Raw genomic sequence first — 52,058 nt, forward strand, 5'->3', positions numbered from 1 at the left:
AGGTAGACTTGATATGGGTCGATAAAAAAGTCTTTACACAACACTGGCTGGTGAGCATTTTCGCGAACGATATGTAAAAACTCGTGATTGCCCTGAAAATACTTTTCATCGGTAAGCACTGAGATAGCCGCAGCGTGATTGTTATAAACACTAGCTATCGCTGCTAAATCAAATTCGTCACGGATCTGGCCTTTTGAAGGCGATGCTTTTTTGCACTCTAAAATAAACTGTGTGTCAGTCTGCGAGAGTGCTTTGATAAAACTGCGTTCACTTAAACTGAGTTTATCTTTAAAGCTCTCTAACGGTTGAGCGCTCTTTCGCTGCTCAACCCATTTGATCTTATCGGCTACGATTTTATCTAAAACCGTGTCGGTTTCTCGGATAATCACTGACTTTTCTCCGCAAGTTTATGAACCAGTTGCAGTGGTCGGCCAGAGCGCATTTCACTAAGAGCCAGTTCCACACCTTCGTGCACATTAGCAACTTTTCCGGCAAGTTTTAAGAGCAGGGCAACATTGGCTGCAACCGCATTAAGATGCGCAGGTTTTCCCTGACCTTGCAAGAGTTGTTCGCTTATTTGACGATTTTCTTCTGGCGTGCCACCTTCAAGTTCCTCAATGGTAGCTTTATCTACGCCGAAGTCCTCTGGGTTAAGCTGATAATACTCGATGTTATTGCCGTTAACCTCTGCAACATCGGTTGGTCCGTGTACGGCTGCTTCATCAAGCCCTGCGCCGTATATCACCATTACTTTTTTCATGCCCATTTGCTGGAATGTTTCGGCAATTGGTTTTAATAGCGATTTGTCATAAACGCCCATCACTTCCATGGTTGGATGTGCTGGATTAATAAGTGGGCCTAACACATTAAACAACGTGCGAGTTGCAAGAGCTTTACGTACTGGCATCGCATGGCGGATCCCTTGATGATATTGTGGGGCGTATAAAAAGCAGACACCTAACTCATCTAAGCATTCGCGCGCTTTTTCTGGGCTCATCTCGATATTAATGCCTAAGGCTTGAAGCAGATCGGATGAGCCCGATTTGCTAGAAACGCCGCGGTTACCGTGTTTGGCAACTTTAACCCCTAAGCTTGCTGCAACAAATGCTGAGGTTGTCGAGATATTAATGGTGTTATAGCCATCACCGCCGGTACCCACGATGTCAGCAAATTCATAATCAGGGGTAGGAAAATCTGCCGCATTATCTAATAAAGCCTGCGCTGCGCCAGCGATTTCTTGTGGCGTTTCACCTTTAATTTTAAGCGCTGTTAAAAGTGAGCCCATGACAATCGGGTTCATTGCTCCGGTGACGATTTGTGAAAAAATCTGCTGACTCTGTTCGAGCGTTAAGTCTTTTCCTTGATATAACAGTTCTAATTCTTTCATGCGGCATTGTCCTCCTGTGAGCCGTTGGTGAGCCAGTCAAGCGTTTGTTGAAGTAGTTTTTCTCCCTGACTGGTGAGAATTGATTCTGGGTGAAATTGATATCCGACGACTCGGTCTTGTTCATTAAGAACCGCCATCGGCATTTTCTCAAAACTGGCGCAAACTTCTAGTGAATCGGGTACATTGGTTGCAACCAACGAATGATAACGAGCAACTGGAAAAGGATTTTCAAATGAGCGAAACATCCGTTTGCCATCATGCTCAATTGCCGATGCTTTGCCGTGAACGGTCTGTGTTGCCCGACCAATATGGCCACCATAATATTCAACTAACGCTTGCTGGCCTAAACAGATACCGAGCATCGGGATTTGGCCTTTACACAAGCCAATGAGTTCTAATAAGCATCCGGCTTGTTGCGGATTCCCTGGGCCAGGCGAGAGCACTAGTACGGGGTCTTCACTGTTATCAAGTTGCTGTTTAATTAGCTGCGCACTTAGATTGTTACGATAAATTTTGACCGGATAGCCCATTGAGCGAAATTGATCCACAAGGTTGTAGGTGAACGAATCAAAGTTATCGAGTAAAAAAATAGTTTTAGCCACGGGAAACCTCCGCTAAAGTTGAGCCATGTGCGCGGGCAATCGCATTAAGTACCGCTGCCGCTTTGGTGCGAGTTTCATTTGCTTCACTTAGAGGAACAGAGTCAAATACAACGCCTGCACCAGCTTGGATTTGCGCAACGCCATCTTTGACAAATGCTGAGCGAATCACAATGCAGGTGTCCATGCTGCCATCCCCGGAGAGGTATCCAACCGCACCACCGTAGCTGCCACGACGTTTGCCTTCCTGACGACGCAGTAATTGTGCTGCGCTAATTTTGGGGGCCCCCGTTAAGGTTCCCATATTCATGCTCGCCTGATAGGCGTGCAGAGCGTCTAAATCGCTACGCAATGTACCGACTACGCGAGAAACTAGATGCATGACATGGCTGTAACGGTCAACTTTAAGAAGATTGGCAACATGGCGAGTACCTGGCTCACTGATTCGTGCAACATCATTACGGGCCAAATCAACCAGCATTAGATGTTCAGCCAGCTCTTTTTTATCCATGCGCAAATCAAGCTCTAATCGGCCGTCTAAATCTAGATTGACTGAACCATCGGCGTTGCGTCCGCGTGGGCGAGTCCCCGCAATGGGATAAATTTCAACATCTCGGCTTTGCGCGCTGTATTTAATCGCGCTCTCTGGCGATGCGCCAAACACGACAAACTCAGGATCCTGCATATAGAACATATATGGGCTAGGGTTGGTTTGTTTAAGCTGGCGATATGCACCCAAAATATCTGGGCAATCTAAATAAAAGCTGCGCGATGGGACAACCTGAAAAATATCACCATTGATGATGGACTCTTTGAGCTGCTCGACCATCGTTGCGTACTGTTCATCACTTAAATCGCTGGTGACTTTACTGGTATAAGGTTGGTCGTAGTTATGAATAATCGGTTGGACATCTTGGCACGCTTGGCGAACTTGAGCAAAGCGGCTATTTAGAGTTAAACGAAATTCAGGGTGATCACCAAACAAGCTACCGATTAATTCGCTGGTTTTATGTTGATGGTCGATGACTAACAATGTTTCGGCAAGGTAGAACTGAAAATCTGGCAGGGTGTTATCGCTCGGAGCTACTTCATCGAGCTGTTCAAAGCTTGCGATAAAATCAAAACTAAATGCACCGCCTAAATATAAACCTTCTGGGTGTGTTGCTTGTGAGCCGTAAAGATTAATAAGTTCGCGAAGGGCGCTGACAGGAGAGAGGGCTTTTAGTCGAGAATCTTCATCTAATTGAGGGTCTGGAAGCGGAAAATGCAAGAGTAAGTCGGTGTTGTTGGATTCTTTGATAAGCGTTGATAAAAAGTGTTGCTCTAAGACTCGAATCACCTGTTTCCCGTTATCCGACAGGGCAGTGAAGCGAACCTCTCTATCGTGGCAGACTATCTTCACACAGCAATCGAGAAGCAACAGGCTTTTCAAATCAGCCTTACTGTCGATTTCAGCTGACTCAAGTAAGATGCTTTCATGGTTATTTTGTTGAAAACTCTCATAAAGTGCTAGTGGGTCATCGACATAACTGACTTGTTCGATGATATTCACCAACGATGGTTGTTGCCCCGTCATTATTTTTATCTCCTAGCCTAGATAACAAAAAAGCCCGCATTGGATGCGGGCTTTATGAATTTGATTGCTTGTTAATTATGCATGACAAATCACACCCGCCTAAATGGAGAGTGCCACCACCAATCTTTTGTGTTGATGATTTGAATTGTTGTCATGATTAACCTCGTACAATTTGATAGCATTAGTAAAACGGAAATTGCCTAAGAAAGTCAAGAAAAAATTTGTGGAGATTTATGAAAATTGATTTGCATTGCCATACCGTAGCCTCAGATGGCGCACTGAATCCTCAAGAGTTGATATTACGCGCTGAAAATATGCAAATTGATTATCTGGCTATCACTGATCATGATACAACTGCTGCGCTGACGCCTGCGCGAGAGCTTGCTAGCCGAGTTGAAATCATTAATGGCGTCGAAATTTCAACAACCTGGCAGAGTTTTGATATACACATTGTTGGGCTTGGATTTGATCTAAATGATCAACCATTGCAAAATGCACTAAAAGCGCAGCGAGAAACGCGTAATTGGCGAGCACAAGAAATTAGCGACCGGCTATGTAAACGAGGTCTTGATCCGGTGTATCAAGATGCAGCAGCGCTTGCAAATGGGGGCGCAATCACACGGGCACACATTGCTCAGGTTTTAATTGACCGGGGTGTGGAGGACTCGTTTGTTAAGGTCTTTAATAAATATATGACCCGTGGCAAACCGGGTTATGTACCAAGTCCGTGGATGAGTATTGAGCAAGCGGTTGAATTACTTCATCATGCTGGCGGTGTCGCAGTATTGGCTCATCCTTTGAGTTACCAGCTTTCGAATAAATGGCTGCGTCGTTTAGTCGCTGAGTTTGCGCTCGCAGGCGGTGATGGTATTGAAATAGGTATGCCTCAGCTTAAGCCTGATCACCAGCGCTGGCTTGTGTCGCTTGCCAATGAACACCAGTTACTAGCATCGGTTGGTTCTGATTTTCATAAACCGATGCCTTGGCGAGAGCTAGGTCGATACCTAGCTTTACCAGATAATATTTTACCCATTTGGCAGCAAATTCTGCCAAATATTGAACTCCAACAATAGGAGGTAAGCCTATGAGTCAATATTTTCAGGTTCATCCAGAAAATCCGCAAGCTCGTTTAATGAGCCAAGCGGCAGCAATCATTCGTGATGGTGGCGTGGTTGTTTATCCGACCGACTCAGGTTATGCGATCGGCTCTTTAGCCGGGAACAAACATGCGTTAGAGCGAATTTTACAAATCCGGCAACTTGACCCCAATCATCACTTAACACTGATGTGTCGCGACCTGTCAGAATTATCAGTTTATGCTCGGGTTGAGAACAGTGCGTTTCGGCTGCTGAGAAATAATACCCCAGGACCTTATACGTTTATTTTGCGAGGCACTAAAGAGGTTCCTCGGCGCTTGTTAAATGCTAAACGTAAAACGATTGGGTTGCGAGTGCCTGACTCACGTATTGCGTTGGCTTTGCTTGATGCGCTTGGTGAGCCAATGCTCTCTGGCTCGCTCATTTTACCAGGCAATGAAGTTGCTGAATCCAATCCTGAAGTGATTCGTGACAAACTCGAAAAACAGGTAGATTTAATCATTGACGGTGGTGTTGTGGCTGAACAACCAACTTCGGTCATTGATCTTTCTGAAGATGCGGTCGAAGTGTTGCGCCAAGGTCGTGGTGATGTATCACCATTTTTATAAGGATTGCTAATTGAAGCCTATTCAAAGCATCACTGATGATAACCAATCAACGCCAAAGCAGTTAGTTTTGGCGACGGTTGATGGGCAGCCGTGGTTAGAAATTCCGGATGATTTGTATATTCCACCGGATGCTCTGGAAGTTATCTTAGAGCGCTTTGAAGGGCCTTTGGATCTCTTGCTTTATCTCATTCGTCGGCAAAAGCTTAATATTGTCGAATTGCCTGTTGTTGAGATAACTCGTCAGTATATGAGTTATGTCTCAACGATGGCGGTATTAAAGCTTGAGCTAGCGGCTGAATATCTGGTGATGGCGGCGCTGCTGGCTGAGATTAAATCTCGAATGTTGTTGCCAAAACCACCCAGTGAAGATGAGCAAGAGCAAGATCCTCGAGCTGAGTTAATTCGTCGATTGCAAGAGTACGAGTTATATAAAAATACTTCTCAGCAGGTCGATGAGTTAGCGCGCGTCGAGCGTGATATTTTTCTAGCCAAAGTCGCTAAGCCTGAATCAATGCCTAGCGCAGTGATTCATCCTGATGTGGATTTAGCTGAGTTAGTCGCGGCTCTGGCAGGAGTGTTAGAAAGAGCGAAGCAGTTTGAGCATCATGAAGTGAGTCGCCAACAGTTATCTACCCGAGAGCGCATGAGCGATATTTTAAGCGTGCTCAAAGCGGGGGTTTTAACTGATTTTCAGAGCCTCTTTACCCCTGATGAAGGCCGAATGGGAGTCATTGTTACCTTTATGGCAATTTTAGAGCTCACTAAAAATCGACTGATTCGATGTTTACAAAATCAGCCATTGGCTCCGATTCAAGTCACGCTTTATGAAGAGTCTTCTGAGCTGGATGAGGAATTAAATTAGTGGCAAATGAAACCACCAAACCTAACTTGATCCAGCTTGTCGAGGCCGCTTTGTTTGTTGCCGGACGACCTCTTTCAATTAGCGAACTACAGCAAAGCGTGCTGGCGAATTTTAAGATGGCGAAAGGCCAAGTGCTAATGATTTTAGAAGAGCTGGCTTCTAAATATCAAAATAGTGGCATTATTTTAACTGAAGTCGCCGGAGGCTGGCGGTTTCAATCGCGTCCAGAATTGGCTGAATATCTCTCTTATTTGTGGCAAGAAAAGCCGCAGCGATACTCAAGAGCGCTGCTTGAAACCCTAACCATTATTGCCTATCGCCAGCCAGTAACGCGCGGTGAAATCGAAGCTATTCGTGGGGTTGCAGTCAGTTCTTCAATTATTAGTACTTTAAAAGAACGGCTATGGATCAAAGAAGTCGGTCATAAGGAAGTTCCCGGGCGACCTGCATTATTAGCAACAACCAAAGAGTTTTTAGACTACTTTAATTTAAAAAGTCTCAGTGAATTGCCAGAATTAGATCAATCTTTACTTGAAAAAATTCCTCAGGACTTTCAGACTTAGCGCAACTTTTTAGCGGATAGATATTAAATGAGCGAAAAATTACAAAAAGTCCTTGCCCGCTGTGGCCTAGGCTCCCGTCGTGAGATGGAGGCGGCCATCGATGCCGGTCGTGCCAGTATTAACGGAGAAACTGCCAAACTGGGGGATCGTGTCGAAGCCGAGGATATTATCCGTTTCGATGGGAATAAAGTGAATACGCAGCTTGCAGCAGAAGAGCCATGCCGCGTTTTAATTTATCACAAATCAGATGGTGAGATTTGCTCACGCAGTGACCCCGAAGGGCGTCCAACTGTTTTTGCGCGTCTGCCAAGACTCAGAGTTGGCCGTTGGATTGCGGTTGGCCGACTGGATATTAATACCCAAGGGTTACTGTTGTTTACCAATGATGGTGAGCTGGCAAACCGCTTAATGCATCCGCGTTTTGAAGTTGAACGCGAATATGCGGTTCGAGTCTTTGGCCAAGTGAGCGAAGATATTGTCCAGCGTTTACGCACTGGTGTTCAGCTCGAAGATGGTGTAGCGAAGTTTACCAGCGTTAAACGCCAAGGTGGCGAAGGCCTCAATCAATGGTTAAAAGTGACCTTAAATGAAGGGCGTAACCGAGAAGTTCGCCGGATGTGGGAATCTCAAGAGGTGCAAGTAAGTCGTTTGATCCGCACCCGTTATGGCCAGGTGATTTTGCCAAAACAACTGCCGCGTAGTGCATGGAAAGAAGTCGATCTACAAACCGTGAATTATCTGCGCTCGCTAGTGCAATTGCCAGCTGAAGAAAAAACGTTATTAAAAGTAGGTGATAAAGACCGCACTCGAACCGCTCGGATTCGCCGCAGTGTGCGTAAACATCAGATCCGATTACGGCAAAAATAGTTAGTCATATTTTAGAATGGTCGCTTATATAGCGGCCATTTTTTATGCCTAATAATTATTAATTTTTTCTATTGAAATTATTGGGTAGAGCCTTATATAAGTGGTGTAAGCAATAAGCACCGAGCTTAATGGTTATAAGGTTTTAGTTAAAAAGTAACATTGAATAAACTGAGGAGGTTTTATCATGAACATGAAATTGCGTCCTTGGAATCCGACCGAAGATTTTGACGATATGATCCATCGACTGATGAACTGGCCAAGTCCATTTGCAGATCAGAAACGTCGTTGGATGCCTGCAACTGACATTGTTGAAGCAGCCGATCGTTATGAATTAAAAGTTGAATTACCAGAAATGCGTAAAGAAGATATTAAAGTTTCTTTAGAAGATGGCTATCTGGTACTGTCTGGCGAACGTAGCCATGAAAAAACTGATGAAAAATTGCAGCTGAACGAACGCTTTTATGGCCAGTTCACTCGTCGTTATGAACTTCCTAGCGATGTGAAAACAGACGGGATCGATGCTCGTTTTGAAAATGGCATGCTGTATCTGAGTTTACCAAAAACCAAAGTAAGCGAACCCGAAACGCAGCACATCGAAATTCACTAATGGTTCATTGTTAGGTTTTCCAGTTTTCTGCCACCTGAGCAATCAGGTGGCTTTTTTATGCACTATGAAATTATGAATGAGAGAGCGGGGCTAATGAGTGCCATTGAATCGGCATTGCACCTTTGGCACACATTTTTTCTATCGCTTGTTGACCATCATGCTCACTGACATTGACCGCATCAATTCCATCGGTTAATAAAAAACATTCAAAGCCACTTGAAAGAGCATCAAGCGTTGTTTGTAGAACGCAGTAATCAGTGGCCAACCCACAGATAAATAAGCGCTTAATACCACAATGCTTCATTTGCAATGCTAATTCAGTGCCATCAAAAGCTGAGTAAGCATCTTTATCACTTGAGGTCGCTTTTGAGACGAGCCAAGCTTGCGTTGGCCAGGTAAAGTTTGCGCTAATTTGCGCACCACGCGTATTTTGAATGCAATGCGCTGGCCACGGGCCATTTTGCGGCGCAAATGAGCAATGATCGTCTGGATGCCAGTCACGGCTTAAAATAATGGTCGCCTGAGAGCGCTCAAAATATTGTGTGTAACGGTTAATCGGTTCAATGACTCGCTCTGCGCTCGCTATTCCTAAAGCACCGCCGGGTAAGAAATCGTTTTGCAGGTCGATAATTAATAAAGCGTCACTTGCTTTAACCGTAATAGTTTCTGGTTGCGTAGCCATTGCAAATCCTTTGACATTGAATGCATGCAAAAAGAGGTTCGGTTATGGTATACGCGAAGCGTTCAAATTGGCAGTAAAAATTTGTTGAATATCACAATTTGTATTGTCTATTAACTGATTGGTCAGTATCTTGTTATTAAGTAAAGTTAATTTGGTTTATTGCATAGGTAACCATATGACAAGTTACGGTGTATTTTTATTGATTGCTGCGTTGACTGTACTAAGTCCTGGGCCTGGCGTGTTGTTGACGTTGAGCAATTCACTGCGGGATGGCATAGCCGGCGCGCTATCGGGAATTGCAGGTATTGTGCTTGGAACTTTGGTTGTCGCTTTTGTGTCGGCGAGTAGTTTAGGGCTGTTACTTGCAACATCTGCGCTGGCTTTTAGCATTATGAAGTGGGTTGGCGCGGCTTATCTTATTTATTTAGGTGTTAAAAAATGGCGTATGGGTGCTAAAAGTTTTGTGTTTTCTAGGCCCAAAGAAGAGGGCAAACGTGGTCATTTTTTAGAGGGGTTTCTCATTCAAGTGACCAATCCTAAAGCGGTGTTCTTTTTTATGGCAATTTTCCCGCAATTTGTAAATTATTCTAAGGGTTTTGCCATCCAGTTTTCTGTTCTGGTGCTAAGCTATAGCGCGCTCGTGCTATTCATCCATTTTGGATATGCTCATTTGGCTCGCTTTGCCAAACGCTCGCTTAATTCAGCGCAAGGCCAGAAATATATCAATCGAGTCAGTGGTGCCATCTTTATTAGTTTTGGTATTGGTTTGGCTAATGCTAATCGATAGGGACAGTTGAGCTCTTTTAAAGGTTTGAGAAACAATCAACCACAAACTATGAATAGTTCTTAGGATGTGATGCAGACTTTAAATTAAACATTTCATCCTCATTATTTTTGTTAAAGTAACGATAACATAGTTAGTGAAATGTTGTCGTAACGTGCACTATCAAGTAAACGTTATATAATTTAACTAATGCAATTAGATATGGTGACAAGTATGAGGTCATATCATTCATCTTTTACATCACCTGAAGAGCTCAGTGAATTTGAGCTTGATGCAAAAAACCATGCGTTGATTGCCTATATTTTGATGATTTTAGGCTGTTTCACCGGAGTGTTATGGTTTATCGGCGCCATCTGGGCGATGGTTAAAATTAACGATGCCAGAGGCAGCCTGTTTGAAGACCACTATGAAAATATTATTACTGTTTTCTGGTGGGGATTAGGTTGGTCGATTATTGGGTTTGCATTATCAATTATTTTAATCGGCTATTTTATTCTCGCTTTATTATGGTTGTGGGCAGCTTGGCGCATATTTAGAGGTCTAATGCGCCTGACGGTAAACCGCCCATATTATGGTTTATTTGACCCAAGAGCATTTGGTTAATCATGCTCTTGGGGTAATTGGGGCGGGCGATAATTAGCTAGTTCTTCAATTGGCATTGGTTTAGCGTAAAACCAGCCTTGTGCATATTCAGCTTGGTGGGCACGCAAAAACTCCGCCTGCTCCCATTTCTCAACGCCTTCAGCAATAACATTTTTATCAAGGCTATGTGCCAGTGCTATGGTGGCGCGAGTGATGGCGGCGTCTCTTTCGAGCTCTGTTACGCCGCCGATAAATGAACGGTCAATTTTAAGATATGCAGCAGGCAAAAGCTGCAGATAGCGTAAGGACGCATGGCCTGTACCGAAATCATCAATTGCAAAGCGGATACCCGATTGTTGCAGAATTTTCATTTGATTGATGGCTGTTTTAAGGTCGTTAATGACCGAGTGCTCTGTCACTTCAAGCTTTAAACTTTGTGCTGGGAGTTTGTTCTGTTTTAAAACATTGAGCACATCATCTGTAAATTTAGGATCAAGCAAATCCGCACTACTAATATTGACCGACATATAAACCGACTCAGGCAATTGGTCGTAGACGCTGGCAAAGTCAGCACAGGTTTTGCGAATAATCCAGCGAGTAAGTGATTTTATCAGGCCGCTGTTTTCTGCGACCGGAATAAATTCCATCGGAGAAATATATTCGTTTTCCTTCCACGGCCAGCGAATGAGCGCTTCAAAGCCACTCATCTGCCCATCACTTAAACGGACAATCGGTTGATAGAGCATCTCAAACTGGTGATCTTCAATGGCTTTGGCTAGTTTATTTTCTATTTCAAAGCTGCGTGCTAGATGGTTTTCTTGAGATGGTTCAAAACTTTCCACACTGATCCCTTTGGAGATATCGGGAGCGGCATGCATGGCGGTGCTTACCTGATTGATCAGTTCATCAGGGATATTTACTTCAGGCGTGATTTTTGCCACACCAACAGAGGCACAAATCGTTAATGAGGGTTCGTTTTCGATCAGTGGATGTTCTAGCAGTGTTCTAAGACGAATCAGCAAAGTTGAGTCATCCTGATCTTCACCCAATTGATATAAAATGGCGAAGCGGTCATCTCTAAGGCGCGAAATAAATGCGTTTTCAGGGCTAACTTCGCCCAAAATCTGACTAAAAATCTGTAAAATTGCATCCCCTCGAGCATGACCATAGATTCGATTTACGATTCGAAAGCGCTGAATATTTAGCATCAATAACTGATAATTTTGCTCGCTATGTTTATCGCAAATGGTGGTGAGCTTTTGGATAAATAGTTGTTGGCCCGGCAGCCCTGTGAGCGGATCATAAAGTGTTTTTTGCAGCAGATCGCGATGAGCTTCAATAAGCTGTTGGTCGCGCCAGATATCTGAGCCAATGATGTCTGCTAGCATGGTCAGTTCGTGAATTTGCGTCTGGCTAAATGTTCGCGGGCTTTGATCAAATACGCAAAGAGTGCCTAAAGCATAACTAGAATGTGCTTTGACCTGACATCCCAAGTAAGCGCGAATATGCGGGTCTTTTTTAACCAATGGATTATTTTCAAAACGTGCGTCTTGATGAGTATCTTCGATCACCAAAATCCCAGAAGGCTCATTTAAGGTATGTGAACAAATCGACCATTCCCGTGGGATAGGAGGGATAGTGATACCAACTTGAGCCTTGACCCATTGCCTGTCTTTGTCGATGAGTGAAAACATCGCAGCTTGCGATTGGGTAATATGCCGGGCGAGCTCCACAAGACGATTAAAGCGCTCTTCTGGCTGCAGATCGAGTAAGCTCAGTTGTGTGAGGGTATTAAGTCGAGCCGTTTCATCTAACCGCATCGGAACATCAGGTGAGTTTGATTTTAATTGACCCATTAAGTAACCCTATCTGTTTATGCGAAGAAATCTTTATTTGAGCATAGTTAATATTTGTCGATATGGCGTAATTGTTGACAACAATGTGGGCGGAGGTTGAACTTTTGCTTAAGCTCAGGCATATTTGAATAATCATTCAAATATGGAGTAGTTATGATTCCATTTTCGCTTTTAGATCTCGCCCCAATTGGCGAATCTCAAAGTACATCTCAGGCGATAGTCAATAGCCGGATTTTGGCAAAAGCAGCAGAAAAGGCTGGTTACAAGCGTTATTGGTTAGCCGAGCATCATGGCATGCGAGCAATTGCCAGTTCAGCAACGGCTGTGATGCTTGCGCAAGCAGGGATGGCCACCGAATCAATTCGTATCGGTTCTGGCGGCATTATGTTGCCCAATCATGCGCCTTTAATGGTGGCTGAACAATTTGGCACGTTAGCCGAAATGTTCCCAAATCGTGTGGATTTAGGGCTAGGGCGGGCCCCGGGTACCGATCCGAAAACATCCCAAGCGTTGCGCCGGCCGACGATGGACGTTGTAGAAGGTTACCCGGCAGATGTGGAGCTTTTAATGAGTTACCTGTCTGATAGTCCGGGCGATGTCTTAGCGATTCCTGGCAGTGGTACTAAAGTTCCGCTGTGGTTGTTAGGGTCAAGCTTATATAGCGCGCAGTTATCGGCGGCATTTGGTTTGCCTTATGCGTACGCCTCGCATTTTGCCCCTGACTTCTTAACCCAAGCGTTGAGTATGTATCGCAATAAATTTAAGCCGTCCCACCAGATGGGCCAACCTTATGCGATGGCTGGCGTTGCCGTGGTGATTGGCGAAACCAATGAGCAGGCGCAATATCTATTTAGCTCAGCGAAACAACAATTTTTAAATTTGCGTCGCGGACTTAATGAAGCGTTTCCAAAACCAGATGCGAATCTAGAAGAGCATGCAAGCGAAACGGAGCTAATGATGGTGGATAGAACACTTCGTTATTCATTGGTTGGTGATAAGGCTTCGGTTGCTCATCAACTCTCGCAATTTATTCGCTTAACGCAAGTGGATGAAATAATGATTACAATCCCAGTCTATGACATGGAAAAACGCTTGGATGTGTTAAATCAGTTCGCTGCGATTGCAGCTGATTTAGATTTAGACTAAATCGTTAAGTTGTAGGCTTAAGTTTGCCATTAAAAAGCCAGTCTTAACGGACTGGCTTTGTGTGATTAACTCAAAATTTTTATCATTAAATTGGTTTTACCAGCGTTAGCAGCAAAGTGGCAATGAGCGCGAAGACACCGCAGACGATAAATGTTGCGCCATAACTAAAATATTGGGCAATACTTCCTGCTAAAGCGCCCGCGAAAACTGAACCGGTATAAATACTGTTGGTAAACAATGTGGTCGCTTGACCTGCTCGCCCTGGCATTAAATCCTGAAAATAGATCATCCCCAATCCACCGAGAATACCGATAAATGCGGCGTTACCAAGTTGTAAGGCAAGTAAGGCATGAGGGGAGTTCAACAAATTAAAACCGATGTAAAAAACAACCCCCGCACATCCAGCGACCAGCAGCATGCTTTTCATTTTCCAATATTTAGTTAGATATCCGGCAATGAGCATGACAGGAATTTCCAACGCGGCTGATGTTCCCATCATCCAGCCGGCGAGCTCTTGGGGTAGATGAAGCTGTTTGCTGACATAAAGCGGCATTGAAATAATATAGATACTGTTGCAGGCCCACATAAGAGTCGAGCAGATAAACAGTTTAATCACATCACTGCGATGTCGCATCGCGCCAATTTGTTGTGGGCTTTGCTGATCGGTTTTGGTATGTGGCAGATCCGGCAGTTTTAATAAAGTAATAAAAAAGCCGATGACATAAATCCCCATACCAAATAAAAATAGCGTCCGAAATCCATAAGCTGTCACAATGCCAAAAGCCACCGCAGGGCCCACAACCCAAGCTAATGAGAGCTGCGCTCGCATAATCGAGGTGAACATAATTGAGCTCTGGCCTGATTGGTCTTTATAATCACGTGCTAGCGCAAATGCTTGAGGCATGGCGGATGCGCCCATCCCAAGTAAAAAGATCCCCAGCGAAATAAGAACCCAGTAGCTTCGACACCAATCAAAGAGTAAACAGTTTAAGGCGCCCATTACCAAACACATTAAAATAATCTGTTTTCGGTGACCTTTTTTATCTGAATAACGAGCCACAATTTGGGTAAAGAAAATCCCACCAATGGCATTCACGGTATAAAAAGCCCCAACAGCCAATGGCTCAACGTGAACTTTAGTGGTTAAGAATAAACTTAAGATTGGAATAAATAGCGCACCGCCAAGCCCGGTAAAGAATGCCAGAGTCATAAACGACAACAGCACACCTGTCTGCGCCTGATGTCGCTGGCGCCAGTATGAAGTTAACATAAAACCTCAGATGTATATCGACCTAATTATGGATGCTGGTAGATGTGATTTATGGCTTGGCGATAGTGTATAGCTTGCCGAAAATTACCAGCGATAGATTTATTGACTGAGCAGTATGAATGCCCATGACAAAGGAGTTATTTTACCTCATTTTTTCAGGATATGTAGTACAATCGAAGCGATAATCATGGGTATTTCGGTAAAAGGTTAGGGATGATAACTTTCAAGCAAACAGCGGCATTAAATTGGCTAAAAAAGTTATTAACTGCTGGTCAGTTTTCTAAATTAGGACTTATTTTAATTGTCAGTTTATCTCTAAGCAGCTGCGCGCTTTATCGTGTGTTAAGCTCGGCAACGATAACTGACAGCAAAGTGTCCCAGATTGAGCGAGGCTACACCAGCGAAGATGAAATCGTATCGATGTTTGGCCAACCTTATATGAAAACATCCATGGGAAATAGCTGGCAGCGTTGGACTTATCGAGCGGATGGCGAAAAACCTTATTCTTGGGTGAATGTTAGAATGCCCGCCAAAACACTGGTTATCTTATTTCATGAAGGTGTTGTGCGTGATTATCGCTACAGCACTCATTAAGGGTTTTTGGCCTCTAGCCTTCAAATTTGTTCAATTACTCAAACAGGGGAACTGGTTCACCGATAATGTATTTCTTGCGGAGTATTTCTGAGATTTTATCAAGAATAATCACCAGAACCACTAATACTAATGTCACAAACATCACGACGTCCCAATTCCACAGTCGCATGTTTTCGGCATAAACCAAACCTACACCACCTGCTCCCACAAAACCGAGTACAGCAGCCGATCGAGTATTGGATTCAATTTGGTACAACGTTAATGCCAGAAACTGTGGGAAGGACTGCGTAAAAATACCAAAGCGATGTTTTTGCAGACTATTTGCCCCAACGGCGCTTAACCCGCGGCTTGGACGCTTATCAACACTATCATGGCTTTCAGCATATAGTTTGCCGAGCAAACCTGTATCTTGAATAAATATTGCAAGCACCCCAGCCAGTGGCCCCATACCAACTGCGCGAATAAAAATCAGCCCCCAAATCGCCATATCGATGCCGCGCATGACATCAAAAATGCGGCGCATAGCCATGGCAATAGGTTTAAGCAAAGAGCTGTGCATCACCTGCCGTGAAGCTATAAAAGACAAGGGCAGAGCTAACAGCGTTGCTGAGATGGTGCCAGCAAAGACAATTGCTAAGGTAATTGCTATTTGTTTGAAGTAATAACTAAAAGGCCATTGGCTGACATTGTGCCAAATAAACATTCGCGCAAAATATTGCGCTAGTTTATCAAATCCCTCAAATAGGCGGGGGAGCGTGAGGCCATTATAAGCAAAAAATAACACGTAATAGGCAACCAGGATGATGGCGACTAAGGCTAAACAAATACTATAGCGGCGACGGCTGGCATAGATAGCTTTGTATTGCGCTTGATGAGAAGCTTGGTTATCTTCGCTGGAAAATAAAAACGCCTCTGATTTAGCATTGATGCCGTTATACATGCTGTCCTCCTTGAAGAATGTATGTGCGAATTTTTCCAGATAAGAAATCTAAAATGGAAACCACTAGAATAATTTGCAGCAAAACCATCGATACTTGATCAAAATGATCTAACTTAATTGATGTCATTAACTCCTGACCAATACCACCAGCACCCACTAGTCCGAGAATCGTTGATTGGCGAAAGTTGATCTCAAGGCGCATAAACGTGTAGGAATAAAAGGTCGGAGCGACTTGCGGCCATAGTCCATAGCGCATCCGCTCGATTCGCGTTGCGCCTAAAGCACGTAAACCGCGAACAGGTTTATCTGAGGCAACCTCGACACTTTCATAAAATAGTTTGGTTTGTGCACCAAAGGTATGTAAGGCTAGGGCAAAAAATCCCGGAATAGGGCCGATGCCAAATGCCATCACAAACATCACCGCCCAAGCAAGCTCTGGCATGGTTCGACAAAACGCGGCGACAGTTCGCAAAATATAGCGACATCCACGGTGGGTATTGGTGTTATTCGCCGATGGGAATGCCGCAATAGCGGCCAAGATACTTGAAAACAAAGTCGCTGCGATGGCAACGGCAATGGTCTGGCCTAACAGTGGGATTTGAATGTGCAGTCGATAACCCCAGTAGGCAAGCGAGCCTTTGGTATGGCCATCAGCAAAGAGATTTTGCCAATGCAAAATGGGCAAAATCTCTGCGATGTAATCAAAAAAATGGGGAATCCCATGCCATATAACCAGCCAGTCAAATTCTGCTATATGCCCAGAATATAAATACACCAGCAATATTGCCCCCGACCAGAGCAAACCTTCTCGTTTTTGCTGTTGGCGAATATGCTGGTAGTACTGATTAAATGACTGTGCCATATCAAATCCTAGCGATCGCCGTTCATTAATTCGCGTTTAAGATCAATGATTGTCGCGTAGTCATCGACCGTTGCCGGGCTAATATGTTGATGGCCGCCAACGGCTTTCATCCAACAATCATGATGGTTTTTATCTAGCTCATTAATGGCTTTTACAAGATTTGCTTTAAAATCACTTGGAAGATCGTGGCGAACTAAAATTGGGCCGTTCGGAATAAGCTGTGAGTGCCAAATGATACGGATATTTTTCATCAAATTTGGATGATCCATTCGCATTAACCGGCCAAATGCACCAGCTGTATATCCCTTGTTGTAATCGCCAACCATCGAGGTCCAGGTGACCGCGCCATCAAACTGTTTATTAAGAACACCTAAGATGTCTTGCTCATGGCCACCAGAGAATGTTGTAGAAGCGAAGAAATGATCGTAGTTATCATCTTTACTGCCGCCGAACTGCTTACGAAAGTCATGATTTGGGATTAAGAACCCTGAGGTAGAGTCTGGGTCGGCAAAGCCAAAAGCGTGACCTTTGAGATCTGCAATTGTTTTATATGGGCTGTCTTCGCGCACCACGACAACTGAATGATAGCCTTTTGATTGGTCTTTATCATCGGTGAGGATGCCAATCACATCAACAGCATTAGGGTTGCGGATCTGCACAGATGCAAACGATGAAGGTGACATACTCAACACCATATCGATTTTGCCAGCGACTAATCCTTGAATCACACCCGAGTAGTCGGATGAATTACGAAGTTTGGTATCAACGTTTAAAGTTTTATCAAAATACTGCTTCACACAAACGTTATCACCAATCTGCTGAGTTGCATTTTGCCCGCCTAAAATCCCAAGGTTTAGTTCTCTTGTCGCGGCATGTGCGCTAAAGTTATACGAGCCAACCAGCGCTGTTAGTAATAGTGACGCAAGCTTTAGTTTCATTTTCCTATCCTTTTGGTAAAAACTGTTCTTGTGTATTAGGCCGCTTGAGCTTCTGCGGCATAGATGTGTTGTTGAACTTCTTCGGTTAATTCGTCCGGGTGACCATCAAAGATAATTTCCCCTTGCGCAATGCCAATTACTCTTGAGCAATACTGCTTAACGAGCTCCACCGAGTGTAAATTGACCATCACGCCAATATTGCGCTCGCTAATGGCAACCAGTGCCTGCATAACGCGATGCGTATTTTTAGGATCTAGTGATGCAACCGGTTCATCTGCGAGTAATAAGCGAGGGTTTTGCATTAAGGCTCTGGCAATGGCAACGCGTTGAGATTGGCCACCAGAGAGGTTTTCAGCGCGTTGCAGGGCATGGTGAATCAGCCCCGTCCACTCTAAAAGTTCTATCGCTTTTTCAACGTCTGACTTTGGAAATAACTTGAACATAGAGCGCAATAGACCTGTTTGACTTAATCGGCCCAAGAGCACATTGGTAATCACATCAAGACGCGGAACTAAGCAAAAGTCTTGAAAGATCATGCCGCAAGTCGAACGCCATTGACGCAGTGCTTTACCTTGCAGATGTTCGACATGTTGGGGGTGAGCGCTTTGCGGAAAACCAATAATTTCGCCTGCGGTGGTGTCAATCGTACCGTTTAACATATGTAATAGCGTTGATTTGCCAGCGCCAGAGCGGCCAATAATGGCAACGAGTTCACCTGCATATAGATCAAGATTAATTGATCGGATCACATGGTGACGTTGTTGGTAGGCTTTTTGTAAATTGCGAACACAAAGAAGATGCTCACAGTCTTTAGAGCGAGAGGTTTGGGTTTGCATAGCGTTTAGATAAATGTCCCTATTTAGTAAATTATCTAAACAACTATTTATGACAGTGAAATGAATCGATAGTGACGGTTTTGTAACAGCCGCCGGATTAATTAGATTAAGGGCCTAATTACAACTTGTCGCCTTCAAGCAGAAGGTCTTTATCGGTCACTGATAATACACTGCTTTGTTGATACCAATCACCAAGGACAATGCGCTGGCGTTCATCATTAAATGGGTAATGAATCGCAGGGCGATGTGTATGACCATGAATCATCCATTGCAAGTTGTGTTGCTCAAAACGGCGCGTCACTTCTTGCTCAGTTACATCCATAATCGAATCGCTTTTAGTTTGGTTCTGCATCTTGCTATGGCTGCGCATATTGCTGGCGATTTTTACCCGCGCAAATTTTGGTAAACACAGAAATAACCATTGGATGATGGGGTTATGCACTTTGCGGCGAAATTTCTGATAGGCTTCATCAAGCGTACACATAATGTCGCCGTGCAGGAGCATGGTTTTTCGCCCATAGAGGTCAATAATGGTTTCATCGGCGAGCAACTGAACGCCGCAGGCACGTAAATAACGTTTACCGACTAAAAAATCGCGATTGCCACAGATGAAATAACAGGGCACACCTGAGTCTGTCAGTTTTTTAAGTTCACTGGCAACCGTTTGGCTGGTGTGAGTTATGACATCATCGCCGACCCAAACTTCAAATAGATCTCCCAGAATATACAGCGCATCGGCGTCAATAGCCTCAGAGCGCATAAAACGCACAAACGCCCCGAGAATATCAGGGCGTTCGTCGCTTAAATGCAGGTCGGCAATAAAATAACTGACCATTAAGACTTATTCGCTAACGGTGACTGATTCGATGGTCACTTCTTCAAGAGGTACATCTTGATGAACATAACCAAAGTTACCTGTAGGAACGCCTTTAATTTTTTCAACTACATCCATGCCTTGTGAGACTTTACCAAAAACGCAGTAACCCCAACCTTGTGGTGTTTCTGATTTAAAGTTCAAAAAGTCATTGTTGGCAACATTGATGAAAAATTGTGATGAAGCAGAATGTGGTTCCATTGTGCGAGCCATGGCAATTGTTCCAATTTCATTCGATAAGCCGTTATTGGCTTCGTTTTTAATCGGTGAATTGGTGTCTTTTTCTTGCATGCCACTGGCAAAGCCACCGCCCTGGATCATAAATCCATCAATCACGCGGTGAAATAAGGTTCCATTGTAATGGCCTGATTTAGCGTAGCTTATGAAATTTGCTACGGTTTCTGGAGCTTTGTCAGCGAATAGCTCTAATGTAATATCGCCATGATTTGTATGTAACGTAACCATTGGGTGTATCCTTGAATTAAAAATCGCTAAATTCTAGCGATTTGTGATTACAGATGCCAGTTTGTTCAGTATAAATGACAAACTAACTGGGATGATACCCGCTTAATAGATGTTTTTAGTATCGCTTATAGGAACTGTTGAGCTTTGTGATTAATTTGAGCAAAATTTGACCACAAAAAGCCAACAGCTCTGGATAGATTGCTAATTAATCAAATAGATCTAAACGATTAGCCGCTAAGCTGTTTTTGTTGCACTTCGATGGTAAAATCAATCATTCATCTAATAAAGGATAAGAAGAGTCGGCCGTATGTTAAAAATCTACAATACACTCACACGCCAAAAAGAGCAGTTTAAACCCATTGAGCCGGGTAAAATCGGCATGTATGTGTGTGGTGTAACCATCTACGATTTCTGTCATATCGGCCACGGACGAACTTTTGTTGCTTTTGATACGATTGCTCGTTACCTACGTTGGAGCGGCTACGATTTAACTTATGTTCGCAACATTACGGATGTGGATGACAAAATTATTAAACGGGCGGCTGAAAACAACGAAAGTTGCACTGAACTGGTTGGATATTACACCAACGCTATGCATGAAGATTTTGCCGCGCTGGGGATTCAAAAACCAGATATCGAGCCAACAGTCACCACTCATATTCCAGAAATTATTGAAATCGTAAAACAGCTTATCGACAACGGTAATGCATATGTTGGCGATAATGGTGATGTGATGTTCGCGGTTGATAGCTATCCCGATTACGGCAAGCTTAGTCAACAAAACTTAGAAATGCTCCAAGCCGGGGCTCGCGTTGATGTGAGCGAGCATAAGCGCAATCCGTTGGATTTTGTACTGTGGAAAAATGCCAAACCCGGTGAACCTCATTGGACATCGCCTTGGGGCGAAGGTCGCCCAGGGTGGCATATTGAATGTTCAGCAATGAATATGAAGCACTTAGGCTCAACATTTGATATTCACGGTGGTGGCTCTGATTTAGCATTTCCACATCATGAAAACGAAATTGCTCAAAGCTGCTGCGCTCACCATACCCATTATGTGAATTACTGGATCCACAGCGGCATGGTACAAGTTGATAAAGTGAAAATGTCTAAATCATTAGGCAATTTCTTCACTATTCGCGATGTGCTTCAAGAGTACGATGGCCAGACTGTTCGCTATTTTCTGGTTTCTGGTCACTATCGCAGCCAGCTGAATTATTCTGAAGACAATTTAAAACAGGCGCGTGCCGCGGTTGAACGCCTCTACACTGCGCTGCGCGCAGTTACGCCAGTGGAGCCTTCTGATGATTTAGTGAAATCCTATCGTGATGCATTTATCGAAGCGATGGATGATGACTTTAATACTCCAGAAGCGCTGCCAGTGTTGTTTGATTTGGCAAAAGCGATTAATAAAGTCAAAGACTCAGCACCAGAGCAAGCTGGCCAATATGCCAGTGTCTTGATCGAATTGGGCTCAGTGCTTGGCCTTTGTGGTGAAGATCCTGAAGTTTATCTGCAAGGCGCCAGTGGCGATGATGGGCAAAGTAGCAAAATTGAAGCGCTGATTAAACAGCGAAATGATGCTCGCGCCGCAAAAGATTGGGCAGCAGCAGACCAAGCTCGTGATGCCTTAAGTGCGATGGGGGTTGTGCTAGAAGATGGACCACAGGGGACAACTTGGCGTAAAGCTTAATTAATTTACTTTGCTCAAAGCGGCTCTATAATGGCCGCTTTTTTATCACCAGCGAAAAGTGTTTTGCTCTTAGTGCCTCTGTTATGATGAGCAGCCTTTAACGCGCAGCGGTTTAATTTATGCAATATTTAAAAAAAATCATTATCGCCAATATCATTACTGCGATTATCGTCGCTATATTATCGCATTTTGTTCCTGCGTTGCGGGTTGCATCCATTGGTGATTTTTGTTTTGAAATGGTGATTATTCTTTGGGGAATTGCTGTGATTAGCTGGCGAGGCGGGGCATTTATGCGCCGGGCCAATGAGATGAAAGCGATTCGTAAAAAACGTCAGCTGCCGCTGGTGGATGGCGAACAAGAAAAAGCAACGCAAATAAACAATAAGGGCGGTGTCGATTACACGAGCGAGCTGGTATTATTTGCCTCAGGTGTCCCGGCTGCGCTCGTGTGTATCATCAGTGCGCTTGTGCATACCTACGCCTAATGTGATAAGAATCACCCTTTCAATGAGAGAAACGTGGTTAGGATAGAGATCCTTTTTATCGTTAAAAGGATCTGCCATGTTTTTTGATCACCTCAGTACCTACGCCGTCGATTATCTTTGTACCCGAGATTTTTATGCCGCTTTGTTTGAGCCGTTTGGTTATGAAATCAATTATGAGTTCAGCAAATATATAAGCGATGATTTCCCTCACCAGCGGATCTGCTCATTTGGGGCGCCAGGCACTGATTCACTGTGGATTGTTGAGACGCAAAGCCCTTTTACACCGCGCCATTTTGCCTTTGGAGCCGATACCACTGAGCTGGTGGATACTTTTTATAAAATCGGGTTAGAGCTTGGCGCAATCGATAATGGTGCTCCCGGTTTAAGGCTTGAATATGAACCAAATTATTATGCGGCCTTTTTAATTGACCCGGATGGGAACAATATAGAAGCAGTTTGTCATGCCTAAGTATCAAGGAGCTATTGATGGGACAAATTCATATTCTTAAAGGTGATATTACCACTGCAAAAGTTGATGCGATTGTCAACGCTGCTAATTCAAGAATGCTCGGCGGCGGTGGTGTCGATGGTGCGATTCATCGCGCGGCAGGACCAAAACTTTTGGCAGAGTGCCAGAAGGTCGCGCAAGTGAATTGTGTGCGCTGTCCAACGGGCGAGGCTCGCATTACCACAGCGGGCAATCTTCATGCGAACTACGTGATTCACACAGTCGGTCCGATTTATAACGTCGATAAAGCGCCGCGGGAGCATTTGAAAAATGCTTATGAAAACTCATTTAAATTGGCGCTAGAGCATGATTGCAAGAGCATTGCTTTTCCTGCTATTTCCTGCGGCGTTTATATGTATCCGCATCAAGAGGCCTGCGAAATCGCGCTAAGCATTGCACTTGAGTATGTTAATCGCTTAGATATTTATTTTTATCTGTTCGATGAGCCACTCTTTGATGTGTATGAAAAAACTTATCAGCAATTAGTCGGGCAATAACTAGCTATTAATTTATCCGTTTGTTGGATATAACTGTCTGTCTGATAAATTAATCGCAATTTAATGATGAGTGTTTTTATTCGCCAGTTAACATTGGCCGATGCCAGCGATGCGGCTGTTATTTTCGATGAAATGTATCGATTCTATTTTCCAAACCCACCTCGATTTGCCGATATCGAACCCTATTTAACGAAACGAGTTTTATCGGCCAATTCATCAATGACAGTTGTTGGTATTTTTAGCCAAGAGAAACTCTCGGGGTTTGCCACCTTTACAACGCTTTTCCCAGCCCCATCGTTAAGTGGCCAAATGTTTATTAAAGACCTATTTATTAGTGAAAAGTGGCGAGCTCAGCGGTTAGGATTAAGGCTATTAAAATATTTAGCTAAACAAGCAATAGAAAACGGTTGTACGCGCCTTGATTGGACCGCAGAACAGAGTAACCCCAAAGCCGGGGCTTTCTATCGCAAAATAGGCGCCACGCATGTCACTGATAAAGAGTATTTTCGTTTTAGTGATGAAGCGTTAAGTCAATTTGCACAAAGCAAACTTTAAAGGAATTTTCGATGAAAACAATTGGATTGCTAGGCGGCATGAGCTGGGAGTCAACCACCCACTATTACCAACTGATTAATGAGCAGGTTAAAACGCAACTAGGTGGTTTGCACAGCGCTGAATTGGTGATGGCGAGTGTCGATTTTGCGCCAATTGAACAGATGCAGCGCAACAATCTTTGGCAAGAAGCGGGTGAGTTACTGGGGCAAAAAGCGCAAAAACTAGAGCTTGCTGGCGCGCAGTGTTTGGTTATTTGTACCAATACCATGCATAAGGTCGTGCCCCTTATCGACAAATTTATCTCGATTCCCGTGTTACATATCGCTGATGCAACGGCGCAAACGATCTGTCACTCAGGCATAACAAAGGTCGCTCTACTTGGAACACGCTTTACGATGCAAGAAGATTTCTACAAAAATCGGCTTAAAGATAAATTTGCACTGGATGTGATTGTGCCAAGTGAGCAGCAATGTACGCAAATCGATACTGTCATATTTAATGAACTTTGCCTTGGTAAGGTAGTTAAATCATCGCAACAGGTCTATTTAGAGATCATTGACGAGCTAACCCAGCGTGGCGCTCAGGCGATTATTCTAGGCTGCACCGAGCTTGGTATGTTGGTTCATCAACAAGATACCAACGTACCACTATTTGATGCCACCGTGATTCATGCTCAAAAAGCAGTTGAATGGGCGTTAAATGAGGAGAATTGAATGTGAGTCGTATTTTATATGCGCTTATTTTATCTGCTATGCCGCTTTGTGGATTGGCGCAGCAGTGCCAGATTGACGATAGCAACCTTAACCTTCATTACGACCAGCAACTTGATTATCAAAACGTTGATATTAAAACCGATTTTTTTATGTTGGTATTTTCCAACTCGAGACGTTTTTGTAAAGGGCGTGAAGAGCAACCAAAATTTAAATTTCAGTGTGCTTCAGGTAATCAGTTTGGTTGGGTCGTTCATGGTTTATGGGGTGAGTCAAAAGCTGCTTATTTATCAGGAAACATCCATCAACACCCACGGTTTTGCCAAGGCGATTTACCCAAGCTTGCGTTAAGCACGATTAAACCTTATTTGTGCATGAGTCCAGGGACGGCATTGCTGCAAGGAGAATGGGAAAAACATGGCGCTTGTGATTTCACCGATGCCAAAAGCTACTTTGCAAAAGAGCAATCACTTTACCAACAGTTTAAACTGCCGCCCGTTCATTTGAATGCATCCCAAGCTATTAAATGGATGAAACAGAATAATGTTAAGTTAAAGGATAAATGGCTGAGTAAACAGGGCAGTGAGTTTGGGATCTGTTTTGATAAAAAATTTAGTCTAATCAGTTGCCCTAAAAAATAACAAAAGCGCTCTACTGAGCGCTTTTACACTGTGTTTTCTTGACAGATAAATTTTAAGCGTCGTGATATTTTTCACAAGCTTCTAGCGTATTTTCAATCAAGCTGGCAACAGTCATTGGGCCAACACCGCCTGGAACTGGTGTAATCCAGCTTGCTTTTTCTTTAGCTGTAGCAAACTCGATATCGCCAATGAGTTTACCGTTGTCATTACGGTTAATACCCACATCAATCACAACCGCACCTTCTTTGACCCATTCGCCAGGAATAAACTCAGCTTTGCCAACAGCGACGACTAATAAGTCTGCGCGGCGCACTTCACTTTCTAAATCTTTCGTAAAGCGATGGCAAGTGGTGGTGGTACATCCAGCCAGCAGCAGCTCTAATGTCATAGGTCGGCCGACAATATTGGATGCGCCAACAATCACCGCATGCATGCCGTAAGTATCAACGCCAGTTGAGCGAATTAAGGTCATAATCCCTTTTGGCGTGCAAGAGCGCAGGGCAGGGATGCGCTGAGCTAAACGGCCAACGTTATAAGGATGAAAACCATCAACGTCTTTGTCTGGACGAATCCGTTCAATCACTTCGGTTTCATCAATATGATCGGGTAATGGCAGCTGTACCAAAATACCATCAATTTCTTTATCTTCATTAAGCTCGTCGATAAGCTTGATTAACTGTTGATGTGTGGTTTCAACAGGCAAATCGTATGAGCGTGAGACAAAGCCAACTTCATCGCAAGCACGACGTTTGCTGCCAACATATACTTTAGATGCAGGGTCACTGCCGACTAATACCACAGCAAGACCTGGCGCACGAAGTCCTTTTTCTAGACGTGTTTTTACTTTTTCACCAACTTCATGGCGAAGAGACTGAGCGATAGCTTTACCATCAATGATTTGAGCTGACATACCTATTCATGGGGGGTTATGATTGGATGGCAATTATTGTCGCATGAAGCGCCCGTTAGGCCAATGGCTTTTTGTTTTATAGGCTTGTTAGCCTTTTATTTGGAATATCGGTTATAATTTAGTCAAAACAGTAAGTTATATCTGCAATCGCTAACAAATTGCGTTAAAATATTTGACCGTTTTAGCGAATGACAGTAATATGCGGCCGCATTAAGCGAGATATTCGCTCTAAGCGCCCTTAGCTCAGCTGGATAGAGCACCGGCCTTCTAAGCCGGTGGTCACAGGTTCTTATATTAAGTTAATTTTGGTGTAGTTCATCATGTTGACTATGAAGCTTGTGTTGATGTTGCTTTTGGTGTGATGAGAATCAGTTAGATTCTATGTAAAAATTTGCAAAACGTTTACGATGTTTAACATCAAAATATTCTTAATGTACAGTTGAGAATAGTTTGAGATAAATGTTTTATATAAGTAATAAATGCTCCGTTAGCTCAGCTGGATAGAGCACCCGCCTTCTAATTGGCAGAAATGTAAATTTCAGAAATTGGGCTTCACGAGGGAAACTTCGCGAATGTAAGATGTCAAATTCGGGGAAACCTTACTGATTAAGTTGGCAATCCCGAGCCAAGCCCAGCGATGTATGGGAAGGTGTAGAGACTAGACGGCATCCACCTACAGCAATAGCAATGGTGAAGGGATAGTCCAGCGCACAAAGCCGAATGGTGGTAGCGAAAGCTATAGTGTGATGAAGCGGGTGGTCACAGGTTCGAATCCTGTACGGAGCGCCATTTTAAAGGCCAGTATCTAACAGATACTGGCTTTTTTTAATCTTATGAACTATTGTGGGCTTACAACTGGTTTGTCATTGCACCAATTCAAAAATATTTATATCTAATATAACCTTTTACTAAGTTAAATTGGTGCACTGGGAAAGTGACGGAGTATTGATGTAGACATCACCCCCTTAACTCACTGTTTTACTTATTTTCAGAAAGGTAACGAAAATAAGCCTCAAAGCTGTCATAACTAAATAAGTCGCTGTCATTGAGTAAATCTACAACACGCCCTCCTTTTGCTTCATATGTCCCTTTTAAATCATCATTAATTAATTTATGTATAACCTTACACGCTACTTCTAGTTGCTTTTCTTGTTTTTTTATCAACGATTTAAGCTCTAAAATTTCACTACTTTTATAGATCGTCGCTTTTGGTGGTGAAATTGATGAAATAGCCTTTTGTCGGCTCTTATGTTGATTAATTAATAAAGTTGTAATCTCTTCCTCTTTATCATCTATTACCTTTATCGCCTTCGATAAGTCATTCTTAAGCTTAATAATTTCTTTATTCCTACTTCTTAATTGAAGTTCGCTGGCTGTATTAGATATTTCTAAACTTGTACTTTCAACTCTAGAAAAATATGAACTGATTAATTCTTTATATGGTGAGTTCCTCCTTCTTAGAGTCGAACTGTCAATATGATCGCCTTGGTTATTCATTGTATCAGCTATAAACACAGTTAACTTACGTTCTGATGAAAACTGTGCGTCAGATGTTTGAAGCTGTTCCAATATTTTTTGTATCTTTTTTATTCGAGTTTTTGATTTTGAGACTTTTTTTTCAATTAAGCCTATCATTTTGATCCTTCACCTGGAGATTTTATTAGACTTAATTTTTGTTCTACTGATAAACCATATAAATCTGTTTTAATATTAAATAATTGAGCAAGATAATCTAGATCATTTAATTCTGTGATTTCTTCACCGTGTTGTGTAGCAAGGAACTCTATTTTTCTTCTAAATCGTGATGCTTGAATCTTAAGTTTATCACTATGTAATAATGGAATCCCCTCGGTTTCTTTGAGTCTTAGTAACAATCTTGCTTGTTCAGAGTCGTTATAGGGAGTAAAAGAATTCATAATTTTCAATCCCTCATCAGATACGTAATAAATATCACTACCATTAGAACTCTCTCCAATAGTTAATCTCACAGCCCAATATGAAGCTTGAGTTAAAAGCGTTGACTTTTTATCGTTAAGTTCATCCTTTTCTGTTTCTAGAAATATAAAATATTCTAACTGAGTATTGATAGTTCCAATCTCATCACATAAAAATTTAATATGTGATTTAATCGCAGGGAAATGGTTATTGGTAACAATCGCTAATGGACAAGCATAACAATTTCGCTTCCCAATATTATCACAGACAGTTTTGGGACAGCTACCGCCAACGGGACATATATGTGTACGAAAATATTTAATATTATTTGGATTAGCTTTTTTTAATTCCCTAAGTCCATTTAATTGATAATCAAAATCCTCTGATGTGTTAAAGTTAAGTGACTTTGCATTGTACTTATTAATTGTATCGCCTGGCGAAAATTCAAGATCACTTTCAAAAGCCTTTTCATTTATTTCAGTTTCGGCAACTGTAATGATAGATTTCCTATCCGTGTCTTTTGTTAATTCTATAAGGTTGATAACCTCATTAATAAAATCTTGTGAGGCACTATCTGGTAGTTTCTTTGTATAGTAGCTAACAGTAGCTTCTGATTGACCAGTTAATAGTTTTCCCACAACATCTGCACCAACAATGGGAGCAAAAACACTATCTGTCATCGTTCTTAAAGAATGTGGTGTAATTAGAGTACGTTTGTGTAATGGGATGAACTTCACTTCACTATAATCATCAATATAGTCGACTGAAATTTCGCACTGTTCAGTATTGAAATGTCTCTGATTTGATAAGTAAATAAATTCATCTAAGGCATATCCTAATTTGGGTGCAAACAGTGTTGTTGGAATATAATCTATGTTATTCCGAATTAAGAATGATTCATATTCATTTATAATTTCACTGAAAAAGTGCTGAAAGCTATTATCATTATGTTTTAATTTTGTTCTAAATAGAGGGGATATATCACCCCATTTAGAATTGGGATTCCCTTGATAGGGTATTTTTTCTCCTAACTCTGGATTTGATTCGATTATGAGACTTTTTACGTTTGCTACTTCTTTTAGTAATTTCATGATTTCAGCAGAAATTATAATTGAAAATTTTTCAGTCTTTGTTTTGTCTGTTGATATAAGTAATTCCTGATATTCTGATGTTTCATTCGATAGCGAGAAACATTCAGTATCATCTATCCACATCGCATTTGATCTTCTTAAACCTGAGTGTAATAAAAGCGTTATCATTGCCCATGCTTGGTAATTGTGCAAATAAATATTAAAATCCTTCACTCCTTTATGGCCCCGGTTACTACTATGTTTTAATACTTTAAGCTGATTAATCTCTTTTAATGAGACTCTCCCAACTTGTAAACCAGCACTGTCTTTCATAAAAATGTCTTCATTTATAATGATATAATCCGTATTATTTTCCCCACTTCGAATAGCTTCAGTAACTTCATTTAGCATATGATTTGTGACTGTTTTACAAAATGAGCGCAGTCCTAGCCAATATTCTAAACTAAATATATATTTTCTATTTTTTGCATATTTTTTCCCAATCTTCTTTTTTGCCATGCCTGTAAGTGGGTTTCGGAAACCTTTTATTAATGGAGAGTCTAGACTGCTTAAATAATCAAAAAAATTACTAATTACAACCAAAGCATCTCTTCCTGAATTGTTATTAGTAGTATTTTCTTTTTTCGCAGCACTAGTCATATCATATACAAACTGTTGCAAAGGAACAGGATATTGAAAATTTTCTGTAAACTTATTGGCATTTTCTATCTCAAAAATATTACTTCTTTGAATAAAAAGGCTAGGTAAAAATTCAGTCGGATGTTTGGGATATTCAAATTTTCCCGAAAGACCTGATTTAAAATAAGCAGGTAGATAGCTAAATATATATTTATTTAGAATGCTTAGTCGCGCATTTTTCTGTTTGATTGTACCGTGCTCTATTGAAGTATATCTCAAGAAGTCAATTTGTGCAGCAATCCATATGTTACTTGAATCTAATTCTTTAGCGACAAATGTTGAATCGGTCCCTGAGATATCAGACCAATATCCGTAATCTAATGTGACTTTTTTATTTGTTATTGGAACCCTAATCTCATTTACATTATCAACATTATCCCCAATAAACTCTTTTGCTATTTTTGTGTTTCCTTTAAAAATTTGTTCATTTTTTAATTTTTTTTGCCCCTTTCTTTTTGAGGGGGTTCTATTTTTTAGAAATTCCTGATAAATTTTTTCAAAATTAATATCTGTTGAATAAGAAAGCAAGTTAATTGCTGGCTTAATGCTGTATGACGGTGGAGATCCTTTATAATAAACTACGAGATCTTCATGATATGCAAGTAAAACTTCTAGAGTAATATCTTTAGGTTCTGTAATTCCATTAGCTACTATAATATCTGCAAGTCTTTTAAATGCTTGATTTAATTTATCTCCTTTAACAGAATTTGATCCTATATAGTTAAAATAATTATCTTGGAATAAATTTGTTTTTACGTGATTTTCATTATCTGTGTAACGGTTTAGTGTAGCTCCTAGCCAAAAGTCGACAGCAAGTGCCGGTAGAAAGTTGTTTAGCTTTGTTGTGCTAATGCGTTCTGCTGCTTTTGTCGATTTTGGATGTGAACCGGCCAAACAATTAAGTCTAATTATCTTTTCTAAAGCCAAGTAACTAAGGAATAGGCGCAAGTGATGTAATCGATGATAGTAATCATTAGGCCGAATTTTAGTAAGATTTGGAATCAAATAGTCTAGTTGTTTTTTATATGAATCAGTTTTTTCTCCTCTGCATTCATTAATTAGAATAGTTTCTGATTGTTGTAGAAATTTTTTTATTTGGTCTAGTGACTTAGTAGATATGTTATTAATTGATTCAATTAAGGAATCAACTCCATTATCGGCACCTCGAAAGTTATTTTTATAATCGGCGGGAAATGCATCTACAGAAAATGACTTTAGTTTTTTACTAAAATATTCTACTGATTTTTTAAAATTTTTTAAAGTGAAATCTTTATTGAATATCATTTTGGATCCTTTACTTTTTCAACAGATTTTTTTCATATTTTGATATAAATATGACTCTCTTTGTAAGAGTATTCGATTAGTTATTTCTAGCTGTTTACTAATTACGCCAATATCTACTTTTGAATATATTTTTGTACTTTTTAGTTGCTCATGTCTCATAAAATATTGTACTTCCTCATCTGTATGTCCAAATCCTCCTCTTGAATTGGGAGCAAAGTTCCGCATGTAAACACCATAAAAATGTCTCATCGAATGCGTTTGTTTATCTTCAAACTCAGGAGTGTTCAAACTTGCTCTTAATAGATTGCTATTCCACATTTCTTGTATTGCAGCTTGTGAAGATGTGAAATATGGAAGATGATCAATATTACCTGTAATAATATTTTTCTCACCTCGATTCTTTAAAAAAATATAGTTTGAATTTGATTTTGGCCTTTCTATTTCTAAATATTTAGTTAATTCATCGAAAAAAAAAGACTTAAATGGTTCGACTAGGGTTACTATATAGTGTGCAATATGTTTATTTGATAGTGATAAATAGTCAATTGAATCTAAGTAATTAATTATTTCTTTGCTATTTAATTGTACCTCTTCGTTCATAACCGAAATGTTATCAAATTTTAATCTTGTAGCTTCTGAAAATCTTAGTCCTCCGCCAAAACATAATGCGTACATCGCTTTATCGCGGTGATATTTAGTATTTAATAAGAAAGTTCCAATATGTTTGATTGGAAAATGCTTCGGTTTTTGAATTTTATTTTCTCTCGGCAACTTGAAAAAGTTCTTAATTCTAGCAACTCTAGCGCCGCCAGATATACAAGATGCGAGATATGAATTCTCTATTAGTGCTTTTCGCTCAGAGTATCTTAAGTTTTGTTTTTGACTAAGTTCATTTCCAATAGCATTCGCATCTTGGTCTAAATCAAGAAGTCCATTTGCTTTTTTTTGAATTTTCAAACTATATTCTTGAGCATTTGACGCAAGTATGTAGTCAGTCAAACTAGACAGCATACGTTTAGCCGATGTTCTTTTTACTTTTTTTGCCTCCAAATTTTTTGCGCAAATATTTGCTAATAGATTTTTTGAGCGAGTAGCATCAAGTAAATAAGATGGATACGCATTGAAAATTGCAGTAAGAGTAGTTCTTAATTTCTGACTATTAGAAAAAGCAGGATCATGCTTTAGAGCCGATAAATATTCTGGTGAGTGTATAACATATGACGCTTCAATATAATAGTCATAAAATCTCGCTAAGTCTGAAGCTTTAGATTTAACTGTCCGATATGGTTGACTATTTAATAGCATATTATTTAAATGCTCTTCTACCTCAATAATCGATCCGGTAGATTTTGATATGAATGAATAGAAAACACTACCATCAGGTAATTTTATTTCTCTTTTAATAATGTTTTTTGTTTTTCTTACCATTTTCAGCCTTTCTGTTCTATATAAGATAGATGAACTTTTCTTTAAATTATTTCATTCGTTTTATTAAGAGTTTCACTAATATTTTCTTATGCTTTTAAAACTATGGTCAGATATACTTTAATGAAAGCTATCAGATATTTTTTGAATGGTCAAATATCATTTTAATACAATGAGTTAGTATCATTTTGATATTAACCTGCTCTAGGTTTAAATTTTTAGGTTGTAAATGATAATTATATTGATAAATTATTTGAGTAAGTATCGCTTTGATACTTACTCAATTCAGGTAGATATTTTTAGTTATTATATTTTTTAGACTAAAAAAATACAGGTTACTATCACTTTGCTACTAACCTACCTCTCTGGATATTATTCGATAGGTGATTGAAAATTTTTTAGATTAATCAAATATTAAAGTTAGTATCATTTTTATACTAACTAACTCCAAAAGGAGTTTTGGGATCGTTAAATAATTTTAATACTAATAAATTATCAAGGTTAGTATCACTTTGATACTAACTCTATCCAGATAGTATTTTTGATTTATTATATCATTTTCAGACTAATCAATTATTCCCAAATTCATCTTTGATATTAGCGCTAGAGAGGCAGCTCTTAGGTGGTAATTAACTAATTTGTAAATTGTGGTTCAACCAACATCGCGCTTATTTTGCAGCGTCAATTTCACTGCATTACCCATTTTTTTGGTTTATATGTATTTCATGTGATAGCTCTGGTGCGTTTCAGGAGGTGTTGAACTTTACGTTTCTGAGGGACTTTGGATAAAGTTGAATTTGTTAAAGGCATCAAAGAAGTTGTTGAATTTTCGTCAGTAGATCTCCCGATAAGGGTTTACTCGAACAATCGAATTGGTTTAAATCATTGCTTCCAAGTGGGCGAGCGTTATCAGAGTCTTATCGAGGATGCTGTCAAAGAGGCGGTTTTCGGTATGCTTTGTATGCTTGATGGTGTCAGGTCAATAGTTTGTAGCGACGATAGTTTGATGAATATCCAGTTGACCAAATTAACATGCCTTACAACTATCGGAGATTCACTGATAAATGACACTGAATCAGAGTACCTACATGACATCTACCAAAACGTGTAACCAATATTCAAGAAATCAACATACTTTTCCTAACCGGGCAGAAACGCTGTAGAGAATTAGTTCTAAGACGTTTCTGTCTATTAACTTGGTACGTAAGGCAGCTAAATAAAAGGTGCCCCAAAATCAGTTAGAGCTGATGCTTCATGTCGACCGTTCACTCCTTACTTTCCATACTTTACCGAATTTTACGAAACATTTTAGTTCATCAGGTTTAACATTTATTTTTATCTAATTACCGCGAGCTACTTGCAAAACCCCGTCCGTCTGCTCCGCATTGTTCGCGAACAGCGGACAATGCGGAGCAGATTTATGCTAAAACCACAAGATCCATTAGTTACTTTTAAAATTTTGAGTTATGAAATAGGTTATTCATCAGTAGAGAGCAAAAATCACGACTTGAAGAAAGTTCCATGGGTAACGTTTATGGCTTATGGACACCTCTTTTTTTAGCTAGTTTATCTAACTAATAGGTGCCTAGGAAATCAGTGGCGATTCAAGCTTTCACTGTAACCAAACAATCCCAAACGCAAAATGGGACAAAGGTGAGTCGGCATAAAGCTGGACATTTATGATAAAAATGCCAGCATAACGTCTGATACTTGAATAATTTATCGACCAAAAGCCTATTTATGCCTAACGCAACTACAAACACAAGAATTTATCAGCTCTGTTTCGGTCAACCGAAAGATTCATTGGCAATTGAACAAGTATCTTTGGATTCGCTTGAAAAAGATAAAATCAGAGTAAAAATCGAAGCAACTAATATAAATCCTAGCGACTTGTTGTCTATTCATGGCGTAGGTCAATACAGGCATAGCCATCAGCCCCCCAGAGTACCCGGATTTGAAGCTGTAGGGCAAGTCATTGACTCCAACCACGCAAAATTTAGCATAGGGCAAAGCGTCGTTGTGGCTACAAGCGGCACTTGGCAGCAATATTTAGATGTATCACCAGATAACCTCTTCGTCATTCCGCCGAATCTGGACAGCGGTTATGCGTGCCAGTTATATATAAATGCGCTAACAGCGTGGGTTTTAACCACCGAAATTGCTCAATTGAAGAACGAAGATGTACTGATTATCAACGCTGGAAATTCTGCAATAGGTAAAATTTTTGCACAGCTATCTACATCGCTAGGGTTCACTCTAATTGTCGTAACATCGAAGCCTGAAAATTATCCATACGCTTCAAACCATGTACTAGATGCAAAAGTAAACCTACTAGCTCAAATACAGAACCTTGATTTACCTAACCCCAATATCGCATTCGACGCCATTGGAGGCAAAGCAGGAACTGAGCTGATTCTTACCATCAGCGATAATGGGCGGTATATCAACTATGGAACGCTTTCTCTGGAGTTTTATGAGCCTCGCTTCTTTGAGCACACCAAGAAACAGAACATTGACTTCAGTACATTTTTCTTACGCTACTGGGAGAACTCGGTTAGTAAAGATGTCAGGCGCGAAAAGTTTTCGATGATGTTAGACCATTTCATCACCAATAAAATACAACTAGATGTTGAACGCTGTATTCCATTGGAACAAGTTCAATCTGCTATCGCGCTAATCGAGTCTAAATCAACGACCTTACATGGAAAAATCATATTGACCCCGATGTAGAGGGGGCTATCTCGTCTTGAGAAAAATTATTGCAAAGTCGTCAGTGTAGTTTGTCGTTGACTATTTGGATCTGTCTCATCTCGAATCATCGTTCCTAGCCAAATACTTACGTTAAACTCTTTAGGGTATAAAAAGCGCAGATGGGCGGAAAGGCTACACTTTCCTGAGACCTCTTTGAGGGGGGGAAACTTCAACGAATGGTTCAAAATATCGCTTATTGTTCAGACTCTATTATTTTGTCGATAGTTCAAGATTATCTAGTGAAGTAGTGTTGATTGATGAGACCTATGGAAGCAATTCTCGGATGTCACATTCCAGAACATCTGAAAGCTGATATGCTTTTTCCAATGTAATATTTACTTCTCCCCGTTCGATTCTACCCACATAGCTGCGATCAATATCTGCTGCTAATGCTAATTTATCTTGTGAAATATTTTTCTTTTTTCGCTCTAAACGAACATTTTGCCCAAATTTTTTCGCTAAATCTTTCATTTCAATCGCAAGTATTAAAAGAAAAACTATCTAATCTTGATGCATATACATCCACGGACTATAATCCGTATTTTTCTAAATCTTTCGCAGATAAGAGGCTTGTCGTGTCACTTGCTATAGATGTTCACCCAGACATTTTAGATGTCCTTAGTAATCCAAATATTGATGAGTTCAACATTCCTCAGATACGAGATGTTCTTTTAGCAAGTTCCATGAAGGGGAAAAATAAAGCGACTGTACGCGTATTTGTATCCAGACATTTAGAGATGTTAGTTCAACAGGGCGTTTTGGTTAGCTCGGGGAAACATCGTGGGCGAGTATTTAAAAAGACGAAATTATTCTCACATATCGAATCTCAAAAACTCAAAAAACGCGATAAAGACTCACTTGTTACTGGGGATTTTAAAAAAAATGAGGGACTAAAAAACGACCTTAATCAATTGCTGAAGAAGAAGCTTCATCTTAATGCTGAGCTAGCTATTTTGGTTGCTGAAATAAATGAGCTTAATTCCATTATGGCTGATTTCCCTCGGCTCAACCGGTCAATAAAAGCGTTATATGAGCAATCAACTCATCAGTCGGTCACTTTAACAGGACAAATCTCAGCGTTGACTAAATCTATTGAACAGTTACAAAAGGAAAGCTCTTGATGCTCAGGACCTGGCAGAGTCAATGTATAGACAAAGCTCTTGAGAAATATCGTTGTGGAGGAAAACATTTTTTAGGTCAGGCAACACCTGGTGCCGGTAAAACAGTGATGGCTGCTTATGTCGGTAAAAATCTAATCGATGCTAACATGATTGACCTTATCCTCTGCTTATCTCCATCCGTAAATATAGCTAAAGGTTTTACTGAAACTTTTTCTCGGATTTTACATTGCACATTCGATGGTAAAATTGGTGCGAGAGGTGTCTCATTAACTTACCAGTCTATTCAATATATAGATGAGCAATTTTGGCGAACGTTATCAAAATATAGAGTGTTAGTTGTTTTTGATGAGATCCATCATTGTGCTGGAGATAAACTGACTCAGGCCAATGCCTGGGGTGAACAAATAATTCTAAAACTCCAAACATTGGCACAATATACTTTAGCATTAACAGGAACACCATGGCGCTCGGATAAGCTTCCGATCACTCTATTATCTTATAGTTCTCCTGAGGGTAGAGTTCTGTGCGATTATCAATATTCCCTCAAACATGCAGTGTTAGACAAAGTATGTCGGAAACCTAAAATTGTACTAGTTGATAATGAACAACTTGAATTAACTATTGAAGACAAAAACAAATATTACACATCTATACAGGCTCTGCGTAGTGAAGAGAAGATCAGTTATTCCTCTATATTAAATAACGAAAACGCTCTCATTCACACTCTATCGTTAGCAACAGAACGACTGGATTTGATTAGACAAGACAATCCTCATGCCGCTGGACTTGTTGTTGCTTTATCAATAGCTCATGCTCGAAAAATTCAAAATATTTTGAGCAATACTTTTGGTCAATCAAGTATTTTGGTTTCACATCAGGATCCAAATGCTCAATCGATGATTGAACGGTTCAGACGTGGGAAGTCCAAATGGATTATCAGCATTGGGATGATCGCAGAGGGGACCGATATTCCAAGGCTACAGGTTTGCTGCCATCTTTCTAATATACTGACAGAGTTGTTTTTTCGGCAGGTCTTAGGTCGAATATTACGCATCACTGATGCAAGTAATCAACAGGCATGGCTATATACTTTAGCTGAAGAAAACTTAGTTCAATTTGCTCAATCGATAGAAAATGATATCCCTGATTCTTGCCTCTATATCAACTCATCACAACCTTTTGTTGGTCCTTCAAATGAAGGCGAAATCGAACAATTGCAAATAGCTACAACTCGCTTTGGGGAAAAGCCAAGTCAAGACCGTGCGAGTGACTCAGAACTGGATTGGGATGGTGATTTGGGCCGTACACCGAAATTCACGCAGGTATCACTTTCTTTTGGGTATTTTAAAGAACAAGTTATTGAAGCCTTTTGTTCTTTGTAATGGACAAAAACAACCCAAGCGTATCAGCTGCCAGATATTTAAGTATTGGAAGAACCAATTTTAGTTATATATGGCTGAGCACTAAAACATAGAGGTTTAAAGTTCTGACACAAAAACTTTTACGTTTTCAAACGATTGAGGATTCTCAGCGATGGTTTTCATGCCTATGGCAATAAATTTCAACAGCGCTAATGCTTCATCATCATGCTGTTTTTGCTCATTGCACTGTTCGCTGTAATCAAGATCTTCCATAGAAATTGTTCAATATAAGTAAGAGTAAAGTCCTGCCATTATAGCAACTATCGATGTGATTATCTTTTGAGTTGGATATGTTTACTCATGGTGATTTGACACATCAGAAATGCTCCGAAATCATCTAGTCTGGGAAACTAGCCATATTCGATTGCTGATTATCGTCAAGAGCATTCACCCAACTAGCTAAACGGCATAATAGAGAAGTATGTACATATTAACAGTGCTATTACTCTAAGCGAAGCAAACTAGAGTTTTTTGTTATTTATTTTGATGCATAAAGTCTATAAAATCAGACTGTTATGAGATATCTTCGGGAAGTTATTGTGCACGCACACTTTATTATTAGGTGTATTTAAGTAGCCGCATGTATCTATCTGATATAATAGTTATTATAGAAATTTAGGATAAAAGTGTGCAGGCAGTTTTTGAGTGTGCACAATATAAATATGTTAGCTGCTGATCGGAAAATACTATACATTAGGTTTAATGTAGTGGAAGGGGAGGTGTAATGGGAAAGTACCAACATTTAACAGATTTTCAAATTGATGAAAAAATCAATAGTGGTGAATTTCGAGAAGAAGGAACACTAATTAGGAATGTGTCTAATGGTGAAACGGTAAAAGTAAAGTCGAGTAGATTATCTATCTCTAATTCTTTCCCGACAACATTTCTTCAAGTAAACAATACAGTTATATATCAAGCAGATCTAACACCTGTATATGAAAAAATAAAGCAAAGTAGAGAGTTGCAAAGTTTTAGCGATATGCAAGAACGGTATAATATTATACTGGACTTCTTCGATTCTTATATAAACCATGGTGATCATTTATCCGAGTTGCTAACTGAATCTTTACAAGTGTCTGCAATTTTTGAAAATAGAACAAGAAATTACATTCAAAATTTAGATATTAAAAAAATAGACTCATTAGACATTAATTTATTTGTTGGCTCTCTTTCTGCTTACGTGAATGTTCTGTTTATATATATATTGGTTTCATTTTTGAAGTATAAGGAAAGTTTTTCAAAAGACACTGTAATTATAGGGAAAATTATCAGCCTTAGAGAACAGCTAACAGATGTATATGAGCAGCTATTAGTTAAGAGTACTGTTGACCATGAAGGAGTTAACCGTCTATCAATGAGTGGTTCAGTGTATGCTCTTTATTTGCTAGATAAGTCTTATGATGTATTTGAGTTGGAAGATCTAGTTAAATACGATCGACGATTTAAGTCTGCTCTGGATGTTATTAATTTTTTTAAAAGATACAATTTAGAAATAGAAGATTATTACCATAATACTATAAAGATTTCGATGAATGTACCTCAATATACCAAAGATAGTAACAGAATAAAATTGATAGAATCGTTTAGTAAAACATTGTCAGATTTAGAAAATCTAGAGAATTTACGAGAAGAAATTCTTCAAGTTAAGGATAATAGTGAAGTTATAGCATTGGTGGAATCTAAAATACGCAGCTAACAAGTCGCATCAATTGACAAAAATACATGTCACGAATTTTGGTTCCCAAAATGTAGCGCCATGTATTTTTGCAACCGTGCTCAGCGTTATATGTACAAAAAGTTAGAAGGAAATAATGGATAACAAACCATTGGAAGAGTTAGCTGAAAATTACATTAAAACGAGGCTATCAAAAGCAAAAATTAAGTACTTAAAACCAAACTATGACACCGATGGTGCGGATCTGGTGCTACTAAATCCTTTAAATAAGCACATAGCAAAACAGGTCATTATTCAATCCAAAGGTCGTAACCTGACTGAAAAGCCTAGCAACGTATCAATACCTGCTGAATATGTCGTCTCAAACTTTGTTTGCTTTTTGTATTTGGAAGTTGACGGTGATTTAGATGATTATTTTTATATATTTTTTAGTGAAGACATCAAAAAATGGAATGAAAGTAATGGAAAGTATATATTAAGTATACCTAAAGGTTTTAAAAGTCATAACTACTTTGAACAACATCGTTTTGATGCCAGCTCTCATATAAAAATTATAGAAGAACTATTAAACAACGCTCCTATGTTACGTCAAAGTTATGTCGAATTTGAAAATATGGAGCTAAAAGAAATAATATTTGAAATGTGGAAAAAGTATGACTCTTTCCCTGATTTAAATTTAGTAACTGCATTATACGACGATTTCTATGAGCTGACGGGATCATCAACACTTGATGTCTTTGCTATTTGTGCTATTGCGAACTACCTTGAAGATCTAGATTACAGAAGCTTAGACTTCTTTATGCAGGAGCTTTTCATCATCAGAAATATTGATAAACCTATAAAAAATACCGTCACAATCCATAATCCAGAACAAATACGACGTTTAAACTCTTCATGGTCAATCGTTTATAATCGTGTCTGGTTTGGACAGGTAGATGTCACCTATGATGGTATCGATTATAAAGGCCTATATTGCTATATAGGCGATAATGAAGATCACGTCGAAGTATTATTGTTCGACAACGGAGATTATGTCTGTTTTGGGAAAAGAGTATCGTGCAATTTCCCATACAGCATTTAAGAGTGATTCGCGACGCTTGGCGTTTTCGCTTCGCTTAAGTATAGCCAAGCGTCGCTTACACCTTAATGCGGCGTTAAATTTCAAAGGTCGTTATGAAACAGAATCAATTTGATTTCATTAAATTAGCTTCTAAGTTAGGAGCTATTTCTGGAATAAATACAGACTCGCAGGGCGCTTTAGCTATTTCGCTGTTCGATTTAGCAAACGATCATACTAGGTCTATTGCACATTTGATAAACTTAAAGCTATATGCTTCTGCTTTAGCTCTAGTTCGCCCTTGTATTGAGTCTGTCATCAGGGGTATGTGGGTTTTTCATTGTGTAGAAACACGAGAATCGGCTGAGCTATATGCCGTAAAAGATGGTTCATGGCCAAGCTTGGAGTCAATGGTAAAAAATCTGGATAACAAGCTTGAAAACGACTCATTCTTTAGGAAACGGTACTTGGGTAAAAACTATGGAATTATGAGTAGCTTTACGCATGGGTTAAGTTACCAAACTGCCAATAGGTTTGATGGGAAAGTCATGACAATGAAACTGTCACCGTCAGATACAATGGCAATTATGTCTGAAGTTTGCTATTTGTCTTACCTATCTAATCTAAGTATTGCATTAATCGCTGACGAGCAAGGAGTTGTAGAGAAACTAATACAGCTTTGGTCGAAATCTGAAATTTTACAAGGTGTTTAAGACGGATTCGCAACGCTTGGTGATTTCAGTTCCATTCAGGTTAAGTATCTAAGGTACAACGGGTTATGTTCTGTGGTCGGCGTTTTTCACCGTTTTTCGCGGCGTTAAGTTTCTAGGAGGATATTTGAGACAAATTTCGAAAGCTCGCTTTGAGGCCTTGAGTTATGCTCGAATCCCATTCGTTAAGTTGTTTTCTAAAGATATCGAGTGGTATTCAAATGACAATAATGCAGTTTTAGGTACAATTTTGTTGGATAAAATTGACCACGACTATGTCGCTATTGTGTTAGGAAGAGATGAAGCTGGAGTTTTTAGGTATATAGATCAGGAGCATAGCGTTTTAGAAATATCTGATGCTAGGTCTATATTATTGGAAAAAATGGACTATTATTCTCAAGATGGTGTCGAGGAATTTCCACAAGGTGTTATTACTCGGGAAAAGCACCTTATTTTTGAATACATTGAAAAAAAAGAACCGATGCTTGATGACTATAAACTATTGACTGAATGTGATCTTTTTAGTCCAGCTAAAGAGTTGATCGCGGAAATAGCATATTCATTCGAAGACCCTGATGGCAACTATATTGAACAATTTCAGAGTTCAGGGTTTAATTCAAGAATGTGGGAATTATACTTATATGCTTTTTTTCATGAAGCAGACTTTATGATTAATCGAGAGTTTAACGCCCCGGATTATGTTGTCGAAAAAAGGGGAGTTCGTGTTTGTGTCGAAGCCGTAACAGTTAATCCAAGCCAACATGTAGATAATGAACCAGAGCCAACAACTCATGAAGAGATTGAAAGACTTCTGAAAGATTATATGCCCATAAAATATGGCAGTCCTCTGTTTTCGAAATTAAATAAAAAGTATTGGGAAAAAACACACGTTAAAGGTAATTCATTACTGATTGCTATTCATGATTTTCATCAAAAAGATTCCATGATGTGGTCACGGAGTGCATTGGAAAGATATTTGTATGGTGCCGAAAGACGATACCACCTCGATGAACACGGTAAAATTATTCAAGAAGTCACTCAAATAGCAGAACATAGGTGGAATGAAAAAGTTATTCCATCGAACTATTTTGAATTAGACGATGCTAAAAACATTAGTGCTATTATACATTCCAATCAAGCCACAATTGGAAAATTTTTGAGAATGGGATATTTGGCTGAATTTGGTCGAAGGGATCTAGATGTTAAATTTGTTGGGCAATGTTTCCATTTAAATAATCATATTCCGGTAGATTTTGAGTTTGAAGTTACTGATGGGCATTACGAGGAGTATTGGCGTGATTCAATAACGATCTATCATAATCCTAATGCTTTACATCCTTTAGAGCATGAATTGTTTCCCAACGTTGCACATGTATTCTTTGATGGTGAGCAGTTTAGCTCAATCAAGCCAGTATATTACCCAATATACGGGCGAACTCTATATCGTGTAAAAGAAACTTAACAAGAGCAAGTGTCGAATTCAAATGGGATGCTTTAGTCATTCGTTCAGATACAATGTGCTATATGGCTAAAGATGTTCATCTTGCAATCACAAACGCTGAAATACTTAAAATTTGCGCATTTTGCAGGAGTTGGTGGTTGAACTTATAAATAGGAATTACTTTTGGTGACATCTTCAAAAATTAAGCCATCACAATTAACACGCGTTGGGTATACATACCAAGACCTTATGTGTATTCGCATGTTGATAAATTGGTTTCATAACCCAGAGAAATACCAATGGATGAGCATAGAGGGTAGTCAAGAGCTTAGTAACGTTAAAAGCCTTGATGATGTCATTTGTTATACAGCCGATGGGAAATATGAACTTTATCAAGTCAAATTCACAATTGATTCTGAACGTGATGATTTGCATTTAGATTTCGATTGGCTACTTAAGAAACAGGGTAAGGGTACATCTCTTATCGAAAAATGGTCAACGGACATTGAGAAATTCGGATCTTCCAGCGGGATATCCATAGCCAAACTAATTACAAATAGAATACCTGACCAAGTTCTATCAAGTTGTCTAAAAGACAATAAAGTTGAATACAGCCTAATTCCAGATGATTTCAAGTTAAAGGTTTCTGATCAGCTTGGCAGCGAAGAAAAAGCTATAGCTTTTTTCTCAATCCTGATCTTTGAACACAGCCAAAGAAAAATTGACGATTTAGAGTTGCAATTACATGATTCGCTTGTGCCAGACCATGCTAACAACGAAAGTTGGCTTCAGTTATTAAAATCTGTTGAGCGCTGGGCTTCACGAAAAGATGAACCGGCACCTGACGGAAGAATATGTCTTAAGCATATACATGAAATTTTATCGCTTGTCGCTACGAGGACTATTTCTCAATTTTTTGAAGTACCTGGTGGCTATAGACCACCAACAGATGAATTTTATCATAAGGTTATAAAAAAAATTTCTAGCCCAGGTTGTCATGTTATTTCTGGATTACCGGGAATGGGGAAAAGTACCTTTCTATCGTTTTTAACTGACCAATTAATAGAATCAAAAACGCCAGTAATTCGACATCATTACTATTTATCTCCTCAATTTATTGGGGATAGAATTGTCTTTAATAATGCGGCTCAGTCATTACAAAGTCAGCTCAAAAGACTCTATCCCAATGACTTTGATAGCGATAAACTTGACCCACAGAAATTTGAATCGTGGATTAGTAAAGCAGCAGATAAGGCAACGGAAGGTAACCAAACACTAGTTATCATAATTGATGGATTAGATCATGTTTATCGTGAAAGGTCGGATATAAGCCAACTTGAACATTTAGTTAATCGGATAACTCCTTTTAAAAATAAGATTTGTTTGCTGTTTGGAACGCAGCCAATCAGTGATGAGTATCTTCCCAATTCTCTGTTACGATCTGCGCCAAGAGAAAGTTCATGGATTTATATGCCCTATATGGGCCTTGATGCCATAAAGTCTAGGCTTGATTTCGTTGTATCAAAGAAAGAAATCAAAGTAGTGGGCGATGATGAGCACCAGAATAGCGAAATAGCAGAAATTTCACAGACTCTACTCGATATTTCACATGGATATCCCCTTCATATTATTTACTCTTTAAATAGTTTGCAGTTAGCAAATAAGAATATTAGTAAGTATGATATAGAGCGGCTCCCTACATGTCCTGATGGCAACATTTACGAATATTACGAGAATTTATGGGTATCCCTATCAGAAGGAGCAAAAGAAATTCTTCTTCTGATTGCGAACGCGGATTTTTCATGGCCAGACAAAACGCACCTAAGTTATTGTTTGAATGATAGCCTCATCTTCCAAGGCAGTTTTTCTGAAATTCAACACTTGATAGAACAAAGATTAAGTGGGATATATCCATTCCATGAAAGCCTATTTGTATACCTAAGACGTAAAGACACCTTTCTTCAGTCAAGAGATAGGCTAAATAAAATTTCTAAAGAGTGGATAGATACAAATGCTCCAGAGTATTGGGTATGGGGGTGGAAATGGATTATTGAAGCCAATCTAGGAAACACAATCCCTCTATTTAAAGGAATAAATAGAGAGTGGCTTGTCCAATCTCTTTGCAATGGTTATCCATTAGAGCATATAGAACACATTATCAGCGTTGCCGAACATGTAGCATTTGATCAAAAACAGTATCCGGAGTTATTAAGGCTGCGCATTTTAAAAACAAGATTATTAAATGGTCTGGATTTTCAAATACAGAATTTCAGCGATTTTCTAGATTGTTCATTAAGCATCTCACATGATGATTTCGGCCTTCTTTGGCGAGCGGACAATCTGAGAATTATCCCAGATAATGAGATAGTTGTTGTTGCAAAGCATTTTCAAAGTAGGAATGAAAGAATTGTTGATGGATGTGCTAACGAAATCTATCGTAGAATTCGATTTTATGCTCGGTTAGACGACTCTAATCACTACCAAACATTAAACAGCCTTGTAGATGACTATCTCCATACTATCGTTAGTTATAATAATCCTGATTTAGATGTTATAAATAATTTTTATGAAAGGCTTAATGACAAAACTTTATATTTCACAAAAATTGTTGAGCTGCTCATTAAATATGGGCATAGACATTTACTAGTTGATCTGTCTCGATTTGATATTCCAGATGACATTGCTTCATTTGTCCGAAGTCAGGTTTTTTTAGCCTTAAGCATTGAAGGCATAAATCCCGATGGGGGGGATACCTTCTTTAGCAGTACTGATTCAAGTATATATTTGCTTTACCAGTTATTAGTAGGAAAAGCTGTCCAGATAGAGCCGCTTGACAATATTGAGTGCCCAGTTGAGTTTGAAGATACTCACTATTTACCTTTTTATGAATACTTCTTTAGAACACTTATCTCAAACTTTGAGATAATAGATAGAATTGATACTCCACAACTATTCGAACCAAAGAATATCCAGGAGTTCCTTAAAAACGCTTGGCTAACCTTCCAGTTTGCCTCCTTAAAAATTGCAAAAATCTTTAAGGAAAGAGGCAAATTCGAGATCTTAGATTTGTATAATTTCTTTACCATCCTCAAACAACCCGACAAATTATTGATGGGATATAAAATTGATTCTGTCTTATATAGCATTCGGAAATCTATAGCCCAAATAGCCATCCACCTAAATATTTTATACAACTCGATTGATGCATTTTCAAATTTTGATAAAGATGAACTTGATATTCTTTCAAAGAGCGCCTGGTGGGATCCAAGAGCCTTTTTAGATATTGCATCTCAGAATGCAATTCTAAACTTCCCTAATGAATCGATTTCGCAAGAGTTCTCCAATATTTTCGAAGCAGAAAAACTACGCAGAGATGATACCTCAATGCTCGCTAACGACAGTCTTGAGCTAGCAAAATTGGCAACCAGTTTTGGCCTTCATAGCGAAGCTAGAAAGTTCCTTGAGCGTACCGCACTCAATATAGTCGGATACGGATATAGAAAGGATACTACTCTACATGAGGTTTTTGAAGCTATACAAGAATGCTCTGATTATAACTCCCCTAAAGTATCTGAATGGCTAAAACGAGTAGCCACTTTTACAACTGATGTCTTTGATTTCTCTGAAAGAGAAATTCAACATATTCCTGAATGGTTCACTAAATTATTGGCAAAACACATCCCCGAACGTCTTGTAGATGAATTTGACTATCACCTATCGGAAGAAAATTGGCATAGAACACATCTTATCCTAGAAAATTTCGTTAGGTCATTTCCCCTGACTACGCAACCAGAACATTCCTTTTTGAAGTGTATGACAACAACTAATGCGATGAGAGCATTAGATGAAAGAAGCAAAGATAGTGATATCCTTAAAGATATTTATGAGGAGCAATGTAAAGTCCTGGGAGGGATCCACACACAACCAAATGAGAGCCTCTCTAGTACGGAAGATATTAGTATCGACTACCCTGACGTATCCACTCTGCATCCATCTGACCTCTCTGATTTTAGAGAAGCCTTACATTCGATTTCATATCAGTTTCGTAAAAAGTTTATTTCGGATTGGATTTCCTATTGGGATGAGCAAGGTCAAGCGAGATGTATTCTCACATCTTTTAGCGATTATTATGACCAAAATGATTCAGACTATGAATTAGATAGATGTATACATAATATTTTCTTACTAAGTAAAAAAATTGAAGGGAAGACAGTAGCTTATAAATGGGCTGTCAGGAATATTAAGCTAAACAATTGCTGGGATCGATATTTCTCTTCTGGATCAGAAGAGGCCTTAAAGGATTATGGCGATACATACAGTAATCAATGGGAAAACCTTCTCCGCGACACAATGGTTTCAGGATCTTCCTGCTTGCCGAGTGATGAGAACATAATTGTACCATCTACTCAGCTTATAACTTATTTAGTATCAGCTGGACAGGTTGTCTTGGCGACTGAGATGACTGAAGTTATGGTTTCCAGCCTAGAGGGAGATATAGCGCACCTTCCTCTGACCAAACTGTACTGGTATGATAATCCTGTTTCACTTCAAAGCGTTCCACTGCATCTAATCCTTTTGCATTTCAAGTGGCCTGACCGATACGCTAGACTTCTAACTGCAAAACAGATAGCAACCCTTTTACAGGACGATTCCAATATAGAATTTCGTGCTCTATATCTAGATTTTTTGGCAATGCAACCATATGAGATTGATATCATTGATTATCTCTCTGTTTTATTGCTTGTGGATTCAGTCCCCTTTACCAAAGATGATTTAGCCCAATGCATACATCATTCTTCGCTTATTTCCGATGAACTTCTGCTCTCGCTGGGTTTTGAAAGTAAAGAACGACAGAAATTGTCAACGTTATATTCTGAATTTCCAGATGAATTAATTCCGAACAAGGGAAAATATGATAAGTATTCCAATGGTCTTGCATTAAGATATATTGGTGTTATCGAGGAGTTAGAGAAAGAGTATCAAATCCAACTGGTGAGACATTTTCTTCTAGAATGGGAGGAAATCCATGAAAGGTGTTTTTGTTATATTTTTAAACCTTACAATTTTTCTGACCAGTTTTATTCTCAAGACAAAATTTCCTGTAGTTTTTCATGGCGTGCAGAAGCATCTATTTTATCTGCCTATATCAGAACATTAGCTTATGCTATAGATCATAATTTCATTCCCGCAGAGGTTTGCTTATCATATGCTCAAGAGGTATTACCATTCGGCCCTATTGCTGTAAATCAAAAGCCATCTAGTCCTCCAGAACATTGGCCAGTATTGACTGATCTTAACAATGATGACTTTTTGCCCGGACAGAAAGAACTTGAGCAATATTTAGAAAATTTTCTCGCTTCTACAGATGAAATATTATTGCGTGCTAATGGTCCAGTGTTAAGAAAGCACTCTGGCGTATGTGTTGATCTAAACGTTATTCTGGTTTCTCTTAAAAACTCTGAAATTGATGACCCAAAGATGATATTTGATTCTTTAAATCATGCACGGAATGTGGAGGATGGTATATTCCCTTTAGCCAAATGGACTTTGCCTTACAACTTTGGCCGGTGGGAAATTGATTGGCTTTCAAGAGGTTATTTTAAACCTGCTTATGCTGTAGGAAATGTGCTAATTCCCTCCGTTAGTCAAAGCGAGTTCAGTGTAGAATATTTTTGTGGCAGTATAAGTAATGGCACTTGGAAATACTGGGTTAACCAATGGTATCCAGTCTATCATAGATGTATAGGCACACCTCTTGGAACTTATTTTACAGTTTCCAAATATTTTTTTGAAAAGTTTAAAGTAGAGACGGGCGGAAAATTCTATCTCGCTGCCGAAATGACTTGTATTGACAAACGTAATTTTAGCGGCAATGATGAACCAATTAAAACGTTTGCCATTTTGCCAGTATGATTCATATATTATATTCGTGTCGTTTATTGGTTAGGAATGGCCTCAAGTGCTTATTGAGCTCTTAACAAAACTACGTGCAAGTACAATTCGTTTTTACGGTAGAACCGAAAGTACAGTAATGGAATCGTATTACCAATACCAATCAGAACCAGATAGGTATAGTGCTAAATATCTAACTTAGTTTTTCCAAAAATTTTCAGTTTTTCAACTAGTTGTTTATGATCCGGAAAGGTCTCTCTTCTATGATCAGTCTTGAAGGCGGGGTATTCAGTGCATAGCTTTGGCTCAAATATTATTGTTTGCTATTCGCTAGATGTGAGTTACAGTGCACATAACTAATGTAGTGGGCTTGAGATTTATAAAAGAGCCTATCTTTTCATATTTCGAGAATAAGCAAAAATGAGCTTTTCTGAAAACGATATCGAAACCACTATAATCCCGTCACCTCAGACTCGTTATGCGGGGGCTAATGTGGGTGTTCGAGTTAAACATATTCCTTCAAATATCGCGACTGAGTCAACATCCGCACCATCACAGTATCTTAATAAGCGCATTGCACTGGCGATGCTGCAATATCAGTTAAAGGGTTCTGAACCTCAATAACGGCGTTTGGATACAAAGGTGTTCCGCCTATGTTGATCCGTCTGTGACTCAGTGATAGTGTCCACTTCCCCTAAACTGAGACAAATTTAAATGGAGTTTTCTACACTAATAGATGTAGGAGAGAACCATGAAACAATCACGATTTACTGAAACTCAGATCGTCAATATTCTTAAAGAAGCGGATGCGGGGATGAAAGTGGAAGACATTTGTCGTAAACATGGTATGAGTTCCGCCACTTATTACAAATGGAAATCAAAATACGGCGGAATGGATGCATCAGAACTGCGACGAGTCAAAGAGTTAGAAGATGAAAATACCAAGCTGAAACAATTATTTGCTGAAGTGAGTCTGGAAAATAAGGCCATGAAGGAGCTCTTCGCAAAAAAGGGTTGGTGATTGCAGAGAAGCGCCATTGTGCCCAATTACTGGTTAACGCCGGCGTCAGCATTTTTAAGATGTGCGCATTGGTTGAGCTCAGTCGTTCAAGTTATTACAGGGCAATCATAGATTGGCGACAAAAAGATGCGGCTGTGATTGATGCGCTACATGCAGAACTCAACAAGTCGCCCCGAGCTGGCTTCTGGAAGTGTTTTGGCCGACTCCGATACAAGGGCTATCCGTTTAATCATAAGCGAGTCCATCGGGTCTATTGCCGAATGGGATTAAACCTGAAACGGCGGGTCAAACGAGTGTTACCGAAGCGCATAGCCCATCCATTACACGTTGAAGCCAAGGCCGATTATCAGTGGGCATTAGATTTTATGCACGATGGGTTGTACTGCGGGAAACGTTTCCGAACACTGAATGTTGTTGATGAAGGTACGAGAGAATGTTTGGCTATTGAAGTGGATACATCCATACCAGCAGAGCGGGTCATTCGGGTACTTGAGCAACTCAAAGCAGAACGAGGATTACCGGTACAACTGCGAGTAGATAATGGCCCTGAACTGATTTCGAGCAAATTAGCGGATTGGTGTGAACAGCAGGCGATTCAACTCGTTCATATTCAACCAGGTAAGCCTCAACAAAACGGATTTGTCGAACGATTTAATGGGTCATTTCGTCGAGAATTTTTAGATGCTTATTTATTTGAATCATTGGAGCAAGTGAGAGAAATGGCATGGGTGTGGCGGCTAGATTACAACGAAGAACGAACACATGAAAGTCTTGGTAATCTGTCGCCGACGGCTTACCGAAAACAACTGGAAAACTCTACTTTAGAACTGTCTCATTAATGGGGAAGTGGACAATAGTGGCGGTAACTATTTATGGGAGTTTTAATAAATTAGGGAAAGTGGACAACTTGTCGTTCTTAGGCAAATATTTGTCTCATTTTTAATTTAGAGATCCCTATACCTTTGACATAAACGCTGTGTTCAAAGATGCGAACAGAAACACGAAGCCCCGTGATAAAGCTCTGGTTAAGCGAAAGTTCGGTTAGTATTTCCCCGAACTTTAAAAAATCCAATGCTCCATCTCTGTTAGACTGGAGCGACATATAAACTTTTAAAGTTGGATAAATATACCTTTACGTCGATATACTCCATTTTTTTCAAATTCGGAATAATCTTTTAGTAACTCTTCAACTTCAGGATTCATGATTTGTTTATCGATGATGAATTGCTTCATTTCGCCAGATGAGCCAGTCACCCAATTGTCAAAGTCTAGAAATTTTGTCTGAAATTCACGGCTAGCTTCCCTGATTTTAGGCTCTAAGTTCTTATTTGCTATGCAACTTTTTTCCCGACGCTCTATGGCAGCGACGATACCCCGATGAAAAATCATATGAACACCTCTTTTCCACATTTCATCTGCTTGTTCTATTTGTTGTTCAGATACTCCTAGTTTTTTTAGATCTGCGATTAATTTATCGTGAAGATCTAATCTCGATTTGAGATTCATTCCATTAGTGAATCCAAAGCTAGAAGCTATTAATGTGGTTAGTGTTGCTTTAGTTGAGGTCGTTGCTACATCTCTAAGCTGATGTATCGATGCATTTGCGTCTTCTACGACTTGCCTCATCTCTGCTTCAAATCCAGCTCCTTTAAATCGTTGAATCTTGTCAATGTTCAGGAATGATAGAAATATAGCTCCAGCAACTACGATAATCCCCATCTCTGTAGGCATTGCTTTCCAACCAAATATCACGGTGAGAACTAATATAACTAAACAGATACTTATGATAAGTATTTTGTCTTTCATGGATACTATTCCTGTACAGAAGTTAGAAAGATACTGGCGTTAATAGCGGCTTATGGTTTTATTTTGATAGTATTTAAATCTATAATCAACTGATTTATTAATTAGCTCTTTTTTGAAAAATCCGCATTATGTATCAATTTTATGGTTAATAAAGTAGCACAGCCTTCATCTATACAAAATGCTAAATTTATAGTGTCCTACATCAAGCTAACTAAGCTGTGTAGCGGCCATATTTTGCCGGAAATTTATAATCTGCAATATTATATATATGCACCAATGGTGCGTTGATTGTTCTAAGTTGTTATCTAATCTGAAATCAAATTTTTCTCTCATAAAACAATATGATATAATGGATGCCTATTTGTTATTAAATCCTTGGGAAAGATTAACCTAATATACTGGTTCGAATCCTGTAGGGTGCGCCATCTTCTAAAAGCCAGTATCTAAATTAGATACTGGCTTTTTTCGTTAATACCTTAAAGAAATTATTGTGCTTTATAAAAATGAAAGAACAAGTTATTGAAGCCCTTTGTTCTTTGTAATTTCTCAAATGGGTTGATGACTTTTAACTACCCCTGAAATAGTGATTCTTCTCATTATTGCTCTCATACTATTGAATTAACTCTACTAAAATATTTAATCAATCTGCTGATTCTTATCAAAAAATGCCCTTTTTAAGCTAGAGCGTGTTGATCTTTGTTGTACATATATTAGTCAACCCACATAGGTAGCCACATAAGAGAAAATGCCAGAGCG

At 39.7% G+C, this 52,058-nt stretch carries 47 protein-coding genes and 1 other annotated feature (1 of these 48 only partly in view); of the genes, 27 read left to right on the top strand and 20 right to left on the bottom strand.

What is annotated here, in order from left to right:
- The 4 genes in view from trpCF to ABTQ23_RS16290 are tightly spaced (each overlapping or abutting the next) and all read right to left on the bottom strand, a layout consistent with a single transcriptional unit that may run on beyond the window.
- Positions 1–389: the start of a bifunctional indole-3-glycerol-phosphate synthase TrpC/phosphoribosylanthranilate isomerase TrpF gene (gene trpCF / locus ABTQ23_RS16275; protein ID WP_408616802.1), read on the bottom strand. 991 nt of this gene lie to the left of the window's left edge; only the first 389 of its 1,380 coding nucleotides appear in the window; its start codon is at positions 387–389; the stop codon falls past the left edge of the window.
- Positions 386–1,387 (bottom strand): anthranilate phosphoribosyltransferase, encoded by a 1,002-nt coding sequence (trpD, locus tag ABTQ23_RS16280; RefSeq protein WP_408616803.1) that lies wholly within the window; start codon positions 1,385–1,387, stop codon positions 386–388. The genes trpCF and trpD overlap by 4 nt, the downstream gene beginning before the upstream one ends.
- The gene (locus tag ABTQ23_RS16285; RefSeq protein WP_408616804.1) at positions 1,384–1,989 is read right to left on the bottom strand and encodes an aminodeoxychorismate/anthranilate synthase component II; all 606 of its coding nucleotides are present in this window, start codon (positions 1,987–1,989) and stop codon (positions 1,384–1,386) included. Before ABTQ23_RS16285 ends, trpD begins: the two co-directional genes overlap by 4 nt.
- Positions 1,982–3,562: an anthranilate synthase component 1 gene (locus ABTQ23_RS16290; RefSeq protein ID WP_408616805.1), complete on the bottom strand. Its 1,581-nt coding sequence runs from the start codon at positions 3,560–3,562 to the stop codon at positions 1,982–1,984. Before ABTQ23_RS16290 ends, ABTQ23_RS16285 begins: the two co-directional genes overlap by 8 nt.
- A 24-nt stretch (positions 3,563–3,586) precedes the next feature.
- Positions 3,587–3,690, bottom strand: a sequence feature (Trp leader region).
- Between the two features lie 105 nt (positions 3,691–3,795).
- Here ABTQ23_RS16290 and ABTQ23_RS16295 point away from each other — a divergent pair.
- From ABTQ23_RS16295 to ABTQ23_RS16320, 6 genes are all read left to right on the top strand, one after another.
- A complete protein-coding gene (locus tag ABTQ23_RS16295) occupies positions 3,796–4,635 on the top strand; it encodes a PHP domain-containing protein (protein WP_408616806.1) in 840 nt (279 codons plus the stop codon).
- An 11-nt stretch (positions 4,636–4,646) separates the two neighbouring features.
- Complete coding sequence (locus tag ABTQ23_RS16300; protein ID WP_408616807.1) at positions 4,647–5,267, top strand: L-threonylcarbamoyladenylate synthase; 621 nt, start codon at positions 4,647–4,649, stop codon at positions 5,265–5,267.
- A gap of 10 nt (positions 5,268–5,277) precedes the next feature.
- Entirely contained in the window at positions 5,278–6,129 is an 852-nt protein-coding gene (locus ABTQ23_RS16305) for a segregation and condensation protein A (protein WP_408616808.1), read from the top strand.
- Positions 6,129–6,692 carry an SMC-Scp complex subunit ScpB gene (scpB, locus tag ABTQ23_RS16310; RefSeq protein WP_408616809.1) on the top strand — a complete coding sequence of 188 codons (564 nt, stop codon included), beginning with the start codon at positions 6,129–6,131 and terminating at the stop codon, positions 6,690–6,692. The genes ABTQ23_RS16305 and scpB overlap by 1 nt, the downstream gene beginning before the upstream one ends.
- A gap of 27 nt (positions 6,693–6,719) precedes the next feature.
- The gene (gene rluB, locus ABTQ23_RS16315) at positions 6,720–7,559 is read left to right on the top strand and encodes a 23S rRNA pseudouridine(2605) synthase RluB (protein ID WP_408616810.1); all 840 of its coding nucleotides are present in this window, start codon (positions 6,720–6,722) and stop codon (positions 7,557–7,559) included.
- A gap of 184 nt (positions 7,560–7,743) precedes the next feature.
- Entirely contained in the window at positions 7,744–8,166 is a 423-nt protein-coding gene (locus ABTQ23_RS16320) for an Hsp20/alpha crystallin family protein (protein ID WP_408616811.1), read from the top strand.
- A gap of 70 nt (positions 8,167–8,236) precedes the next feature.
- Here the strand turns inward: ABTQ23_RS16320 and ABTQ23_RS16325 are convergent, their stop codons facing one another.
- Positions 8,237–8,848 (bottom strand): isochorismatase family protein, encoded by a 612-nt coding sequence (locus tag ABTQ23_RS16325; protein WP_408616812.1) that lies wholly within the window; start codon positions 8,846–8,848, stop codon positions 8,237–8,239.
- A gap of 175 nt (positions 8,849–9,023) precedes the next feature.
- Between ABTQ23_RS16325 and ABTQ23_RS16330 the strand changes: the two genes are divergently transcribed.
- Both ABTQ23_RS16330 and ABTQ23_RS16335 read left to right on the top strand, forming a co-directional pair.
- Positions 9,024–9,635, top strand: coding sequence for a LysE family translocator (locus ABTQ23_RS16330; protein WP_408616813.1), 612 nt, complete (start codon positions 9,024–9,026; stop codon positions 9,633–9,635).
- Positions 9,636–9,845: 210 nt separating this feature from the next.
- A complete protein-coding gene (locus ABTQ23_RS16335) occupies positions 9,846–10,235 on the top strand; it encodes a DUF4870 family protein (protein ID WP_408616814.1) in 390 nt (129 codons plus the stop codon).
- On the opposite strand, the gene ABTQ23_RS16340 is transcribed toward ABTQ23_RS16335, so the two are convergent.
- Positions 10,232–12,070: a putative bifunctional diguanylate cyclase/phosphodiesterase gene (locus ABTQ23_RS16340; protein ID WP_408616815.1), complete on the bottom strand. Its 1,839-nt coding sequence runs from the start codon at positions 12,068–12,070 to the stop codon at positions 10,232–10,234. The two genes, ABTQ23_RS16335 and ABTQ23_RS16340, sit on opposite strands and share 4 nt — an antisense overlap.
- Positions 12,071–12,223: 153 nt before the next feature.
- Between ABTQ23_RS16340 and ABTQ23_RS16345 the strand changes: the two genes are divergently transcribed.
- On the top strand, positions 12,224–13,216 hold the full coding sequence (locus ABTQ23_RS16345; protein WP_408616816.1) for an LLM class flavin-dependent oxidoreductase: 993 nt from the start codon (positions 12,224–12,226) through the stop codon (positions 13,214–13,216).
- A gap of 85 nt (positions 13,217–13,301) precedes the next feature.
- Here the strand turns inward: ABTQ23_RS16345 and ABTQ23_RS16350 are convergent, their stop codons facing one another.
- Positions 13,302–14,486 (bottom strand): sugar efflux transporter, encoded by a 1,185-nt coding sequence (locus ABTQ23_RS16350; protein ID WP_408616817.1) that lies wholly within the window; start codon positions 14,484–14,486, stop codon positions 13,302–13,304.
- A gap of 213 nt (positions 14,487–14,699) precedes the next feature.
- Between ABTQ23_RS16350 and ABTQ23_RS16355 the strand changes: the two genes are divergently transcribed.
- A complete protein-coding gene (locus ABTQ23_RS16355; protein ID WP_408616818.1) occupies positions 14,700–15,080 on the top strand; it encodes a hypothetical protein in 381 nt (126 codons plus the stop codon).
- A gap of 34 nt (positions 15,081–15,114) precedes the next feature.
- Here ABTQ23_RS16355 and phnE (ABTQ23_RS16360) read toward each other — a convergent pair whose 3' ends face one another.
- The 6 genes from phnE (ABTQ23_RS16360) to ABTQ23_RS16385 form a co-directional block, all read right to left on the bottom strand.
- Positions 15,115–16,020 carry a phosphonate ABC transporter, permease protein PhnE gene (phnE, locus tag ABTQ23_RS16360; RefSeq protein ID WP_408616819.1) on the bottom strand — a complete coding sequence of 302 codons (906 nt, stop codon included), beginning with the start codon at positions 16,018–16,020 and terminating at the stop codon, positions 15,115–15,117.
- Complete coding sequence (gene phnE / locus ABTQ23_RS16365; RefSeq protein ID WP_408616820.1) at positions 16,013–16,882, bottom strand: phosphonate ABC transporter, permease protein PhnE; 870 nt, start codon at positions 16,880–16,882, stop codon at positions 16,013–16,015. The genes phnE (ABTQ23_RS16360) and phnE (ABTQ23_RS16365) overlap by 8 nt, the downstream gene beginning before the upstream one ends.
- A gap of 8 nt (positions 16,883–16,890) precedes the next feature.
- Positions 16,891–17,820 (bottom strand): phosphonate ABC transporter substrate-binding protein, encoded by a 930-nt coding sequence (gene phnD / locus ABTQ23_RS16370; protein ID WP_408616821.1) that lies wholly within the window; start codon positions 17,818–17,820, stop codon positions 16,891–16,893.
- 35 nt (positions 17,821–17,855) lie between these two features.
- Positions 17,856–18,707, bottom strand: coding sequence for a phosphonate ABC transporter ATP-binding protein (gene phnC, locus ABTQ23_RS16375; RefSeq protein WP_408616850.1), 852 nt, complete (start codon positions 18,705–18,707; stop codon positions 17,856–17,858).
- Positions 18,708–18,774: 67 nt separating this feature from the next.
- A complete protein-coding gene (lpxH, locus tag ABTQ23_RS16380; protein ID WP_408616822.1) occupies positions 18,775–19,491 on the bottom strand; it encodes a UDP-2,3-diacylglucosamine diphosphatase in 717 nt (238 codons plus the stop codon).
- A 6-nt stretch (positions 19,492–19,497) separates the two neighbouring features.
- Positions 19,498–19,995 carry a peptidylprolyl isomerase gene (locus ABTQ23_RS16385; RefSeq protein ID WP_408616823.1) on the bottom strand — a complete coding sequence of 166 codons (498 nt, stop codon included), beginning with the start codon at positions 19,993–19,995 and terminating at the stop codon, positions 19,498–19,500.
- 307 nt (positions 19,996–20,302) lie between these two features.
- Between ABTQ23_RS16385 and cysS the strand changes: the two genes are divergently transcribed.
- From cysS to ABTQ23_RS16420, 7 genes are all read left to right on the top strand, one after another.
- Positions 20,303–21,688 carry a cysteine--tRNA ligase gene (gene cysS / locus ABTQ23_RS16390; protein ID WP_408616824.1) on the top strand — a complete coding sequence of 462 codons (1,386 nt, stop codon included), beginning with the start codon at positions 20,303–20,305 and terminating at the stop codon, positions 21,686–21,688.
- 119 nt (positions 21,689–21,807) lie between these two features.
- Positions 21,808–22,173 (top strand): hypothetical protein, encoded by a 366-nt coding sequence (locus tag ABTQ23_RS16395; protein ID WP_408616825.1) that lies wholly within the window; start codon positions 21,808–21,810, stop codon positions 22,171–22,173.
- Positions 22,174–22,249: 76 nt separating this feature from the next.
- Positions 22,250–22,642 carry a VOC family protein gene (locus ABTQ23_RS16400; protein WP_408616826.1) on the top strand — a complete coding sequence of 131 codons (393 nt, stop codon included), beginning with the start codon at positions 22,250–22,252 and terminating at the stop codon, positions 22,640–22,642.
- Between the two features lie 17 nt (positions 22,643–22,659).
- Positions 22,660–23,178 (top strand): O-acetyl-ADP-ribose deacetylase, encoded by a 519-nt coding sequence (locus ABTQ23_RS16405; protein WP_408616827.1) that lies wholly within the window; start codon positions 22,660–22,662, stop codon positions 23,176–23,178.
- Between the two features lie 63 nt (positions 23,179–23,241).
- Positions 23,242–23,733 carry a GNAT family N-acetyltransferase gene (locus ABTQ23_RS16410; RefSeq protein ID WP_408616828.1) on the top strand — a complete coding sequence of 164 codons (492 nt, stop codon included), beginning with the start codon at positions 23,242–23,244 and terminating at the stop codon, positions 23,731–23,733.
- An 11-nt stretch (positions 23,734–23,744) separates the two neighbouring features.
- The gene (locus tag ABTQ23_RS16415) at positions 23,745–24,446 is read left to right on the top strand and encodes an aspartate/glutamate racemase family protein (RefSeq protein WP_408616829.1); all 702 of its coding nucleotides are present in this window, start codon (positions 23,745–23,747) and stop codon (positions 24,444–24,446) included.
- 2 nt (positions 24,447–24,448) lie between these two features.
- Positions 24,449–25,084, top strand: coding sequence for a ribonuclease T2 family protein (locus ABTQ23_RS16420; protein WP_408616830.1), 636 nt, complete (start codon positions 24,449–24,451; stop codon positions 25,082–25,084).
- A gap of 52 nt (positions 25,085–25,136) precedes the next feature.
- Here the strand turns inward: ABTQ23_RS16420 and folD are convergent, their stop codons facing one another.
- The 4 genes from folD to ABTQ23_RS16440 form a co-directional block, all read right to left on the bottom strand.
- Positions 25,137–25,994, bottom strand: a complete 858-nt coding sequence (gene folD, locus ABTQ23_RS16425) for a bifunctional methylenetetrahydrofolate dehydrogenase/methenyltetrahydrofolate cyclohydrolase FolD (protein ID WP_408616831.1) — start codon at positions 25,992–25,994, stop codon at positions 25,137–25,139.
- Positions 25,995–26,972: 978 nt separating this feature from the next.
- Positions 26,973–27,629, bottom strand: coding sequence for a hypothetical protein (locus ABTQ23_RS16430; protein ID WP_408616832.1), 657 nt, complete (start codon positions 27,627–27,629; stop codon positions 26,973–26,975).
- Positions 27,626–30,982, bottom strand: coding sequence for a hypothetical protein (locus ABTQ23_RS16435; RefSeq protein WP_408616833.1), 3,357 nt, complete (start codon positions 30,980–30,982; stop codon positions 27,626–27,628). The genes ABTQ23_RS16430 and ABTQ23_RS16435 overlap by 4 nt, the downstream gene beginning before the upstream one ends.
- An 18-nt stretch (positions 30,983–31,000) precedes the next feature.
- On the bottom strand, positions 31,001–32,410 hold the full coding sequence (locus tag ABTQ23_RS16440; protein WP_408616834.1) for a tyrosine-type recombinase/integrase: 1,410 nt from the start codon (positions 32,408–32,410) through the stop codon (positions 31,001–31,003).
- Between the two features lie 1,737 nt (positions 32,411–34,147).
- On the opposite strand from ABTQ23_RS16440, the gene ABTQ23_RS16445 reads away from it, so the two are divergent.
- A complete protein-coding gene (locus tag ABTQ23_RS16445) occupies positions 34,148–35,137 on the top strand; it encodes a zinc-dependent alcohol dehydrogenase family protein (RefSeq protein WP_408616835.1) in 990 nt (329 codons plus the stop codon).
- A gap of 285 nt (positions 35,138–35,422) precedes the next feature.
- Here ABTQ23_RS16445 and ABTQ23_RS16450 read toward each other — a convergent pair whose 3' ends face one another.
- On the bottom strand, positions 35,423–35,629 hold the full coding sequence (locus tag ABTQ23_RS16450) for a helix-turn-helix domain-containing protein (protein ID WP_408616836.1): 207 nt from the start codon (positions 35,627–35,629) through the stop codon (positions 35,423–35,425).
- A gap of 104 nt (positions 35,630–35,733) precedes the next feature.
- On the opposite strand from ABTQ23_RS16450, the gene ABTQ23_RS16455 reads away from it, so the two are divergent.
- Both ABTQ23_RS16455 and ABTQ23_RS16460 read left to right on the top strand, forming a co-directional pair.
- Positions 35,734–36,279, top strand: a complete 546-nt coding sequence (locus ABTQ23_RS16455) for a VspR family transcription factor (RefSeq protein WP_408616837.1) — start codon at positions 35,734–35,736, stop codon at positions 36,277–36,279.
- On the top strand, positions 36,279–37,661 hold the full coding sequence (locus ABTQ23_RS16460; RefSeq protein WP_408616851.1) for a DEAD/DEAH box helicase: 1,383 nt from the start codon (positions 36,279–36,281) through the stop codon (positions 37,659–37,661). Before ABTQ23_RS16455 ends, ABTQ23_RS16460 begins: the two co-directional genes overlap by 1 nt.
- 96 nt (positions 37,662–37,757) lie before the next feature.
- Here the strand turns inward: ABTQ23_RS16460 and ABTQ23_RS16465 are convergent, their stop codons facing one another.
- Positions 37,758–37,913: a hypothetical protein gene (locus ABTQ23_RS16465; RefSeq protein ID WP_408616838.1), complete on the bottom strand. Its 156-nt coding sequence runs from the start codon at positions 37,911–37,913 to the stop codon at positions 37,758–37,760.
- 511 nt (positions 37,914–38,424) lie between these two features.
- Here ABTQ23_RS16465 and ABTQ23_RS16470 point away from each other — a divergent pair.
- The 7 genes from ABTQ23_RS16470 to ABTQ23_RS16500 all read left to right on the top strand — a co-directional run bounded on the left by ABTQ23_RS16470 (position 38,425) and on the right by ABTQ23_RS16500 (position 50,335).
- Positions 38,425–39,396, top strand: a complete 972-nt coding sequence (locus ABTQ23_RS16470; RefSeq protein ID WP_408616839.1) for a hypothetical protein — start codon at positions 38,425–38,427, stop codon at positions 39,394–39,396.
- Positions 39,397–39,511: 115 nt separating this feature from the next.
- Positions 39,512–40,456 carry a hypothetical protein gene (locus tag ABTQ23_RS16475; protein ID WP_408616840.1) on the top strand — a complete coding sequence of 315 codons (945 nt, stop codon included), beginning with the start codon at positions 39,512–39,514 and terminating at the stop codon, positions 40,454–40,456.
- A gap of 92 nt (positions 40,457–40,548) precedes the next feature.
- Positions 40,549–41,145 (top strand): DUF6988 family protein, encoded by a 597-nt coding sequence (locus ABTQ23_RS16480; protein WP_408616841.1) that lies wholly within the window; start codon positions 40,549–40,551, stop codon positions 41,143–41,145.
- Between the two features lie 124 nt (positions 41,146–41,269).
- On the top strand, positions 41,270–42,604 hold the full coding sequence (locus ABTQ23_RS16485; protein ID WP_408616842.1) for a hypothetical protein: 1,335 nt from the start codon (positions 41,270–41,272) through the stop codon (positions 42,602–42,604).
- 165 nt (positions 42,605–42,769) lie between these two features.
- The gene (locus ABTQ23_RS16490) at positions 42,770–48,496 is read left to right on the top strand and encodes an ATP-binding protein (RefSeq protein WP_408616843.1); all 5,727 of its coding nucleotides are present in this window, start codon (positions 42,770–42,772) and stop codon (positions 48,494–48,496) included.
- 399 nt (positions 48,497–48,895) lie between these two features.
- Complete coding sequence (locus tag ABTQ23_RS16495; RefSeq protein WP_408616844.1) at positions 48,896–49,099, top strand: hypothetical protein; 204 nt, start codon at positions 48,896–48,898, stop codon at positions 49,097–49,099.
- Between the two features lie 127 nt (positions 49,100–49,226).
- Positions 49,227–50,335, top strand: a protein-coding gene (locus ABTQ23_RS16500) for an IS3 family transposase (protein ID WP_408616845.1) whose coding sequence is annotated in 2 segments (ribosomal slippage) — positions 49,227–49,476 and positions 49,476–50,335 — 1,110 coding nt in all. Because the reading frame shifts where the segments join, the coding sequence is not laid out codon by codon here.
- Positions 50,336–50,606: 271 nt separating this feature from the next.
- Here ABTQ23_RS16500 and ABTQ23_RS16505 read toward each other — a convergent pair.
- On the bottom strand, positions 50,607–51,302 hold the full coding sequence (locus tag ABTQ23_RS16505) for a hypothetical protein (protein WP_408616846.1): 696 nt from the start codon (positions 51,300–51,302) through the stop codon (positions 50,607–50,609).
- Between the last annotated feature and the right edge of the window lie 756 nt (positions 51,303–52,058).

The organism is Celerinatantimonas sediminis, assembly GCF_046054195.1.
GTDB lineage: Bacteria > Pseudomonadota > Gammaproteobacteria > Enterobacterales > Celerinatantimonadaceae > Celerinatantimonas.

Excerpts from the sequence above, each read along its gene's own strand:
- trpD (WP_408616803.1), bottom strand. The coding sequence starts at position 1,387 with ATGAAAGAATTAGAACTGTTATATCAAGGAAAAGACTTAACGCTCGAA.
- ABTQ23_RS16290 (WP_408616805.1), bottom strand. The coding sequence starts at position 3,562 with ATGACGGGGCAACAACCATCGTTGGTGAATATCATCGAACAAGTCAGT.
- ABTQ23_RS16295 (WP_408616806.1), top strand. The coding sequence starts at position 3,796 with ATGAAAATTGATTTGCATTGCCATACCGTAGCCTCAGATGGCGCACTG.
- ABTQ23_RS16300 (WP_408616807.1), top strand. The coding sequence starts at position 4,647 with ATGAGTCAATATTTTCAGGTTCATCCAGAAAATCCGCAAGCTCGTTTA.
- rluB (WP_408616810.1), top strand. The coding sequence starts at position 6,720 with ATGAGCGAAAAATTACAAAAAGTCCTTGCCCGCTGTGGCCTAGGCTCC.
- ABTQ23_RS16320 (WP_408616811.1), top strand. The coding sequence starts at position 7,744 with ATGAACATGAAATTGCGTCCTTGGAATCCGACCGAAGATTTTGACGAT.
- ABTQ23_RS16325 (WP_408616812.1), bottom strand. The coding sequence starts at position 8,848 with ATGGCTACGCAACCAGAAACTATTACGGTTAAAGCAAGTGACGCTTTA.
- ABTQ23_RS16330 (WP_408616813.1), top strand. The coding sequence starts at position 9,024 with ATGACAAGTTACGGTGTATTTTTATTGATTGCTGCGTTGACTGTACTA.
- ABTQ23_RS16335 (WP_408616814.1), top strand. The coding sequence starts at position 9,846 with ATGAGGTCATATCATTCATCTTTTACATCACCTGAAGAGCTCAGTGAA.
- ABTQ23_RS16340 (WP_408616815.1), bottom strand. The coding sequence starts at position 12,070 with ATGGGTCAATTAAAATCAAACTCACCTGATGTTCCGATGCGGTTAGAT.
- ABTQ23_RS16345 (WP_408616816.1), top strand. The coding sequence starts at position 12,224 with ATGATTCCATTTTCGCTTTTAGATCTCGCCCCAATTGGCGAATCTCAA.
- ABTQ23_RS16350 (WP_408616817.1), bottom strand. The coding sequence starts at position 14,486 with ATGTTAACTTCATACTGGCGCCAGCGACATCAGGCGCAGACAGGTGTG.
- ABTQ23_RS16355 (WP_408616818.1), top strand. The coding sequence starts at position 14,700 with ATGATAACTTTCAAGCAAACAGCGGCATTAAATTGGCTAAAAAAGTTA.
- phnE (WP_408616819.1), bottom strand. The coding sequence starts at position 16,020 with ATGTATAACGGCATCAATGCTAAATCAGAGGCGTTTTTATTTTCCAGC.
- phnE (WP_408616820.1), bottom strand. The coding sequence starts at position 16,882 with ATGGCACAGTCATTTAATCAGTACTACCAGCATATTCGCCAACAGCAA.
- phnD (WP_408616821.1), bottom strand. The coding sequence starts at position 17,820 with ATGAAACTAAAGCTTGCGTCACTATTACTAACAGCGCTGGTTGGCTCG.
- lpxH (WP_408616822.1), bottom strand. The coding sequence starts at position 19,491 with ATGGTCAGTTATTTTATTGCCGACCTGCATTTAAGCGACGAACGCCCT.
- ABTQ23_RS16385 (WP_408616823.1), bottom strand. The coding sequence starts at position 19,995 with ATGGTTACGTTACATACAAATCATGGCGATATTACATTAGAGCTATTC.
- cysS (WP_408616824.1), top strand. The coding sequence starts at position 20,303 with ATGTTAAAAATCTACAATACACTCACACGCCAAAAAGAGCAGTTTAAA.
- ABTQ23_RS16395 (WP_408616825.1), top strand. The coding sequence starts at position 21,808 with ATGCAATATTTAAAAAAAATCATTATCGCCAATATCATTACTGCGATT.
- ABTQ23_RS16400 (WP_408616826.1), top strand. The coding sequence starts at position 22,250 with ATGTTTTTTGATCACCTCAGTACCTACGCCGTCGATTATCTTTGTACC.
- ABTQ23_RS16405 (WP_408616827.1), top strand. The coding sequence starts at position 22,660 with ATGGGACAAATTCATATTCTTAAAGGTGATATTACCACTGCAAAAGTT.
- ABTQ23_RS16410 (WP_408616828.1), top strand. The coding sequence starts at position 23,242 with ATGATGAGTGTTTTTATTCGCCAGTTAACATTGGCCGATGCCAGCGAT.
- ABTQ23_RS16415 (WP_408616829.1), top strand. The coding sequence starts at position 23,745 with ATGAAAACAATTGGATTGCTAGGCGGCATGAGCTGGGAGTCAACCACC.
- folD (WP_408616831.1), bottom strand. The coding sequence starts at position 25,994 with ATGTCAGCTCAAATCATTGATGGTAAAGCTATCGCTCAGTCTCTTCGC.
- ABTQ23_RS16430 (WP_408616832.1), bottom strand. The coding sequence starts at position 27,629 with ATGATAGGCTTAATTGAAAAAAAAGTCTCAAAATCAAAAACTCGAATA.
- ABTQ23_RS16435 (WP_408616833.1), bottom strand. The coding sequence starts at position 30,982 with ATGATATTCAATAAAGATTTCACTTTAAAAAATTTTAAAAAATCAGTA.
- ABTQ23_RS16440 (WP_408616834.1), bottom strand. The coding sequence starts at position 32,410 with ATGGTAAGAAAAACAAAAAACATTATTAAAAGAGAAATAAAATTACCT.
- ABTQ23_RS16445 (WP_408616835.1), top strand. The coding sequence starts at position 34,148 with ATGCCTAACGCAACTACAAACACAAGAATTTATCAGCTCTGTTTCGGT.
- ABTQ23_RS16450 (WP_408616836.1), bottom strand. The coding sequence starts at position 35,629 with ATGAAAGATTTAGCGAAAAAATTTGGGCAAAATGTTCGTTTAGAGCGA.
- ABTQ23_RS16460 (WP_408616851.1), top strand. The coding sequence starts at position 36,279 with ATGCTCAGGACCTGGCAGAGTCAATGTATAGACAAAGCTCTTGAGAAA.
- ABTQ23_RS16465 (WP_408616838.1), bottom strand. The coding sequence starts at position 37,913 with ATGGAAGATCTTGATTACAGCGAACAGTGCAATGAGCAAAAACAGCAT.
- ABTQ23_RS16470 (WP_408616839.1), top strand. The coding sequence starts at position 38,425 with ATGGGAAAGTACCAACATTTAACAGATTTTCAAATTGATGAAAAAATC.
- ABTQ23_RS16475 (WP_408616840.1), top strand. The coding sequence starts at position 39,512 with ATGGATAACAAACCATTGGAAGAGTTAGCTGAAAATTACATTAAAACG.
- ABTQ23_RS16480 (WP_408616841.1), top strand. The coding sequence starts at position 40,549 with ATGAAACAGAATCAATTTGATTTCATTAAATTAGCTTCTAAGTTAGGA.
- ABTQ23_RS16495 (WP_408616844.1), top strand. The coding sequence starts at position 48,896 with ATGAGCTTTTCTGAAAACGATATCGAAACCACTATAATCCCGTCACCT.
- ABTQ23_RS16505 (WP_408616846.1), bottom strand. The coding sequence starts at position 51,302 with ATGAAAGACAAAATACTTATCATAAGTATCTGTTTAGTTATATTAGTT.